The organism is Thalassospira sp. UBA4513 (assembly GCF_002388495.1).
GTDB classification, from domain to species: Bacteria; Pseudomonadota; Alphaproteobacteria; order Rhodospirillales; family Thalassospiraceae; genus Thalassospira; species Thalassospira tepidiphila.
Genome location: NZ_DGMR01000011.1, coordinates 78007 through 129851 on the forward strand (window position 1 = coordinate 78007; position 51845 = coordinate 129851).

The 51845-nt window shown below is 55.9% G+C and carries 43 protein-coding genes and 2 tRNA genes (1 of these 45 running past the window's edge); 18 read left to right on the plus strand and 27 right to left on the minus strand.

From position 1 onward, the window contains the following. The 4 genes from B2T33_RS04620 to B2T33_RS04635 all read right to left on the minus strand — a co-directional run. Window positions 1-1009, minus strand: partial view of a cysteine desulfurase-like protein gene (locus B2T33_RS04620; RefSeq protein WP_286791276.1) — the 5' portion only. 242 nt of this gene lie to the left of the window's left edge; 1009 of the gene's 1251 nt are visible here — the first part of the coding sequence; the start codon lies at window positions 1007-1009; the stop codon falls past the left edge of the window. A gap of 33 nt (window positions 1010-1042) precedes the next feature. Next, window positions 1043-1783, minus strand: a complete 741-nt coding sequence (locus B2T33_RS04625) for an amino acid ABC transporter ATP-binding protein (protein ID WP_286791277.1) — start codon at window positions 1781-1783, stop codon at window positions 1043-1045. Further along, window positions 1783-2454 (minus strand): amino acid ABC transporter permease, encoded by a 672-nt coding sequence (locus B2T33_RS04630; protein WP_008891419.1) that lies wholly within the window; start codon window positions 2452-2454, stop codon window positions 1783-1785. Before B2T33_RS04630 ends, B2T33_RS04625 begins: the two co-directional genes overlap by 1 nt. A gap of 83 nt (window positions 2455-2537) precedes the next feature. Then, window positions 2538-3335 (minus strand): ABC transporter substrate-binding protein, encoded by a 798-nt coding sequence (locus B2T33_RS04635; RefSeq protein WP_286791278.1) that lies wholly within the window; start codon window positions 3333-3335, stop codon window positions 2538-2540. 176 nt (window positions 3336-3511) lie between these two features. On the opposite strand from B2T33_RS04635, the gene B2T33_RS04640 reads away from it, so the two are divergent. Then, a complete protein-coding gene (locus tag B2T33_RS04640; RefSeq protein ID WP_064780666.1) occupies window positions 3512-4201 on the plus strand; it encodes a FadR/GntR family transcriptional regulator in 690 nt (229 codons plus the stop codon). Window positions 4202-4219: 18 nt separating this feature from the next. Here B2T33_RS04640 and B2T33_RS04645 read toward each other — a convergent pair whose 3' ends face one another. Beyond that, entirely contained in the window at window positions 4220-5095 is an 876-nt protein-coding gene (locus B2T33_RS04645) for a LysR family transcriptional regulator (RefSeq protein ID WP_286791279.1), read from the minus strand. 129 nt (window positions 5096-5224) lie between these two features. Here B2T33_RS04645 and B2T33_RS04650 point away from each other — a divergent pair, with 129 nt between their 5' ends. After that, the gene (locus tag B2T33_RS04650; protein ID WP_286791280.1) at window positions 5225-6532 is read left to right on the plus strand and encodes an aspartate aminotransferase family protein; all 1308 of its coding nucleotides are present in this window, start codon (window positions 5225-5227) and stop codon (window positions 6530-6532) included. Window positions 6533-6613: 81 nt separating this feature from the next. Here B2T33_RS04650 and B2T33_RS04655 read toward each other — a convergent pair whose 3' ends face one another. Next, window positions 6614-7738: a metallophosphoesterase gene (locus B2T33_RS04655; RefSeq protein ID WP_286791281.1), complete on the minus strand. Its 1125-nt coding sequence runs from the start codon at window positions 7736-7738 to the stop codon at window positions 6614-6616. Window positions 7739-8017: 279 nt separating this feature from the next. Between B2T33_RS04655 and B2T33_RS04660 the strand changes: the two genes are divergently transcribed. The 3 genes from B2T33_RS04660 to B2T33_RS04670 are packed head-to-tail and all read left to right on the plus strand — an operon-like array spanning window position 8018 to window position 12990. Next, entirely contained in the window at window positions 8018-9028 is a 1011-nt protein-coding gene (locus tag B2T33_RS04660; RefSeq protein ID WP_286791282.1) for an HlyD family secretion protein, read from the plus strand. Window positions 9029-9039: 11 nt separating this feature from the next. After that, window positions 9040-11844 carry a ribosome-associated ATPase/putative transporter RbbA gene (rbbA, locus tag B2T33_RS04665; RefSeq protein WP_286791283.1) on the plus strand — a complete coding sequence of 935 codons (2805 nt, stop codon included), beginning with the start codon at window positions 9040-9042 and terminating at the stop codon, window positions 11842-11844. A 3-nt stretch (window positions 11845-11847) separates the two neighbouring features. Then, a complete protein-coding gene (locus B2T33_RS04670; protein ID WP_286791284.1) occupies window positions 11848-12990 on the plus strand; it encodes an ABC transporter permease in 1143 nt (380 codons plus the stop codon). A 51-nt stretch (window positions 12991-13041) separates the two neighbouring features. Here the strand turns inward: B2T33_RS04670 and B2T33_RS04675 are convergent. Together B2T33_RS04675 and B2T33_RS04680 are read right to left on the minus strand one after the other, a co-directional pair. Continuing rightward, window positions 13042-13118 (minus strand) — tRNA-Val (locus B2T33_RS04675). 16 nt (window positions 13119-13134) lie between these two features. After that, a tRNA-Val gene (locus B2T33_RS04680) sits at window positions 13135-13211 on the minus strand. 235 nt (window positions 13212-13446) lie between these two features. Here B2T33_RS04680 and B2T33_RS04685 point away from each other — a divergent pair. Together B2T33_RS04685 and B2T33_RS04690 are read left to right on the plus strand one after the other, a co-directional pair. After that, window positions 13447-14313, plus strand: coding sequence for an N-formylglutamate amidohydrolase (locus tag B2T33_RS04685; protein ID WP_044828602.1), 867 nt, complete (start codon window positions 13447-13449; stop codon window positions 14311-14313). Then, on the plus strand, window positions 14313-14912 hold the full coding sequence (locus tag B2T33_RS04690; protein ID WP_286791285.1) for a GNAT family N-acetyltransferase: 600 nt from the start codon (window positions 14313-14315) through the stop codon (window positions 14910-14912). Before B2T33_RS04685 ends, B2T33_RS04690 begins: the two co-directional genes overlap by 1 nt. A 706-nt stretch (window positions 14913-15618) precedes the next feature. Here the strand turns inward: B2T33_RS04690 and B2T33_RS04695 are convergent. The 3 genes from B2T33_RS04695 to dgcN all read right to left on the minus strand — a co-directional run bounded on the left by B2T33_RS04695 (window position 15619) and on the right by dgcN (window position 19170). Further along, complete coding sequence (locus B2T33_RS04695) at window positions 15619-16818, minus strand: GGDEF domain-containing protein (RefSeq protein ID WP_286791286.1); 1200 nt, start codon at window positions 16816-16818, stop codon at window positions 15619-15621. 365 nt (window positions 16819-17183) lie between these two features. After that, a complete protein-coding gene (gene dgcA, locus B2T33_RS04700; protein ID WP_286791287.1) occupies window positions 17184-18164 on the minus strand; it encodes an N-acetyl-D-Glu racemase DgcA in 981 nt (326 codons plus the stop codon). A gap of 1 nt (window position 18165) precedes the next feature. Continuing rightward, window positions 18166-19170, minus strand: a complete 1005-nt coding sequence (gene dgcN, locus B2T33_RS04705; protein ID WP_008891406.1) for an N-acetyltransferase DgcN — start codon at window positions 19168-19170, stop codon at window positions 18166-18168. Window positions 19171-19442: 272 nt separating this feature from the next. Here dgcN and B2T33_RS04710 point away from each other — a divergent pair, with 272 nt between their 5' ends. The 5 genes from B2T33_RS04710 (at window position 19443) to B2T33_RS04730 (ending at window position 25475) form a co-directional block, all read left to right on the plus strand. After that, a complete protein-coding gene (locus tag B2T33_RS04710) occupies window positions 19443-20792 on the plus strand; it encodes a glutamine synthetase family protein (protein WP_008891405.1) in 1350 nt (449 codons plus the stop codon). A gap of 223 nt (window positions 20793-21015) precedes the next feature. Beyond that, a complete protein-coding gene (locus tag B2T33_RS04715) occupies window positions 21016-22122 on the plus strand; it encodes a polyamine ABC transporter substrate-binding protein (RefSeq protein WP_286791288.1) in 1107 nt (368 codons plus the stop codon). 412 nt (window positions 22123-22534) lie between these two features. Beyond that, window positions 22535-23701, plus strand: a complete 1167-nt coding sequence (locus tag B2T33_RS04720; protein ID WP_008891403.1) for an ABC transporter ATP-binding protein — start codon at window positions 22535-22537, stop codon at window positions 23699-23701. Next, entirely contained in the window at window positions 23698-24639 is a 942-nt protein-coding gene (locus tag B2T33_RS04725; RefSeq protein ID WP_008891402.1) for an ABC transporter permease subunit, read from the plus strand. Before B2T33_RS04720 ends, B2T33_RS04725 begins: the two co-directional genes overlap by 4 nt. Continuing rightward, window positions 24636-25475: an ABC transporter permease subunit gene (locus B2T33_RS04730; protein WP_008891401.1), complete on the plus strand. Its 840-nt coding sequence runs from the start codon at window positions 24636-24638 to the stop codon at window positions 25473-25475. The genes B2T33_RS04725 and B2T33_RS04730 overlap by 4 nt, the downstream gene beginning before the upstream one ends. Before the next feature lie 103 nt (window positions 25476-25578). Here B2T33_RS04730 and B2T33_RS04735 read toward each other — a convergent pair whose 3' ends face one another. Both B2T33_RS04735 and B2T33_RS04740 read right to left on the minus strand, forming a co-directional pair. Further along, complete coding sequence (locus B2T33_RS04735; RefSeq protein ID WP_063087202.1) at window positions 25579-26289, minus strand: TetR family transcriptional regulator; 711 nt, start codon at window positions 26287-26289, stop codon at window positions 25579-25581. 338 nt (window positions 26290-26627) lie between these two features. Next, window positions 26628-27086 (minus strand): Lrp/AsnC family transcriptional regulator, encoded by a 459-nt coding sequence (locus B2T33_RS04740; protein WP_008891399.1) that lies wholly within the window; start codon window positions 27084-27086, stop codon window positions 26628-26630. A gap of 213 nt (window positions 27087-27299) precedes the next feature. On the opposite strand from B2T33_RS04740, the gene ald reads away from it, so the two are divergent. Further along, on the plus strand, window positions 27300-28415 hold the full coding sequence (gene ald, locus B2T33_RS04745) for an alanine dehydrogenase (RefSeq protein ID WP_197145202.1): 1116 nt from the start codon (window positions 27300-27302) through the stop codon (window positions 28413-28415). Between the two features lie 76 nt (window positions 28416-28491). Here the strand turns inward: ald and ilvD are convergent, their stop codons facing one another. Continuing rightward, window positions 28492-30345 (minus strand): dihydroxy-acid dehydratase, encoded by a 1854-nt coding sequence (ilvD, locus tag B2T33_RS04750; protein ID WP_197145203.1) that lies wholly within the window; start codon window positions 30343-30345, stop codon window positions 28492-28494. Window positions 30346-30934: 589 nt separating this feature from the next. On the opposite strand from ilvD, the gene B2T33_RS04755 reads away from it, so the two are divergent. After that, window positions 30935-33007 (plus strand): tetratricopeptide repeat protein, encoded by a 2073-nt coding sequence (locus B2T33_RS04755; protein WP_286791289.1) that lies wholly within the window; start codon window positions 30935-30937, stop codon window positions 33005-33007. Between the two features lie 23 nt (window positions 33008-33030). On the opposite strand, the gene B2T33_RS04760 is transcribed toward B2T33_RS04755, so the two are convergent. Beyond that, window positions 33031-33666: a D-glycero-alpha-D-manno-heptose-1,7-bisphosphate 7-phosphatase gene (locus B2T33_RS04760; protein WP_197145205.1), complete on the minus strand. Its 636-nt coding sequence runs from the start codon at window positions 33664-33666 to the stop codon at window positions 33031-33033. Window positions 33667-33870: 204 nt separating this feature from the next. Here B2T33_RS04760 and B2T33_RS04765 point away from each other — a divergent pair, with 204 nt between their 5' ends. Next, window positions 33871-34746, plus strand: a complete 876-nt coding sequence (locus tag B2T33_RS04765) for an AEC family transporter (protein ID WP_064790184.1) — start codon at window positions 33871-33873, stop codon at window positions 34744-34746. A gap of 24 nt (window positions 34747-34770) precedes the next feature. Here B2T33_RS04765 and B2T33_RS04770 read toward each other — a convergent pair whose 3' ends face one another. The 4 genes from B2T33_RS04770 to glmM are packed head-to-tail and all read right to left on the minus strand — an operon-like array spanning window position 34771 to window position 37920. Then, complete coding sequence (locus B2T33_RS04770; protein WP_197145206.1) at window positions 34771-35121, minus strand: hypothetical protein; 351 nt, start codon at window positions 35119-35121, stop codon at window positions 34771-34773. A gap of 9 nt (window positions 35122-35130) precedes the next feature. Further along, entirely contained in the window at window positions 35131-35673 is a 543-nt protein-coding gene (locus tag B2T33_RS04775; protein WP_197145207.1) for a DinB family protein, read from the minus strand. 50 nt (window positions 35674-35723) lie between these two features. Beyond that, entirely contained in the window at window positions 35724-36521 is a 798-nt protein-coding gene (thiD, locus tag B2T33_RS04780; RefSeq protein WP_063087196.1) for a bifunctional hydroxymethylpyrimidine kinase/phosphomethylpyrimidine kinase, read from the minus strand. A gap of 49 nt (window positions 36522-36570) precedes the next feature. Next, window positions 36571-37920, minus strand: coding sequence for a phosphoglucosamine mutase (gene glmM / locus B2T33_RS04785; RefSeq protein ID WP_063087195.1), 1350 nt, complete (start codon window positions 37918-37920; stop codon window positions 36571-36573). Between the two features lie 265 nt (window positions 37921-38185). Here glmM and B2T33_RS04790 point away from each other — a divergent pair, with 265 nt between their 5' ends. The 3 genes from B2T33_RS04790 to B2T33_RS04800 are packed head-to-tail and all read left to right on the plus strand — an operon-like array spanning window position 38186 to window position 42201. Beyond that, window positions 38186-40207 carry a sensor histidine kinase gene (locus B2T33_RS04790; RefSeq protein WP_252724138.1) on the plus strand — a complete coding sequence of 674 codons (2022 nt, stop codon included), beginning with the start codon at window positions 38186-38188 and terminating at the stop codon, window positions 40205-40207. Then, the gene (locus B2T33_RS04795) at window positions 40188-40358 is read left to right on the plus strand and encodes a hypothetical protein (RefSeq protein ID WP_197145209.1); all 171 of its coding nucleotides are present in this window, start codon (window positions 40188-40190) and stop codon (window positions 40356-40358) included. Before B2T33_RS04790 ends, B2T33_RS04795 begins: the two co-directional genes overlap by 20 nt. Next, window positions 40345-42201 (plus strand): 7TM-DISM domain-containing protein, encoded by a 1857-nt coding sequence (locus B2T33_RS04800; RefSeq protein WP_286791290.1) that lies wholly within the window; start codon window positions 40345-40347, stop codon window positions 42199-42201. Before B2T33_RS04795 ends, B2T33_RS04800 begins: the two co-directional genes overlap by 14 nt. Before the next feature lie 35 nt (window positions 42202-42236). Here the strand turns inward: B2T33_RS04800 and B2T33_RS04805 are convergent, their stop codons facing one another. The 8 genes from B2T33_RS04805 to B2T33_RS04840 form a co-directional block, all read right to left on the minus strand. Then, on the minus strand, window positions 42237-42962 hold the full coding sequence (locus B2T33_RS04805; RefSeq protein WP_232308320.1) for a response regulator transcription factor: 726 nt from the start codon (window positions 42960-42962) through the stop codon (window positions 42237-42239). 325 nt (window positions 42963-43287) lie between these two features. Continuing rightward, window positions 43288-44403, minus strand: a complete 1116-nt coding sequence (gene folP / locus B2T33_RS04810) for a dihydropteroate synthase (RefSeq protein WP_286791291.1) — start codon at window positions 44401-44403, stop codon at window positions 43288-43290. 13 nt (window positions 44404-44416) lie between these two features. Beyond that, a complete protein-coding gene (gene ftsH / locus B2T33_RS04815; protein ID WP_064790171.1) occupies window positions 44417-46360 on the minus strand; it encodes an ATP-dependent zinc metalloprotease FtsH in 1944 nt (647 codons plus the stop codon). 85 nt (window positions 46361-46445) lie between these two features. Continuing rightward, window positions 46446-47816, minus strand: a complete 1371-nt coding sequence (gene tilS / locus B2T33_RS04820) for a tRNA lysidine(34) synthetase TilS (RefSeq protein WP_286791292.1) — start codon at window positions 47814-47816, stop codon at window positions 46446-46448. Between the two features lie 104 nt (window positions 47817-47920). Beyond that, window positions 47921-48976 carry a tol-pal system protein YbgF gene (ybgF, locus tag B2T33_RS04825; protein WP_286791293.1) on the minus strand — a complete coding sequence of 352 codons (1056 nt, stop codon included), beginning with the start codon at window positions 48974-48976 and terminating at the stop codon, window positions 47921-47923. Window positions 48977-49129: 153 nt separating this feature from the next. Continuing rightward, window positions 49130-49624, minus strand: coding sequence for a peptidoglycan-associated lipoprotein Pal (gene pal, locus B2T33_RS04830; RefSeq protein WP_064780637.1), 495 nt, complete (start codon window positions 49622-49624; stop codon window positions 49130-49132). Window positions 49625-49753: 129 nt separating this feature from the next. Further along, window positions 49754-51124, minus strand: coding sequence for a Tol-Pal system beta propeller repeat protein TolB (gene tolB / locus B2T33_RS04835; protein ID WP_286791294.1), 1371 nt, complete (start codon window positions 51122-51124; stop codon window positions 49754-49756). Between the two features lie 41 nt (window positions 51125-51165). Beyond that, window positions 51166-51845, minus strand: a 680-nt coding sequence (locus tag B2T33_RS04840) for an energy transducer TonB (protein WP_286791295.1), incomplete at its 5' end; no start/stop codon positions are given.

Genomic DNA, 51845 nt, shown 5'->3' on the forward strand with positions numbered 1-51845 from the left:
GCGTGCCGTCGCGGTTGTCATCCTGCCCGACGATGACGCAATCATTGCGCCCCCGCAGATAGCGCAACAAACGTTCGGTCAGGGCATTTTCCTGTGCCGCGATGGCGTCATAGGCGGCGACGATTTTATCGCGCACGGTGCCAGACCCCCCTGCCCGCTCGCCAAGCTCCGTCAGGTAATCGACAATGCCGCAAACCGAATAGGCCATTTCATAGCTGGGGTTGCCGGCCTCAAGCTTTCCGGGGACTTTGTCCTTGCCGTAGAAGTAGTGATAAAGCGTATCAAGCTCGAGCAGCAGGTCATACTTGCCATACATCATGGCCCCATGCGGGCCGTATGTTTTATAGAGGCTAAAGACATAATAGTCGGCGTCAAAGGCCTTAACATCCACCGCGCGGTGCGGGGCATAGGCGACGGCATCGATACAGATTTTCGCACCATTGGCGTGGGCGTAATCGGCGAATTCGCGGATCGGATTGATTTCGCCAATGATGTTGGAAACGTGCGTGACGCAGACCAGTTTGGTGCGGTCGCCCATCGCGGCCTTGAGGCCATCAAGGCTGAGCCGCCCGGTTTTGACATCGGGTTCCCAGAAACGGATGTTCACACCGAATTCTTCAAGTGCCACCCACGGGCCGATATTGCTTTCATGATCGCCGATGGTAACGACAATCTCGTCGCCCGGTTTGAACTGGCTGCGCATGGCGCGTGCGAGGTTTTGCAAAAGAACCGTGGTCGAGGCGCCGAAAATGATTTCTTCGGGGCGGCTCGCATTGACCAGCTGGGCGGCAGACTTGCGCGCATCCAGAAGGGCTTCGGCGGCCTTTTGCGAGACTTCGTATGAGCCGCCGATCTGCACATTGCGCTCGATCAGGAAAGCATTGATGCGGTCCAGTGCCTTGGACAGGATTTGCGATCCGCCGGCATTATCAAAAAAGGTCCAGCCATTAGCGAGGGCGGGAAACTGGCTGTGGACATAGTCCATATCAAGGGTGCGTTGATCTGCCATTGACGGCATCCTCCGGTTGATTTGTCTTTTATTTTAATGATCGAGAACGGCGTGGAGGAAGTTCCTTGTGCGTTCTTCTTTCGGCGCATCGAATATTTCGCTGGGCGTTCCGGCCTCGATAATCGCACCGCCATCCATGAACAGGACGCGGTCCGCGACCTGACGGGCAAAGCCCATTTCATGGGTGACCACGACCATGGTGACGCCGGTCCCGGCGAGCTTTTTCATGACGTCGAGAACCTCGCCGACCATTTCGGGATCAAGGGCGGAGGTTGGCTCGTCAAACAGAAGCACACGCGGTTCCATGGCAAGGGCACGGGCAATCGCCACACGCTGTTGCTGCCCACCTGAAAGCTGGGCCGGGTATTTGTCGGCCTGAACGGAAATGCCGACCCGTTCCAGCAAGTCACGCGCGCGTTTTTCGGCGTCCGCCTCTGACATTTTGCGTACCCGGATCGGGGCCAGCATGACATTGCGCAGCACGGTCATGTGCGGGAACAGGTTGAAGGACTGAAACACCATGCCGACTTCGGCCCGGACCTGATCCAGATCGGGACCGGGACGCACCGGAATGCCATCAACGGTGATTTCGCTGCCGTCCTCGAACGGTTCGAGATGATTGATGCAACGAATAAGCGTTGATTTGCCAGAGCCCGACGGGCCAACAACGCACAGCACCTCGCCTTGGGCGATATCAAGATCAATGCCGTGCAGGGCGACGAACTGGCCATAGGTCTTGCGCAGGTTGGAAATTTTGATCAATGGCGCTTTCATCAGCTTCTCCCGCGGCTAAAACGTTTTTCAAGATGCGCGACATAGCGCACCATCGGCAGAAGCAGGATCAGATAGATCACAGCAGCACCGATCAGCGGCGTCGGGTTGGCGGAAAGGGCCTGTGCCTGGGTCGCCTGTTTGAGCAGATCGGGCATGGCGACAACCGATGCCAGCGCGGTATCCTTAAGCACATTGATGCAGTTATTGGTCAGCGGCGGAATGACGATGCGGATGGCCTGGGGCAAGATGACATCGGTCATGATGTAGCGGTTGGAAAGGCCCAAGGCGGCGGAGGCTTCAAACTGGCCCTTGGGGATGGCTTCGATCCCGGCACGGAAAATTTCGGCGGTGTAGGCCGCGGACACCAGCGTCAGGGCCGTTACGGCCGAGAAGAAGGGCGAAAGCCTGATGCCGACAAAGGGCAGCGCGTAATAAACAATGATCAGCAACACCAGAAGCGGGATCGAGCGGAAGACATCGATATAGGCCCGCACGAGCCCGGTCACCACAGGCCCGGCATAAAGCCGCAGAACGGCCAGAAACAGGCCACCGATCAGACCGGCAATGATGCTGGTTGCGCCAATCCCGATGGTGACAAGCAGGCCGTTCATAAGCTGCGGCAGGCTTTGCATCAGGACGGGAATGTTAAAGAAAGTCGAAAATAAATCCATTTTACCACCAGGTCAGGTTGCCCCGCCGACGACACCGGGAGCGGATTGGTATCGTCGGCAGGGATGATCAGCGATATGCGCGATTATTTAAGGGTCGGCATATCAAGGACCTGAACGGTCGAGGTGGTGTCTTCTGGCGTTGCGCCGAACCAGGTTTCATGCAGACCGGCGATGAAGCCTTCTTTTTTCAGTTCGGTGATAACGTCGTTAACTTCGGTTGCGAGGGCCGCGTCCTTGTTAAACATGATCGAGTATTTTTCACCGGTGGTGATGCGCTCGACCACTTTAAGGGCCGGCTTGTCCTTGACGTAATAGAGCAGTGCCGGGATATCGCTTACATAGCCGTCAATACGACCGGCCTGCAGATCAAGCATCGCTGGCGACAGGCCTTCGTAACGGCGGACATCGGCAATGCCGTATTCGCCGCCATTTGCGGTGACCCACATATCGCCGGTGGATCCTGTATCAACACCAACAACCTTGCCATCCATGGTTTCAAGGCCGGTGACGCCGCCTTCTGCGGTGGCGGTCAGGGACTGGTCACTGTCGTAGTAAGGCTGCGCGAAGGTGACAGACTCAAGACGCTTGTCGGTGATGGTGATCGATGAAACCGCCATGTCGATGCGGCCCGACTGGACCGCCGGGAACAGGCCGTTGAACGGAATGTTGACGAACTCGACCGATTTGCCGAGGCGGTTGGCGATTTCATTGACGAGATCGACTTCGAAACCGACCACGGTGCCGTCAGCTTCTTCGAATTCCCACGGCACGTTGCCGATATTGGCACCAACGGTCAGGTCTGCTGCGTTTGCGGATGCCAGTGAGGACACGGCAAGAACGCCGCCAACGACGCTGGACGTCAGAAAGTTGAGAAACTTCATTATGATTTCCTTGTGTTTTTAGCCTACCCTGAGATACTACTGGTCTAACTGGTCAGACCAGTCAGGCCAGACAAACATATTTGGATGATACGTGCAAGATTGTTTGTGCAAAAATGAGTCAGATTTGCTTTGATACCGACAACTGAGCAAAAAATACGCAAGAAGGACACGAGGGAATGTTCAACCGCACGCCGCTGCCGCAGACAGTCGCACGCCAAATTCAGGACATGATCCAGAATGGGGAACTGACCCCGGGCGACAAAATTCCATCCCAGCGCGAATTCGCGCAGAAATTCGGCATTTCCCGGGCTTCCTTGCGCGAGGCACTTCTGACCCTTGAAACACTTGGCCTGATCAAGACCGAAGCCGGGCGCGGCACCTTTGTCACCGACCCCGCCAGCCGTGCCAAGGCCGACATGGCACCGTGGCGCTATTCGGAAAGCCACAGTGTTTTTGACGTTTTCCAGACGCGCATGATCCTTGAAAGCGAAATTGCTGCGCTTGCCTGTGGCCGCCTGACCGCGACCCAGCTTGAGGCAATGGAAGATGCGACCAACCGCATGGAAAAATGCTGGGCCGAGCAGGATCTGATTGCCAATGTCGAGGCCGATCTGGAATTCCATGCAACGATTGTCGAGGCATGTTCCAACAGCATGATGCGCGAACTTTATCAGGCAGTGCGCGACAAGATCACCGAAACCCAGCGCCAGCCGATCCCGATCACCGATCCGGAACGCATGCGCGCCTCCATCGGTGAACACCGCAAAATCATTGCCGCCCTGCGCGATAATGACGCCGAACGTGCGCGGCGCGAAATGCAGGCCCATGTCCGCAACACCGCGCGCTGTGCCGGGTTGCAAACCTGACCTGCCCCACCGCCTCCATTAAAGAAACGGCAGCATCTTGGTGATGTGATCGGCGAATGCGTCTGTGGCCGGGCTTGGATTAATTTCGGATTTCAGGACGCGCAGGCCCAGTTTCGGTAAGGGTGGCAGCGGCGATTTCAGGATGAAAAGATCGTTCGGAACCGCCTTTTGCATCATCACGCTGATGGCAAGGCCGGAACGGGTCACGGCAATCAGACCCGCCAGACTGTTGCTGGCATAGGCGATTTGATAGGGCAGCTTGGCCGCGTCCATCGCATCGCGGGCAGATCGGTGATCAAGGGCGTTGGCGGCGGCCAGTGCCAGCGGGATCGGGCTTTGCGGATCGGTATTCTGGTTGAAATCATGCAGTTCCAATGTCGGTTTGCTCCCGACCCAGGCGAGTTGTTCGGTGCGGATGAAGTCACCGCCGGGCGTGATGTCCGGGGTGGAGACCAGCGCCATGTCGATCTGGCGCGCATGCAGGAGTTTTTGTAAATCCGGCGTCGGGGCCGACACCACGCGGATTTCGATATCGCGGTGGATCGCGCCAAAGCTTTTGAGCAAGGCCGGGAAAAAGGCGATCAGATAATCTTCGGGGCAGCCAAAGGTGATGGCACCGCGTAATCCCTGATCGGAAAAGCTTGAGACCGCATCATCATGCAGGCGCAGGATGCGTTCGGCGTAACCAAGAAACCGCTCCCCCGCCCCGGTCAGCCGCACCCCACTGCCCGAACGGTGAAACAGGCTTTGGCCAAGGGCATCTTCAAGTCGCTGAATCTGCATGGTGACAGTCGACTGGGTGCGACCGACCTGAATAGCGGCGGCACTCAGCGTACCAGCATGGGCAGCACGGACAAAGGTTGTCAGCAGTTTGAGATCAAGCAGCGCCTGCATGCGGGGCTCCGTCCATTACAGCCATCAATATTTTTGATATCGGAGTGCAAGCATTATCAATTTTACCGCTTTGGCGCCACAAGATAGGCTTTTCCCATCAAATGAATGGACCAGCACAGGGGAAAGATCATGTCACGCAATGATGACGCCGCCTTTTGGCAAAGCGCAAATAACCACCTGATCCGCTATGGCAGCCCGTTTGATCCGGCGATCATTGAACGCGCCAAGGGATCATATGTTTATGACGCCGATGGCCGCGCGATCCTTGATTTTACATCCGGGCAAATGTCAGCGGTTCTCGGCCATGGTCATCCGCGCATTGTCGAGACCGTACAGCGGCAGATCGAAACCGTCGCACATTTGTTTAGCAGCATGCTGACCCGGCCGGTGGTGGAGCTTGCCGAAAGGCTGGCCGTCCTTGCACCGGGATTGGAAAAGGTTTTGTTCCTGTCGACGGGTGCCGAAAGCAACGAAGCGGCCATTCGCATGGCGAAGCTTGTCACCGGCAAGCATGAGATCGTGGCGTTTTCCAAAAGCTGGCACGGCATGACCGGGGTCGCGGCATCGGCGACCTATAGTGCCGGGCGCAAGGGATATGGCCCGGCCGCGGTCGGATCCTTTGCCATCCCGGCCCCCAATGCATTTCGCCCGCGCTTCAAGCATCCTGACGGGTCGCTTGACTGGCAGACGGAACTTGATGATGCATTCGAGCTTCTGGATGCGCAATCGACCGGCAATCTGGCGGCGTTCGTCGCCGAGCCGATCTTATCGAGCGGCGGGATCCTTGAACTGCCGAAAGGGTACCTCGCAGCACTCAAGAAGAAGTGCGAAGAGCGCGGGATGCTGTTGATTTTGGATGAGGCGCAAACCGGCATCGGCCGCACCGGCGACATGTTTGCGTTTCAGCGTGACGGGGTCACCCCCGATATCCTGACATTGTCCAAAACCATCGGGGCGGGATTGCCGCTTTCCGCCGTCATGACCACGCCCGAGATTGAGCAGGCCGCCTATGAAAAGGGGTTCCTGTTTTACACCACCCACGTGTCCGACCCCCTGCCCGCCGCGGTTGGCTTGACGGTGCTTGATGTGGTCCGCGACGAGAATCTGGTCGCACGCGCAAGGCAGATGGGTGCGCAGCTTTTCGAGGGGTTATCCGCGATCAAGGACCAGTATGCGTGCGTCGGGGATGTGCGCGGGCGCGGGTTGCTTTTGGGCATGGAGATCATCAAGGAGTCTGGTAATCGCGAACCCGATCACGACATGGGGGCCGCCATCATGGCCGAGGCGTTCAAGCGCGGGCTGAGCATGAATATCGTCAAGATGCCGGGAATGGGTGGCGTGTTCCGCATTGCACCGCCCCTGACCATCAGCTCAGAGGAACTCGATCAGGGCATTTCGATCATTGGTGATGCCGTGAAGGCGTGCGTTACGCGCTAGGACCTAATAGCTTCTCGCCCCTCCCCTTGTGCCACCGCACGGAAAACGGCGTCCTGATGTCTCGGGACGCCGTTCTTTATTCTAGTCCTTGCGCAGCGTGATCACGGTGAGTTCAGCGGGCACACCGACCCGGATGGCGAAGCCCGGCCATTGGGCGGTGCCGTTATTGACGTAAAGCTGCATGTCCTCGATGTCATAGAGCCCTGAGACAAAGCCGCCATTAAGCATGGCAACGATATTGTCAAAGCCCCATACCATGCCGCCGTGGGTATGGCCGGAAAGTTGCAGGTCAACACCCAGCGGTGCGGCATCGCGGGCCATTTTCGGTTGGTGATCAAGCAGGATCACCGGCGCACTTTCCGGACGGCCTGCAAGCGCCTTCGCAACATCGGGTTCAGGGCGATCCGTATTGCCGGCGCGAAGGTCGGTGACGCCGGCGATGGTCAGCTGACCCCCATCGCGGTCGAGCACGATATGATCGTTTTCAAGGGTCAGCATATTGAGCCCGCCATAATGGCGCATCCAGTTTTCATAGCCGAAATAATATTCGTGATTGCCCGGAATGGTGATGATCCCGTCGCGCGCGCTCAGATCAACAAGCGGTTGCACATCATCATAGCGCAGCGGCAATTCACCATCGATCAGATCACCGGTGATCACGATCAGGTCCGGCTCAAGCGCGTTGGTTTTTTCAACCACCTCCGCCACCCACGGGCGTTCATAGAGCTTGCTGATATGAAGGTCGGTCAGCTGGACGATGCGATAGCCGTCAAAACTGTCTGGCAGGTCGCGGATGGTGACATCCATTTCCTTGACGTCGGGTACGCGCATGCCTTCTGCCACGCCAAAGCAAGCCAATGCGATGGCGGCAAAGGACATGACGGTGCGCAGGATTTTGGGCGGATGCTGTTTACGGCGCAGGATCACCCAGCGCAGCAAAAGACCGATCAGGTCATAGGCGAGCTGGAACCACACCAGGAAGAAAATCACGCCGAATGCCACGTTGATGGCGACAACAATCGGCTGCGGGAATTCCGGCAAGAACATGCTGCCAAAGGCGATGCGGGAATACAGATGATGCTGGGATCCAATCAGCAAAAGCACGCCAAAACTGATCTTCGCCCAGCGCGGCCATGCCAGATAGCGCACGTGACGCACAAGAACATACAAACAGGCAAGAGCGACATTGATGTGAAAAAACAGCACCGGACAGACAATCCTTTGAAAACAAATGAGGCGTCGCGCAATATAGCCGAAACGGGCGGAACAATCGCAACCATTCACTTAAACGTCTGAAACAGGTGATTGGTTTTCAAAAAAGATTGCGCAACATCAAAGCCCGGGGCGAGACAATCACCTAGGATCATTCCAGAGAGTGTTGCGTTGCACAATTGCAAGAGCAATACTCGTTGAAATTGTTGACCAAGTCGCGCTGTACCCTGTCCCTGCACCCTGCCTTGGTCCGCCCCGTTGTCGGAGAATGGAATGAAAAGCTTGCGTGCCGTGTTGATCGTTCTTGTGGGGGTTGCCGCAGCCGCCGGGGGTGGATATGCCTATTGGCAGTCACAGCAATCAGACCTGCCTGACTATATCGCATCGGGCAATGGCCGGATTGAGGCCGAGGAAATCCGGGTGGCGACCAAATATGCCGGCCGGGTTGAGGAAGTTCTGGTCGAAGAAGGTGATCAGGTCACCGCAGGTCAGGTCATGGCGCGGATGGACACCGCCGAACTGGTTGCCAACCGTGCGCGTGCGCGCGCCGAACTTGCCAGTGCCGAGCAAGGCATTGCCGAGGCAGAGGCCCTGATTGTTCAGCGCGAAAGCGAGTTGTCTTTTGCCGAGCAACAGCTTTCGCGTGCCGAGGAACTGGTCAAGAACAACAACATTTCACGCGAACAACTTGATCAGAGACGTGCGGATCGCAATGTCGCAAAAGCAGCCCTTACCGCGGCCCAGGCGCGCCTTGTCAGTGCACGCATGAATGTCTCGGCGGCATCGGCCGCCCTTGAAGGCATTCAGGTGCAGATTGATGATTCGGTCCTTAAGGCCCCGCGCGATGGCCGCGTGCAATATCGCCTTGCCGAACCGGGCGAGGTTTTGGCCGGTGGCGGCCCGGTCATCACCCTGATTGATCTGACTGATGTCTATATGAATGTGTTCCTGCCGACCCGTCAGGCGGGATTGGCGTTTGTTGGCAATGAAGCGCGGATTGTTCTGGATGCCGCCCCCAGCTTTGTCATCCCGGCCAAGGTATCGTTTGTCGCCGATGATGCGCAATTCACCCCGCGTGAGGTCGAAACACGGGCGGAGCGCGACAAATTGATGTTTCGCGTCAAGGTGCGGATCGACCCGGAATTGCTGGCCGAGCACATCAAACGGGTGAAAACCGGCCTGCCCGGTGAGGCCTATATCATGCTGGCCGATCATACCGACTGGCCGGAGGCGTTCACCCCGAATGTGCCTGATGACGCCACCCTGCGTCAGAACACGCAATAGAGTGCGCCCAGATGGTGGACAGCACCGAAAACAGCAATAACACCGGCAGCACCGACACTTCCCGCGAAACGTCACAAGTCGCCGTGCGGCTTGAGGATGTCACGCTGCGATATGGCAAGGTGGCCGCCCTTGACGGCATCAGCCTTGAAATCCCGGTCGGACAGACCGTGGGTTTTATTGGCCCGGATGGTGTGGGGAAATCAAGTGCGCTGGCCCTGATATCAGGTGCGCGGAAGGTTCAGGACGGCACGGTCGAGACGCTTGGCGGATCGATGAAAGATGCCAAGCATCGCAATGCGATCCTGCCGCGTATTGCCTATATGCCCCAGGGGCTTGGCAAGAACCTTTATATGGACCTGACGGTGCGCGAGAACCTTGAATTCTTTGGCCGCCTGTTTGGTCAGGGAAAGCGCGAGCGTGATGAACGCATCGCCCGCCTTGTCGCCGCGACCGGGCTTGATCCGTTTACCGAGCGCCCGGCGGGCAAACTTTCGGGGGGCATGAAACAGAAACTCGGGCTTTGTTGTGCACTGATCCATGATCCCGATATTCTTATTCTGGATGAACCGACCACGGGTGTTGATCCCCTGTCGCGTCAGCAATTCTGGCAATTGATCGATGCCATCCGCCAAACCCAAAGCCAGATGACGGTTCTGGTCGCCACCGCCTATATGGATGAAGCGGCGCGCTTTGACCGGTTGATTGCGATGAATGATGGCAAGGTGCTGGCGACCGGCACGGCAGACGAGATTTTGGAGCGCACCGGGACCGATACGCTTGAGGCCGCGTTTATCGCGCTGTTGCCCGAGGAAGAACGCCAAGGTCATCATGAGCTGAACATTCCAGAACGCACCATTCATGGCGACACGCCAGCGATTGTTGCCGAACATCTGACCAAGAAGTTTGGTGATTTTACCGCCGTGGATGATGTCAGCTTCCGGATTGAGAAAGGCGAGATTTTCGGATTTCTCGGCTCCAACGGGTGTGGCAAGACCACGACCATGAAGATGCTGACCGGGCTTTTGAATGCGTCCGAAGGCATGGCGGAACTGTTTGGCAAACCGGTGGACGGGCAGGACATCGCGCTGCGCAACCGGGTTGGCTATATGAGCCAGGCCTTTTCGCTGTATTCCGAATTGACCGTGATGCAGAACCTTGAGCTGCATGCGCATCTGTTTCACATCCCCAAAGACAAGATCAAACCACGGATCAAGGAGCTTTCCGAGCGGTTCGGCCTTGGCCCCTATCATGATGATCTGAGCGAACGCTTGCCGCTTGGTGTGCGCCAGCGATTGTCGTTGGCCGTCGCCATCATTCACAATCCGGAAATCCTGATTTTGGACGAGCCGACCTCAGGTGTTGATCCGGTGGCACGTGACGGATTCTGGGAGCTGCTGGTCGAGCTTTCGCGTGATCAGGGCGTAACCATTTTCATTTCCACCCACTTCATGAACGAGGCGGAGCGCTGTGACCGCATATCGCTGATGCATGCCGGCAAGGTTTTGATCAGTGATACGCCAGATGCGATCACCAAGGGACGTGGCTGCGAGACGTTGGAAGAAGCGTTTATCAGTCATTTGGAAGAGGCCGACGGCGAGGACGGGCAATCCGCACCCGCCCCTGCCCCGGAAGATGCACTGTCTGCTTCGAATGGTGATCAGGCCAATTGGAAACCGGCGCATGCGTCGCTGTTCAGCTTCCGGCGTTTGTGGGCCTATTCACTGCGTGAAACCATGGAACTGGTGCGCGATCCGATCCGCTTGATGTTTGCCTTGATTGGCACGGCGATCCTGATGCCGGTGTTTGGTTGGGGCATTACCTTTGATGTCGAAAACCTGACCTATGCGGTTCTGGACCGCGATCAGAGTGCGGAAAGCCGGACCTATACCGAAAACCTGTCGGGATCGCGTTATTTCGAGGCACAAGAACCACTGACCAGTATTGATGATCTTGAGGCAAGGCTACTTGCGGGCGAGATCACGCTGGCGATTGAAATTCCGCCGGGCTTTGGCCGCGATGTCGGGCGCGGTAGCAGCCCGGAGATCGGCGCATTTATTGATGGCTCCATGCCATTTCGCGCCGAGACCATCCATGGCTATGTCGAAGGCATTCATCAGCGGTATTTAAGCGAGCATCTTAAACGTGATGTCGGAAGTTCTGATACCGGCCAACCGCTCAGGATTGAAACGCGTTTTCGCTATAATCAGGATTTCAAAAGCATCTATGCCATGGTGCCCTCGGTCATCGCGCTGTTGCTGGTGTTTATCCCCGCCGTCCTGATGGCGGTGGGCGTGGTGCGCGAAAAGGAACTGGGATCGATCACCAACCTTTATGTGACACCGGTGTCCAAGCTTGAATTTTTGTGGGGCAAACAATTGCCCTATGTCGCGCTTGGCCTGATCAACTTTTTCCTGATGAGCGCGATGGCGCTGTTCTGGTTTGAGGTGCCGTTACGTGGCAATGGCCTGACCCTTTTGATCGGGGCGATCCTGTTTGTTACCGCGACCACGGGCTTGGGGCTTTTGATTTCGTCCTTTACCAGTACCCAGATCGCAGCCCTGTTCGGAACGGCGATTGCGACCATGGTGCCATCGGTGATGTTTTCCGGGATGATGCAGCCGGTTTCCTCTCTTGAAGGGGTTTCAGCCCTGATGTCGAAGGCCATTCCGACATCGCATTTCATGTCGATCAGTGTCGGCACCTTCACCAAGGCGCTTGGCTTTGCGGAGCTTTATCCCGAACTGATCAGCCTTTTGATCTTCTTCCCGGCATTGACCCTGCTTTCGATGCTGCTTTTAAAAAAGCAGGAGGCGTAAACCATGCTTGGCAGACGGGTCAGTAATATCTATCGCCTTGGCATCAAGGAGCTTTTCAGCCTCCGGCGCGACATGGTTCTGATTGCGCTTATTGTCTGGGCGTTTTCCTTTGCGATTTATAACTCGGCCACCGGATTTTCGCATGACTTGCGGCGTGGCTCGATCGCGATTGCCGATCAGGATGGCTCGGCGCTTTCGCTTCGGATTTCGGACGCGTTTCTGGAGCCCTATTTTCAACAGCCCGTCCGCATTAACGAGCGCGATATTGATGCGGCGATGAATAGTGGCGCGTTTACCTTTGTGCTGGTGATCCCGCCGCGTTTCGAGGCCGATGTGGTGTCCGGGCGCGATCCGGAGCTACAGCTTAATATCGATGCCACTGCGATGATGCAGGCCGGGATCGGTCAGGGCTATGTCAGCAATATCATCGCCCAGGAAGTCTCGACCTGGCTTGGCGGCAAGTCGGCCTGGGCCGGGCAGAACCGCAGTGATGCCGCGTCGATTGTGACCCGCTATGCCTATAACCAGAATGTCAAAAGCGAATGGTTTACCAGCACGATGGAGATCATCAATGCGATCACCATGCTGTCGATTATTCTATCGGGGGCAGCCCTTATCCGCGAACGCGAACATGGCACGATCGAGCATCTTCTGGTGATGCCAGTAGATCCCTATGAGATCATGCTGGCAAAGGTCTGGGCCAATGGGCTTGTGATTTTGATCGCCTGCATGCTGTCGCTGATTTTCGTGGTCGAGCTGGTGCTGGGCGTGCCGATTGCCGGGTCGAAACTTTTGTTCATGGGCGGTGTGGTGATCTATCTGTTCTTTGCCACGGCCCTTGGCATTTTCCTTGCCACCATGACGCGCTCCATGCCGCAATTTGGCCTGCTGTTTATTCTGGTGGTGTTGCCCCTGCGATTGCTTTCGGGGGGCAGCACGCCGCTTGAAAGCATGCCGGAGACTTTGCAGAACATCATGCAGTTCTCCCCCGCGACCCATTTCGTCAAATACGCGCAGGCCATCCTGTTCAGGGGCGCTGGCATTGAGGTGGTTTGGCCGGAATTCCTGCTGGTGTTTGCGATTGGGGTGGGTTTCTTTGCCTTTAGTGCGCTTCGGTTCAGAAAGAGTATTGCTCAGATGCGATAGGGCCTGGTCCGGACACACAAAACCCCGCACGGGAACCCGGCGGGGTGGGAATGGTGGGCCTAACAAGACTCGAACTTGTGACCTCTCGCATGTCAAGCGAACGCTCTAACCAACTGAGCTATAGGCCCCTATGGGTTTGAAAGATGGTGGGCCTAACAAGACTCGAACTTGTGACCTCTCGCATGTCAAGCGAACGCTCTAACCAACTGAGCTATAGGCCCGCAAATCCATCTTTCAGAAGACCAAGGCTTCGTAACCGAAAACCATGATCTGTGCCGTTTGCGTCGGCGAGGCGGTATTTATCCCAAGGCGGACCTTGGCGCAACCCCAGAAATGGTTTTTTGACAAAAAATGTTCATCAATTCCGTGGCAATTCCCATATGCTAGAAGATAGTATGAGAATGGGTCGCAGGACGACTGACGCCGTGTCATAAGGGATGGACATCACGAAAGACAATGAACCAGTTGCCTTCGGAACTTACCACAACCGGCCCCGCCACCGTTATCCTGCCACCACGGCAAACGCTGCCTGTGGTGTTTGCATCGCCGCATTCAGGCCGCCAGTACCCGCAGGATCTGATTGACCGGGCACGGATTGGTGCGTTTGAACTGCGCGCATCCGAAGACGCCTTTGTCGACCAGCTGTTCACTGCCGCCCCCAAGCTTGGCGCACCGTTGCTGTGCGCGACATTTCCGCGTGCCTATGTTGATGTGAACCGGGCCGCCATGGAACTTGATCCGCGGATGTTTGATGGCGATCTTCCTGATGACAACGAGATCAATTCGATGCGTGCGCTTTCGGGGTTGGGATCGATCCCGCGCGTGGTCAGCGGCGGGGTCGAGATTTACAAGACCCGCCTGCCCGCCGAAGAAGCGCTTTCGCGGATTGATACCTATTACCGGCCCTATCACAAGGCATTGCAAAAACTGATTGATCAGACGCGCGCCACGTTTGGCTATTGCATCCTGATTGATTGCCATTCGATGCCCGGGGATTCGTGCGACAGCATGAAAAACCGCGTTGATCTGGTGCTTGGCGATTGCTATGGAAGTTCCTGCCACCCGTCATTGACGCGGTTTGTGGAAGATTGTTTTCGCGATATGGGCTTTGCGCCCGCGCACAATGATCCATATGCCGGGGGTTATTGCACACGCCATTACGGTCGCCCGCAAGAACATGTGCACAGCCTTCAGATCGAGCTTTCTCGTGCGCTTTATATGGATGAAACGACAATCAGCCCGCATCGCGGCTTTGACGTTCTGCGTGACCAGATGACCGATCTGATATCGCGCTTCCATGATCTCGACGGGAACCCGTTCTAATGACTGACGCCACCACCGCCACCAGTAACGCCACCGATACCAGTGACGTTTTGAGCGATCTGGTCATTCGCGATGCCGAACCCGAAGATTTTGAACGCATCACCGAAATTTACGGCCATCACGTTCTGCATGGCCTGGCATCGTTTGAAGAACGCGCACCCGAAATCGCCGAACTGACATCGCGCTGGCAACATGTGCGCGAACGCGGCCTGCCCTATCTGGTGGCGGATGTGGATGGACGGGTGGAAGGCTTTGCCTATGCCGGGGCGTACCGGACCCGCCCGGCCTATCGTTTCACGGTCGAGGACACGATTTACATAGCACCCGAAGTCGTCGGCAAGGGGGCTGGCAGTGCGTTGCTTGCGGAACTGATCAAGCGCGTCACAGCCCTTGGCTATCGCCAGATGATTGCCGTGATCGGCGATAGCGCCAATGTGGCGTCTATCGGGCTGCATGCGCGGCTGGGGTTCCGGGTGGCGGGCACGCTTCAGTCGGCGGGCTTTAAAATGGGCCGCTGGGTCGATAGCGTAATCATGCAACGCGGTCTGGGTGACGGGGATGGCAATATCCCCGATGGCAATCCAACGCGCGAAAAATAGCCGAAAAAAGGTCCAAAGGGATTTTAAAGGGCGCTTCCTGATATTGCCGGGCAGCGCCCTTGGCGTATCTGCGCGCCGCCATGACCCCAAGTTGATTTGCACCGCACCATTTCAACAATTCCAAAACACATGAGATGTTCAGGCGCTGAGCAGATGCTTTAAATTGAGCTAAAGGGCTGAATTTAGGCAAAAAAGAAGGCCGCCTGTGACAGCGGCCCAAGTCTAGGGAGGAAACGTCCAAGAAACGAGCGACAAGTCGCTCGCCGGAATGCACTGCGTCCTACCGCAGCGCACAAATGAACATTACCCATTCACCGGACAGGACGCAACAGCTTTTTGACTATTTTTTTGTCAGAAATATTACTGCTTCTTTTTTGTGCATTATTTTGAGGCATTGCACCCCAAACGCCCGCAAATTTCACATCTCGCGGCTATTTTTTGATCACCGAAGAAAATGGAATTTTCGAAAAAGCTGAGAGAATCGACGCGAATCCGAACTGACCTGGCGCGAGCTCATGCCGATTCCACGCCTTTCCCTGGACCGATTCTGTCCTGCACAGGACAGACCTCAACAGTGATCGACACTGGCATGCGCCGCCATGATGTCCGTCAGACAGGGTTTTATGGATCAGGAGAGGTCGCGTCGCGAGCGGACGCATGCATTGGGCAGCAGAGCCCAGTCCAAGGCGAGCTCAAAAGCAGGCAGCTAGTTTACGCTGCGATCAACCGAGGGGGCATTGGTCGTCGACGGGGACGCAAGGGCGCTTACCGTATTGCGTCGCCCGGAATAGCCTTGTGCGACGAGGTCATCGCGGTCCTGGCGTTTTTTGGCCTCATACATGCGCTGATCAGCCAAGTCGATCAGGTTTTGCGGCAAGGCAATGGCATCTTCGATGCGTTCGGAAAGACCGACGCTGGCGCGCTGCACCTGCCCGTTTTCAAGTTTTGCAAGCCCCGGGGCCATGACACGTTCAAGCACCTCGACAGCGCGGGCACGGCCCAGTTCGGGCAACAGCACCAGGAATTCTTCCCCGCCCCAGCGCACAACCATGTCAGAACGGCGGAAACGATGGATCAGGTTATTCCCGACCTCGCCCAGAATGCGGTCGCCGTAATCATGGCCATAGCGATCATTGATCTGCTTGAAATCATCAAGGTCGATGAAGGCAACGGTATAGGGCACTTTCTTGCGCAGTGCGCCTTCGAAGCTGACCCGGATCATTTCCATGCCAAAGGCACGGGTATAACAGTTGGTCAGCGGATCAATGGCGATTTCATGGGCGGCGGTGACGGTGCGATAAAGCTGCACAAGGGCCGATACCAGCGCCAGCGGCAACAGGAATGCCAGCAGCATTTCAAACGGCACAAACCCGGTCGCGAGTCCGCTTTGCGCCCCAATAACGAGCAACACGGCAAATGGCACTGAAAGAACGGCGGCCTCGACCAGGGTGACGGGCATGATGGCAATCATCATCACCAGACCGATCAGAAGGAAGCTGTGCGAACTGTGCATGTAATCGGTTGCAAGCGGGTCATTGCCAGCAAAGACACATAGCAAACTTGCCGCGACAATCAGCATCAGCATCGGCAGGTACGGAAAACGTCGGCGCAAGCGTGCACTGACCGCGCGATTGGTGAGAACCACAAGCGCAACCCCCGCCACCAGAAGCCGCAGGATAAAGGTCTGCGATGACCACATTTCAGCGGCAAAGGCCCCGTCCCAGAGCGGAACGGCAAGCGTCAGGACAAGAACGAAAAGGGCTGCGAAACGGGCGGTAAGCTGGATCGATTCCTTGCGGCGCAGATGCAGGAGCTCTGCATGCCGTGGCGTGTAGAGAAAATCCCGATAGCAGCATCGAAACGTCTTTTTTGACGGACTGCTATTTTCCTGAGGGCCTGAATCCACGCGAACCGCTCCAACCAGATTTAAGCGGGCCACACAGGCCCTTTATATAGATGTCTCATCGTTCCTTTATTTGGTCCAAGACACAACTATACATTAGGGTGGCGTCATGCAGCAGATGGGCCGAAATGGAGCTTTAAAACGGTCAAGACCGACCGCAAGATATTGATTCGTAAACAAAAAGTTAACCCATAACCCACCATATCTGGCTGTAAAAAAAATTTCCCTTGGCTTTTCTACCTTGGGTCGAAAATTCGGGTGCCGGTTTTTTACATAGGAAATAAAAACGGCGCACCGGTTTGCCGATGCGCCGTCTTATATCGCCCGGATTACAGGGCGATTATGCCGTTGTATAGCGTTTAGCCAAATCAACCCCAGAGTTCGCGATCGGGCAGCCCCATCACACCGTTTTTAAACGTCAGAGCGTGATCGCGATCCTTGGCCATCCAGATCGGGCCATCCAGATCAACAATACGCGACATCGCACCGGTGATCATGGCGGGCGCCATGGCAAGCGATGTTCCGACCATGCAGCCGGTCATCAGCTGCATGCCGGCCTTGGATGCGGCCTCGGCCAGCTCAAGCGCGCCGGTGAGACCGCCGGTCTTGTCGAGCTTGATGTTGATCATGTCATAGAGATTGGCCAGACGCGGAATATCGGCCATCGTATGAACAGACTCGTCGGCACAAAGAAGCACCGGACAATCGATATCGATCAGACCATCATCCTGCCCGGCAGGCAGTGGCTGTTCGATCATCTCGACCCCCAGACCATCAAGTTCGGCACCGATATCTTCGAGCAGATCAAGCGACCAGGCTTCGTTGGCATCAACAATGATGCGGGCCTTGGGCGAACCTTCACGCACAGCACGGACCGACTCAAGGACGTTTTCGCCATTGAGCTTGACCTTCAGCAACGGGGCATGGGCGATCTTGCGGGCGGCTTCGCGCATGTTGTCCGGGGTATCGATCGACAGCGTTTCGGCTGTGATCAATCCTTCGGGCGCCTTGTGCCCAATCAATTCCCAAACACGACGTCCCATACGCTTGGCTTCCAGGTCCCAATAGGCGCAGTCGACTGCATTACGCGCAGCACCGGCCTTCATGGCGTCCTGGAGTTCCTTGCGGGTCATGCCACGGTCAAGGGCGTCTGCCTGTGCTTCGATGTCGGCAATGACACCTTCGACCGTTTCATTATACCGGGCATAGGGAACGCATTCCCCCTGCCCGGTATGGGTGCCGTCGCTGACCGTCACCTTGACCACATGTGCCTCGGTCCGGGCCCCGCGCGAGATCTTGAAGACCTGTGCGAGGGGGAAGACTTCGGAAATCACAGTGAGTTTTGGCAACTTAGATCTCCTGCAGCTTGTCGACCAGCGACGCAACGCCGGTACGGACCGGGTCAACAGCCGGAAGGCCGAATTCAGCTTCGATGTCAGCCAGAAGTTTCTTGGCTGCTGCGTCGTCAAGCGCCTTGGTGTTGATGGCAAAACCGACAACCTTGCAATCCGGGTTGGTCAGTTTGGCGTGCAACAGGTTGACGTCAAGGCAGGTTTTCAGATCCGGGAGCTTATATCCCGGAAGACCACGCATGTGCGCACGGGTCGGCTCGTGGCAGACGACAAGGGCATCCGGCTGTGAACCGTGGATCAGGCCCATGGAAACACCGGCGAACGATGCGTGGAACAGGCTGCCCTGCCCTTCCATGACGTCCCAGTGATCCGGGTCATTGGCCGGTGCAATGGTTTCAACAGCGCCCGAGATAAAGTCGGAAATCACCGCATCAACCGAAATGCCTTCACCGGCGATGAAGATACCGGTCTGGCCGGTTGCACGGAAATCGGACTTGATGCCGCGTTTTTTGAATTCTGCGTCGATTGCAAGGGCGGTGTACATCTTACCGACCGAACAGTCGGTACCGACAGCCAGAACGCGCTTGCCGGAACGCTTTTCACCGTTGCCGACCGGAACTTTGCCATCGAAGTGGCGAACGTCAAACAGGCTAACACCCTTGGCCTTGGCCGCATCAACCAATTCCGGAATCGACGAAAGACGGGTGTGCAGACCGTTGGCGATGTCCATGCCGGCATCGATTGCCGCCAGCAGGGTTTCCATCCATGCCGGACCAATGATCCCGCCACGGTTGGCAACGCCCAGCACCAGGGTTTTAACGCCGGCTGCCTTTGCTTCGGCGATCGACATTTCCGGCAGACCAAGGTCCGCCTGACAGCCCGGCAGGCTCATCTGACCGACGCACCATTCCGGGCGCCACTGCTTGATGCCGATTGCGGTTTTTGCAGCCAGTTCGTCCGGCGCGTCACCAAGAAACATAAGATACGGATGTGCGATTTTCATAATACCTCCTTGACCAGCATCCAAACGCTGCTCTTAAATATTGTGGCGCGACTATAGCGCAATCTGGTAGGATCGTTCCAGAGATATGAAACGATATCTTCGACGATCCAACCGAAAATTCGTCTATAATTCTAATAAACACGACAATAACGAAATTAAATACAATAGTCTTCGAAGACAAACATCCTTTCTTGTGAATTTGTTCGGGAATGGCCCGAAAAACGCAAGAAAATGCAATTTTGAAGGACTGGCGTGAAAGCGCCCGACTACACATGAGCACCGATCTCAAGACGTGGCTATCCGAGCGAAAAATCGAAGAAGTCGAATGCATTGTTCCGGACATGTCCGGCGTTGCGCGGGGCAAGGTTCTTCCGACACAGAAGTTTCTTAAGGGGCTGGAGGCCAAAAGCCTTGCCATCCCCGAAGCAATTTTCTGCCTGACGGTAACCGGCGGCTATCCGGAGGAAACCGATGCCTTCCTTGACCCGGCCGAAAAGGACGTGGCGATGGTTCCCGACCCGGAAACCGTTCGCGTTGTGCCGTGGTACGAGGAGCCAACGGCCCAGATCATCTGCGACTGTTTCCATTTTTCCGGCGAAGAAGTTTCGACGTCGCCGCGCGGCGTACTTAAACGTGTTCTCAAGGCATTTGAAGAACGCGGCATGCGCCCGATCATCGCGCCAGAACTTGAATTTTATCTGGTGGCAAAGAACACCGATCCGGACAACCCGCTGGAGCCGCCGATTGGTCGTTCCGGTCGCCCGGAACGCGCATCAAATGCGTTTGGGATTGATGCCATCAACGAGTTCGATCCGCTGATTGAAGACCTGTATGACTATTGCGAGGCCATGAATATCGACGCCGATACCATGAGCCACGAGTCGGGTCCGGCCCAGCTTGAAATGAACTTTAACCATGGTGATCCGCTTGAACTGGCCGATCAGGCCTTTTTGTTCAAACGTACGCTGCGTGAAACGGCACTGAAACACGGCGTCTATGGCACGTTCATGGCCAAGCCGATGGGCAACCTGCCGGGAAGCTCGATGCATATTCACCAGAGTCTTCTTGATATCAACACCGGCAAGAACCTGTTTGCCGATGATGACGGGGAAAACTCGAAACTGTTCCTGAACTATATTGGTGGCTTGCAGCGTTACCTGCCTGCAGCCATGCCGCTTCTGGCACCGAACATGAACAGTTATCGCCGTTTGCAGCCCTGGTCGGATGCCCCGATCAACATGCACTGGTCACTTGATAACCGTACGGTCGGCCTGCGCCAGCCGAATGGCCCGCCCGCGGCACGCCGTATTGAAAACCGTCTTCCGGGGGCAGATGCCAACCCGTATCTGGCGGTTGCGGCGTCGCTTGCCTGTGGCCTGCTTGGCATTATCGAGGAAGTCGATGCGACGGCCCCGATCGAAGGTTCGGGCTATGACCGTGCGCATTCCCTGCCCCGTCACATCCACGAAGCGCTTGCGAAATTCCATCGTTGCAAGCCGCTTAAGGAATTGCTGGGTGAAGAGTTCGCTGCCGCCGTTATTGCGGTCAAGGAAGCGGAATGGGATGCCTATCAGACCGTGATCAGCGCCTGGGAGCGTGAGCACCTGTTGCTGAACGTTTAAAAGACGCCTGTCGAATTTTGCGCCGGGACTTGCTGCCCGGCGCAAGATTGTTGCATGTTAAATGCACAATTTTTTACATGATGCGAAATATGCACATTTTTCCATCTTGTATTTGACAATATCCTGAAGCATTCGAAGGATATTACGATAAGCCCCGGGTTCTGGGGGACCAACAACAGAACCGGTAAACTTTCAAACGCTGCCACATGGGAGGCTCAGCGAAATGAAATCTCTTCTTAAAACATCAAGCCTGGTTGTGCTTGCGGCTGCCGTATCTGGCTTTGCCACTGGTGCATCGGCACAGGAAGTTCTCAACGTTTATAACTGGTCGGATTATATCGGCGAGGAAACCGTTGCGAACTTCGAAAAGGAATACGGCGTCAAGGTCAACTATGACGTTTACGACAGCAACCAGTTGGTTGAAGCCAAGCTGCTGGCGGGTAATTCCGGCTATGACATCGTGGTGCCGACCCTTGCCGATGCCGAACGCCTGATCAAAGCCAAGCTGTTCCAGCCGATCGACAAATCCAAACTGTCGAACTATGGCAACCTGGATCCGGTGATCCTTGAGCAGCAGGCAAAATACGACCCGGACAACACCTTTGCCGTGCCGTATTTCTGGGGCACCAACGGCTTTGGCTATAACGTTGCCAAAGTTCAGGAAGTTCTGGGTGACGATGCCCCGCTTGATAGCTGGGCGATGATCTTTGATCCGAAATATGCCGAGAAGCTGTCGTCATGCGGCCTGTCGCTTCTGGATGATCCGGGCGAGATCGTACCGCTGGTGAACTTCTATCTTGGCAATGTGCCGGAAGGCGAACCGACCACGGAATCGATCGAAAGCGCCTTTGAGCAGCTTGAGAAAATCCGTCCGCATGTGACCTATTTCCATAGCTCCCAGTACATCAACGACCTTGCAAACGGTAACGTTTGTATTTCTGTTGGCTGGTCGGGCGATGTCGGCATGGCCGCCCTTCGTGCAGAAGAAGCTGGCAACGGCAACGAGATCAAGTATGTCATCCCCAAAGAAGGCACGCTGATCTGGTTTGATGCGATGATGATCCCGGAAGATGCACCAAACCCGGATCTGGCGCACAAGTTCATCGACTATGTGCTGCGTGCCGATGTCGAAGCTGAAATCGCGAACTATGTTGCCTATGCAACCCCGAACCTTGCCGCGATGGAACTGGTTGACCCGTCCCTTCTGGAAGATCAGGGCATCTATCCGCCGCAGGAAGTCAAAGAACGCCTGCGTTCGAAAGTCGAGCCGGGTTCACGCCTGCTGCGTACCCGTACCCGCCTGTGGACGAAGCTTAAAACCGGTCAGTAAGTGATCGAAAGCGATCCAGACGGATTGCGATCGCTGATCCTTGCGAAGGGCGCGACTTTGGTCGCGCCCTTTTGCTTTTCAGTCGTGCGAAACGATGCGGCCAGAGCGCCTGTGACTCGTGATCACGGCGCTTTATTGGTTGCAGTCAGCCTGTTTCTGACAACCGGACCCTTTCTCAGAAATGCACATTTTCTGAACACCACATGCCGATTCCCTGCCAATTTAGGTATCAAATGGCGATTGTTGTTCAAAATATCGCACACCCCTCTTTACAGATTGCAGAATTGCTTCATCCTGTTATCAGGAAGAACCGACCAATGGGCAGTGCAGCAACATGAAACGATTGCGCACCAGGTCATCAGGGACTGACGTCTGATTGAAGCGGTTCATCTTGACATTGAAACAGGGGAGAATGCTGGTGTCAGAGGCGGTTTTGGAGCGCGTGCACGAGGATGTGCACAAGACGCAACCTTGGAACAATCCGGACGCGGTTCCCTATATCCGCTTTGAGAATGTGACCAAGAAATTCGGCGACTTCTATGCCGTCGATGATGTTTCCCTGGATATCTATCGCCACGAGCTTTTCGCCCTTCTGGGCGGGTCCGGTTGCGGGAAAACAACGCTGTTGCGCATGCTGGCCGGGTTCGAGGAACCCACATCAGGCAAGATTTACATCGATGGTGTCGATATGGCCGGTGTTCCGGCCTATGAGCGCCCGACGAACATGATGTTTCAGTCCTATGCCCTGTTCCCGCATATGAGCGTGGAACAGAATGTCGCGTTCGGGCTGGTGCAGGATGGTGTTTCGCGTAGCGAGATTAAGGAACTGGTCGCCGAGATGCTGGGCCTTGTGCAAATGAGCAAATTTGCCAAACGCAAACCCCATCAACTTTCGGGTGGTCAGCGCCAGCGCGTTGCATTGGCACGGTCACTTATCAAACGGCCAAAGGTGCTGTTGCTCGACGAACCGCTGGGCGCGCTTGACAAGAAACTGCGCGAACAGACCCAGTTCGAGTTGGTCAACATTCAGGAAAAGGTCGGCACCACCTTTGTCATGGTGACCCATGACCAGGAAGAAGCCATGACCATGGCATCGCGCATTGCCGTGATGAATGAAGGGGTCATCAACCAGACAGGCACCCCGTTCGAACTTTATGAATATCCCAACAGCCGCTATACTGCGAACTTCCTCGGCCAGGTCAACCTGATCGAAGGTGTACTGGTCGATGACGATGAAAAATATGCCGTCATCAAATCGGATGAGGCCGGGTGCGAGATTTATATCGATCACGCCGTTCAGGGCCATGAAGGCATGACCTTCTGGGTGGCGTTGCGCCCCGAGCGGCTTCGCATCACCAAGGAAGCGCCCAAAGAAACCAAATACAATTGCGTATCGGGTAAGGTCGAAGAAATCGGCTATCTTGGCGGTATTTCGACCTATCACGTGCGCCTTGAAAGCGGCAAACGCATCAAGGTGACCGAGCCGAATTCCACCCGCCAGATCGAACCGCGCTATACGTGGGAAGATACTGTCTGGGTATCGTGGGAGGCCGGGGCTGCTTCGGTACTGAACAAATGAGCAGTGACAAGCAAGAGGGCAGCTTGACCCTCAAACAACGTTTTGATCGCTGGATGATCAAACATGGCCGGGTGCTGGTGGTTGGTATCCCTTATTTTTGGCTGTTTTTGTTCTTCCTTGTGCCATTCCTGATCGTTCTCAAGATCAGCTTTTCCGTCGCCGAATACGCACAGCCGCCCTATACGCCGCTGTTTGAATGGATCGACGAAGGCATCACGGTCACGCTCAATTTCGGGAACTACCTGTTCCTTCTATCTGACAGCCTGTATGTCACGGCATACCTCAATTCGATCCGGATTGCGGCGATATCAACCGTCATCACGCTTCTGATCGGTTATCCGATGGCCTATGGGATTGCGCGCGCGCAGGGATCGATGCGCAGTGTGTTGCTGATGCTGGTCATACTGCCGTTCTGGACCAGTTTCCTGATCCGTGTATATGCCTGGATCGGGATCCTTGACCGCGAAGGGTTGATCAACGCGTTCCTTATGTGGACGGGCATTATCTCCGAACCGCTGATCATGCGTCAGACGGAATTCGCGGTCTATGTCGGGATTGTCTATACCTACCTGCCCTTCATGATCCTGCCGCTCTATTCCACACTTGAAAAAATGGATGTCAGTCTGGTGGAAGCCGCCCTTGATCTGGGCTGCAAGCCCTGGCAGGCCTTTGCCAAGATTACGCTGCCGCTTTCCATGCCGGGGATTTTGGCAGGCTCACTTCTGGTGTTTATTCCGGCTGTGGGTGAATTCGTTATTCCGGAACTTCTGGGGGGCCCGAACACCTTGATGATCGGCCGAACCCTTTGGAACGAATTCTTTGCCAACCGTGACTGGCCGATTGCGTCAAGCGTTGCGATTGCGATGCTGCTGTTCCTTGTCGTGCCGATCATGTGGTTCCAGCATATCCAGACCAAGCAGGAGGAAGGCCAGCAATGAGCAGCAAACGTTCAACCTTCCTGATTTCGGCATTGGTGTTTGGCTTTGCCTTTCTGTATGTGCCGATCCTGCTTGTCATGATCTATTCCTTTAACGAAGGGAAGCTTGTGACCGTCTGGGCGGGCTTTTCGACCAAGTGGTATGTGTCGCTGTTTTCCAATGACGGCATGATTGATGCCGCCTGGAACAGCCTGCGTATCGGGGTGATGTCAGCGACCCTCGCCCTGGCACTCGGCACCCCGGCAGGACTTGTGATGTCACGCTTTGGCCGGTTCAAGGGACGCACGCTGTTTTCAGGCATGATTGCCGCCCCGCTGGTGATGCCAGAGGTTATTACCGGTCTGTCGCTTTTGCTGTTGTTTGTAACGCTTGAGCAAATGATTGGCTGGCCAGCCGGGCGTGGTCTTTCGACGATCACGATTGCACATACGACCTTCTGTGCGGCCTATGTCGCGGTTGTCGTGCAGTCGCGCCTGTCGGGGATGGATACCTCGGTCGAGGAAGCGGCAATGGATCTGGGTGCTAAGCCAGCCAAGATCTTCTTTGTCATCACGCTTCCGATGATCCTGCCAGCATTGCTGGCCGGGTGGCTGCTGTCCTTTACCCTGTCGCTGGATGATCTGGTGATTGCAAGCTTTGTTGCCGGTCCGGGATCGACCACGCTTCCGATGAAGGTGTTTTCATCGGTCCGTCTGGGGGTCTCGCCGGAAATCAACGCACTGGCAACCCTGATTATTCTGGCGGTGTCGGTGATGATCGTGATTGCCAGTCTGATGATCCTGCGGTCCGAGCGGATGCGCAGCCGCGCCTCTGCCGGGGCGGACGCGCAACACTAAGGCGCTACTTGGGCCGCCTGATACCTTTAGGCAGACAACAAAAAAAACAGCGCCGGAAAATCATCCGGCGCTGTTTTGTATTTGGGCTTGTCGAGCCGTCGGCTCAGCAGTTGCCTTCGGCAGCCTTGCGCATCATTTCACGGCATTTCATGCCGGGTGCCGAAACCTGCCAGTAAGAGACAACGGCCTCTTCGGCGGCTTCTTCGAAATCAATGATCAGGTTGTTGAGCGCGTTCTGTTCCATCAGCTTGATGACGCGGTCAGGCAACTGCGACATTTGCCACAGCCCCAGAACCAGCGCATAGGAAGAACGCATCAGCTTGCTGGCGGCATCAGGTGTGATTTCATAGAGCTCTGCCAGGGCATCGGCGGTACGCTTGACCATCGATGCCAGGAAGCGGCGCTGGTTGACGACCATTTCATCGTCGGAGCCAGATTCCAAAACACCTTGCGACAGTGATGCGAGATGCAGGAACTTGTCGTTCTTGACCAGATATTGCACGAACTGGCGGGCCACACGGGTCGAATCCCGTTCTTCGGGCCGACGCAGCGCTTCCTGATCAATCACATCAAGATTGTTTTCAAACCACTCTTTCTGGAAGTGACGCAACACTTCAAGAAACAATGCTTCCTTGCTTGAAAAATAAAGGTAAAGCGTGCCCTTGGCCAAGTTCGCCTTGCGTGCGACTTCCGCCGCCGACGGCAGGGTTCCATCACCTTCGAGATAGAGCTTGCGGGCAGCTTCGAGAATATCAGCACGGCGTTTTAGTTTCTGCTCATGGCTACGAGCGCGAACAAGATTGTCTTGTTCCATTTGATTAATTTCCCCCAACGTATTTTCCCCGGGCATATTATTGCATTTTAATTCACCTAAAAGTCAAACTGCAGGATTGGAATAACTGGACAAAATTCATGAAGCATTGAAAACGCATACATTTTTCTGACCAAATATAGACCAATTTAGATGAATTCCGGTCACATACAATCAATCACCATAACGCATTCTGAACAAAACCACAAATATCGTACAGTTTTTTGTTCGAGTCGCATTCCGCCCCACCAGCCGGGTTGATGACCAGGCGCCACCGGCCCGGCTTCACTTCATGACATTCCATATCGTGAAATAACCGGGATCCGACGTAAGATCACAGCTCAGACCGGCAGTTCGGTGGTGCGTTTGACTTCGCGGAGCGTGATGACGGTCTGCACACGTTCGACACCGGGAAGCTGGGTCAGGACTTCACTGTGGATGCGTTCATAGTCGGCGGTGTCGCTATAGACGACATGCACAAGATAGTCGCTTTGCCCGGCCAGCAAATAACATTCGACAACTTCGGGCACCTTTTGAATTTCGAGTTCGAAGGTTTCAAGGGCCTCGCGGGTTTGGCGGGTGATCGCGATATTGACAAAGGCATTGCCCGGCTTGCCGATCCGCGCGGGATTAAGAAGCATGGTGTAGTGATCAATGAAGCCTGCCTCTTCAAGAAGCCGCACACGGCGCAGGCAGGCAGAGGCCGACAGGTTCACCTTTTCAGCAAGTTCAGCATTGCTGATGCGACCGTCTTTCTGCAGCAAACGCAGAATCATCCGATCCCGTTCGTCCATCTCCATTCGCATAATCCTCCGACGTCATGGTGTTTCTGTTGAATTATATAGCAATGATATCATCAATAGCCCCTTGAAATGAAGATTAATTGCCCAATTTTTAGGGTATCATTCAAGAATAATAACAAAAGAGGCGGCATCGTATTCCAGCCGCCCGGGAAACTCCGGAAACGCCGGGGAGTTCCCCCGATTACCACGATTTTGTCGGGAGGAAACGACATGCTGATTGGTGTTCCAAAGGAAATCAAAAACCACGAATACCGTGTCGGACTGACGCCAAGTTCGGTCCGTGAACTGGTCGCGCATGGCCACAAGGTACAAGTCGAAACCATGGCCGGTGCTGGCATCGGCTTTACTGATAATGATTATGTCGCTGCCGGTGCGACGATTGCGGCCAGCGCATCCGATATCTTTGCCAGTGCCGAGATGATCATCAAGGTCAAGGAACCGCAGAAGGTCGAGTATGAGCAACTCCGCGAAGGCCAGTTGCTGTTTACCTATCTGCATCTCGCACCGGACCCCGATCAAACCGCCGGTCTGGTCAAATCCGGTGTCACCGCAATTGCCTATGAAACCGTCACCGACCGCGCAGGTGGCTTGCCATTGCTGGCACCGATGTCGGAAGTTGCCGGTCGCATGGCCCCGCAGGTCGGGGCGGCCGCCCTTCAGAAAGCCAATGGCGGACGGGGCATGTTACTTGGCGGTGTGCCGGGTGTGGCGCCGGCCAAGGTCGTTGTGATTGGTGGCGGTGTCGTTGGTACCAATGCCGCGCGCATTGCAGCGGGCATGGGCGCGGATGTGATCATCCTTGATAAGAACGTCAAACGCCTGACCTATCTTGATGATCTGTATGGCCCGCGCATCAAAACCCAATACGCCACCATTGATGATACCGAGGCGCTTGTGCTTGAGGCTGACATGGTCGTGGGTGCAGTGCTTGTCCCGGGTGCGGCGGCACCAAAACTGATCAAGAAAGAACAACTGTCACGCATGAAGCCGGGTTCGGTGATTGTTGATGTGGCGATTGATCAGGGCGGATGTTTTGAAACATCCAAGGCAACCACCCATGCCGATCCGACCTATATCGTCGATGATGTCGTGCATTATTGCGTGGCAAACATGCCCGGTGCGGTCGCCCGGACATCGACCTTTGCGTTGAACAACGCCACCCTGCCCTTTGCCCTGGCCCTGGCCGACAAGGGATGGAAGAGAGCCTGTCAGGACGATCCGCATCTGGCGGCCGGGCTTAACGTCCATGCGGGCAAGATCACCTATAAGGCCGTGGCAGATGCACTTGGCTATGAGTACCTGCCACTGGAAAGCGCATTGGCCTGAACCACCAAATCCGATCATGAAAAAAGGGCGCCAAACGGCGCCCTTTTTGTTTGGTCATCTTGCGACTGTGCGCAGATCAGAATTCGACCTGGGTGACGTCACGGACCGCACCCTGATCGGCACTGGTTGCCATGGCGGCATAGGCACGAAGGGCGGTTGAGACCTTGCGTTTGCGCGGCTTGGCCGGACGCCATGCTTCGGGGCCCTTGGCTTCCATCGCCTGACGGCGGGCGGCCAGAACCGCATCATCGACCGCAATGCGGATAGAACGGTTCGGAATGTCGATTTCGATCATGTCACCCGGTTCGACCAGCGCGATGTCACCACCAGCGGCGGCTTCGGGGGATACGTGACCGATCGACAGGCCCGACGTCCCGCCCGAGAAGCGACCATCGGTAACCAGTGCGCAGGCCTTGCCCAGCCCCATCGATTTCAGATAGCTGGTCGGATACAGCATTTCCTGCATGCCCGGACCACCTTTGGGGCCTTCGTAGCGGATGACGACAACGTCGCCATCCTTGACCTCGCCACCGAGAACCTTGGCAACAGCTTCGTCCTGGCTTTCGCAGATCACAGCCGGGCCGGTGAATTTCAGGATGCTTTCGTCAACACCACCGGTTTTGACCACGCAGCCATTGGCGGCCAGGTTGCCAAACAGGACGGCAAGACCGCCATCCTGACTATAGGCATGGGCGACATCACGAATGCAGCCTTCTTTTTCATCGAGATCAAGGTCGTCCCAATAACGTTCCTGACTGAACGCGGTTTGGGTCGGGATGCCACCCGGCATGGCGCGGAAGAATTTGTGCACGGCCTCGTTGGTGGTGCGTTTGATGTCCCACTTTTCAAGGGCGTCGGCCATGGTCTTGGAATGCACGGTCGAGACATCGGTATGCAGCAGCCCTGCACGATCGAGTTCGCCAAGAATACGCATGATGCCACCGGCACGATGGACGTCTTCCATGTGGAACATCGGATGGTTTGGCGCGACCTTGGACAGATACGGGATCTTGCGCGACAGGCGGTCCATATCGGTCATGGTGAAGTCGACTTCGGCTTCCTTGGCAATCGCCAGCAGGTGCAGAACCGTGTTGGTCGACCCACCCATGGCGATATCAAGCGCCATGGCGTTTTCAAATGCCTTGAAGGTTGCGATACCGCGCGGGGTCGCGCCCTCGTCTTCTTCTTCGTAGTAACGACGCGCCAACTTGACCGAGGTACGCGCCGCCTCAAGGAAAAGCTCCTGACGCGCGGCGTGGGTTGCCAGCACCGAACCGTTGCCCGGAAGTGCCAGACCAAGCGCCTCGGCCAGACAGTTCATCGAGTTGGCGGTAAACATGCCAGAACACGACCCGCAAGTCGGGCATGCCGAACGCTCAACAACTTTGACCTGTTCGTCGGAGATGTTCGGGTCAGCGGCCTGCACCATGGCATCGACCAGATCAAGGTGATGTTCCTTGCCTTCGATGGTGACCTTGCCGGCCTCCATCGGGCCGCCGGAGACGAACACGCACGGGACATTGAGGCGCATCGCAGCCATCAACATGCCCGGGGTAATTTTATCGCAATTGGAAATGCAGACCATCGCATCGGCGCAATGGGCATTGACCATATATTCGACGGAATCAGCAATGATTTCGCGCGACGGCAGGCTATAGAGCATGCCGTCATGGCCCATCGCGATGCCATCATCAACGGCAATGGTGTTGAATTCCTTGGCGACACCGCCGGATGCCTCAATCTCGCGTGCGACCATCTGACCAAGGTCTTTGAGGTGCACGTGACCGGGCACGAACTGGGTGAAGCTGTTGACGACCGCAATGATCGGCTTGTCGAAGTCTTCGTCTTTCATGCCAGTGGCGCGCCAAAGGCCGCGCGCACCAGCCATGTTGCGGCCATGTGTTGTTGTACGGGACCGATATTCCGGCATGGAAGGAACCTCTCTTTAAATCACTGGTGGCGTTTCTTTCGGGTACGGGGTCAGCATCCCCGATGCCCTTTGTATATAGGTGCGTTCTAGCACAGTATTCGCGCGCTTTGACAGTTTTTTGCCCGAAAATTTCGCCAAAATCCGTCATTCGGTACGATTGCTACACGCCCATCACTTTGCCCGCGAACTGCGAACGCGTTTTTGGCAGCGCTTTCTATCCTCAGAGTTTGCCTGAAAACGCCCATTCACCAGTGTCAGCGTACAATTTTGTGAGCCAGTTCACAGGTTTTGCGACGATTGACCATGCGACCTATCCCAAATACCCGGAAAACTATTCCATTGAATAGGCGACCTCTAACCAAACAACACATATCGTATGGGGGATTATCGCCGCCAGGCGATTCTCCCACTCCCATTCTGACCCCGGACCCTCATACAGGTTCGGGGTTCTTTTTTACCTGCATTTCAGGCGGTAATCCGCGATCTGGTAACTGCATGCTTTAAAGGACGGGCTGAACCCTTTAATGTCAGGCAAGACTGCTTGGGCCAAGGCCCTTATCCAGACCATCAGGTGGAGATCCGCAACCCCATGTCCGACCAACTCAAGACACTGTTGCGTCGCGGACTGACTGCGCATGAGGGCAATCGCCCCGAAGAAGCCGAGAAAATCTATCGCGCGGCATTGGCCATGTCACCGGGCAATGCGGAGGCAGAGCATCTTCTTGCCACCCTTCTGACCGGCCTTGGCCGCCATGGCGAGGCGATTGAGCTTTTTGAAAACTGCCTGACGAGCTTTGCTGCCAACCCGGCGGTCCGGTGCAACTACGCGATCGCGCTGGAAAGTTCCGGGCAAATCGACAAGGCGATTGACCAGTTCAAGCAGGCATTGAGTTACCATGGGGATTTCCCCACCGCCCTTTATCATCTGGCACGGCTTGAAATTCCGCGCGGCCATTTGGGTCAGGCGATGGATCTTTTGGGCCGGTTGCTTGGCCTGAAGCCAAATCATTATGAAGGATTGCTGCTGTTCGGGCAGACCTTGCATGATCTGGGGCAGGAAGAAGCCGCCCTTAAATCACTTGAACATGCCGCCGAGGCCGCAGGCATTTCCCCGGAACTGATTTGCCGGGTGGGATCGGCCTTTCTGCGTCTTGGCTATCCGGAACTGGCACAGAACCTGTATCAGCGAGCACTAAGCATCGATGCCAAATACGTTCCGGGTTTGCGCGGGTTGGGCCAGTCACTGGCGCATCAAGGGCAATATGCCAAGGCGATTGCGATTTTAAAGACCGCGCGCCGCCTGACCAAGGACACCGTTGAGATTGATCTGGTTCTGGCCGACATCACGCTGCGCTGTGGCGACCTTGATAGCACAATAAAGACACTTGATACCCTGATAGAGACATCGCCGGATAATGCCACGGCCGATGCGCTTTTGATCCGGGCGCGTGCGAAGCTTGGCACAACCGATGGGGCCACCCATAGCAAGGCAGCCAAGGCATGGGCCAAGCATCATATGCCGATTGCCGCCAAGCCGGCCTTTGCCAACACCCGACAGTCGGACAAGCGGCTGCGCATCGGATGGTTATCCCCGTTCTTTTGCAAGCATGCATCATCCAGCCTTTTGAGTGCACTTGCGCGCCACCTGAACCGGCATGAGATCGAGCTGTTCCTGTATTCCGCAACACCGCGCCCGGACGACGTCACACGGCAATGGCAGGTGATGGCGGATGGCTGGCGCGAGGTTTGCGGCCAGGACCCGATGCAGATTGCCGATCGCATTCGCAAGGACAAGGTCGATATCCTGATCGATGTCTGTGGCGTTCACCCGACCCAACCGATTGAGGTCTTTGCCCTTAAGGCCGCCCCGGTGCAAGCCAGCCTGTCCGCGATCACCACCGGCATGGCCGAAATGGATTACCTGATCGGGCACAAGGACGTGTTTGGTGGTGGGCTTGCCGAAAACAAGATGTTTGCCGAGCGTCCCTATCCGCTAGCACTTGGCCCCTACCTTCCGGCGGAACTTGATGATGCCTTGCCACTGGCACCGCTTCCGGCAGCCATCGGCGAAGAGATCATCCGGTTTGGCTGCATTGATCGGTTGGCCAATATCAGCAACGAGACGCTTAATTGCTTTGCGCGGATATTAAACAAGGTCAGCAACAGCCGCATCGTCATTCAGGATGACGTGCTTGAAGATTCCTATGCCGCCAAAACGTTCCTTGATCGCACCCGACAGGCCGGGATCAAGCGCGACCGGCTTGATCTGGCGGGCAAGGTAAAGCCCCAGGATCGACCGGCCCTTTATGCCCAGATTGATATCGGGCTTGCGCCGTTTCCTGCCATCAGCCTTGAAAACTATTACGAGATGCTGTGGTTTGGCATTCCGTTCGTGTCGCTGGCCGATGATCGTCCGGGATCGCGGCTTGGCCTTGCGGTTTTAAGCGATATCGGGCTTGGCGCGCTGTGTGCCGAAACCGAAAAGGGATATGTCGATAAATGCATCATGCTGGCATCCGACCTTAAGGCGCTGGCCAGCATTCGCGAAAACATGCGCGATCGCATCCGGGGCAGCCGCGCCTTCCATGCACCTGCTGTCGCAGCCGAGTTCGAAGAAGCCTGTCGGGAGATGTGGCAGAACTTTTGTCTTGGTAACGGTTAGACACGGACGGCTTGAAACGCGCCCTATTGCCGCGTGGTCAGGATGTGATCAACCGCCATTGCCAGATCATCGGCAATAAAATCGGCTTCCCGGGCTTCGGGCAGGATGGCTTCCTTTGCGCCGTGGCCGGTTCTGACCATGATGGCCTTTGTGCCCGCCGCATGTCCGGCACGGATATCGTTGATGCGATCACCAATCAGGACGCTTTCCGAGAGGTTGATGGCAAACTCGTCACTTGCGGCCAGAAGCATGCCGGGTTCTGGTTTGCGACACGTGCTTTGGCGGCGGTAATCACCCTGCCCGCTTGGATGATAGGGGGAATAATAGATGCCCTGCACCGATGCCTTGCGATCGGCAAGCATGGAAACCAATGCCTTGTGGATTTCAAAAAGCTGGTCTTCGGTGAGATAGCCCCGCGCGACACCGGACTGGTTGGTGACGACAATCACCAGGATGCCCGCATCATTGAGGCGTTTGATCGCCTTTGCCGTGCCGTTAATCAATTTAAGATCGGCAACGTCTGACAGGTAGTGGACTTCCTCGTTAATCACTCCGTCCCGATCCAGAAAGACAGCCGGAACCGGGTTGCGTTGATCGCGAAAGCGCGGCGCCGGATCAATCAGGTGACGTTTGACAGTGTCGTGGATGGAGCCGTTCATCACAGGCCTTCTACATGGTCAAATTTGGCCAACAATGGCGCAAAGGCCTTTGCAAAAGCAAGTCTTCACAAGCCACAACCGACTTTTGCACAGTGCGGAAAAGAAATTGGTATTACCATTATTCACTTGCAGAGCAACCGGGGGACGTGCAATTTCGGTTCAAGTTCACGCCCCATAGAAGAACCTATCAAGGAAAAGCGTCTGATGTTTGCCGATATTTTTGCGATTTTGGCCCCGGTTTTCATCACCACCGGACTGGGATATTTCTGGGCCCGTGCTGGCAAACATTTTGACACCAACCTTGTCACATCCATTGTCACATATTTCGCGACACCCTGTCTGACCTTTGCCGCCCTTGCGACGGTCGAGCTTGGCGGTGATACGCTGGTTCTGATGGGAACAGCCGCCCTTGCGGCCAATGTGATCTTTGCCTTGATCGGCTGGCCGGTGCTTAAGGTCTTTAACCTGTCTCCGCGCACTTATCTGCAATCGCTGACCTGGCCAAATGTCGGCAATGTTGGCTTGCCGCTTTGTATGCTGGCTTATGGGCAGGAAGGCTTGGCGCTTTCGGTGGCGTTCTTTGCCGCCTATGTCGTGATCCAGCTGACCATCGGGGTTGCGTTCGTATCGGGCAGCTTTTCAATCAAGTCGCTGGCCAAGATGCCGATCATTCCGGCAACCCTGATTGCCACGGGGTTCCTTGCCACCGAAACACCGGTGCCCGAATGGCTTTACAACACTACCAACCTGATCGGGCAACTGACCATTCCGTTAATGCTGTTTACGCTTGGTGTGTCGCTTGCCAAGCTGCGCCCGGTCAGCCTTGCACGCAGCACGGCATTGAGTGTGCTGCGCCTTGGCATGGGGTTCGGGGTTGGCTTGGGCCTGTCGGAAGTCATGGGACTGACCGGCATGGAACGCGGGGTTGTGATCCTGCAATGTTCGATGCCGGTTGCGGTGTTCTGTTACCTGTTTGCGCAGCTTTATAACCGCGAACCGGAAGAAGTGGCTGGTGTGGTCATCAGTTCAAGTTTCCTTGCCGCCATCGCCCTGCCCGCATTGCTTTGGTACGTGCTGTAGCCTTCGAGCGCACAGGATAATTGATTACTTGACGATCAGGCGGTATTCGCCGCCGGTGCCATCATCCTTGTCGGCATAAAATCCGATGGCGCATTCAAAGCGACCCTTTTCAAGATTTGGATCGCCCTGCGCGGCCGCCTGTTCCATTACGTGATCGCGGCAGGCCGCAAGATCGTCATAGGTCGCCTCGGATATCTTGACCCGGGTCGGCTGACTGATATCGGGGACATAAACCGCAGTGACATGTTCCCAGGGTGCGGCATCAGCGGGCCAGAAAAGATCGGCAACATGACGGTGCGGGTTGCCGAAACTGACGACGGCCAGAACGGCGATCCCGCCAGCCAGAATCGCACGGCGCAGCATTCTTGTATTCATCGGTATCCTTTATGCGCCTTTGCGGCCAAGCGCCGAAAAATCGAAGCTTGGCATCGGCGCATCATATTCAAGATGGTAGTCATCAAGGATTGGTGGTGCCTGACCGGTGACGGCCAGAAGCGCATGCACCTGCCCGCGTTGATGGGTTTGATAGACAAACAGATGTGACAAAATATCGGCCACGGTTTCAAGCGTCTTGCTGCCGTCTTCGCGGACCAGTTCGACCGCCCGGATGGCATCCTTGTCATTGAGCTGTTCACAATACGCCATTAAGCGCATATCCGCATCACGCTGGGCTGCGGCCAGTTTATCGATGGCACCAAACGGCATTTCATTATCAAGACACGCACGACCCCGCCTGCCATCGACCAGCGCATCAAGATAATACCAGTCATTGGTCAGGATATGGTTCAGCGTTTCAAGAATAGAGGTGGAAAAAGGCGTTCGTTTGGAGGCGAGTTCGCCATCTGTCAATTTCTGACAGACCCCATACAAACGGTGATTTGACCAGGCGTTGTTACGCGCCTGATGGAAAAACGATGTGCCCGGCATAGCTTAAGTGTCCCAACTTTCAGCGCCCTGTCACATTCGTGTTGAATTATTCAACCGGTCACAGGATGCGCATGGTTTAGCGGACCGTTTCCTTTGCCAAAGTCCGGTGCGGTTCGGATGGCTTCACGGACATATGCCCGCGCACGGGCAACGGAATCACTTAATCCCATGCCCTGAGCCAGCCCGGTTGCAATGGCACTTGCAAGCGAGCAGCCCGTACCATGATTATTCTCAGACGGAATGCGCGTATCTTCGAAACCTTCGATATCGCGATCCCGGCGCCACAAGATATCGACGATTTTGTCCCCGTCGGCGTGACCACCTTTTATCAGGACGGCCTCGCAACCGAGATCACCAATTTTGTGCGCTGCAGCAATCATATCAGCTTCGCTGGTGATTTTCATACCTGATAATACTTCGGCCTCTGGAATATTTGGTGTCAGCACGGTCGCAAGCGGGACCATATGGGTCATAAGTGCTTCTACCGCGTCTTCCTGAAGCAGGCGTGAACCGCTTTGCGATACCATCACCGGGTCTACAACGACCGGAATACCTGCGGCCTTTGATTTGATGAATTCCGCCACAGCGGTAATCACCGGCACCGAATGCAGCATCCCGGTTTTAAGCGCATCTGCGCCAATATCATCAATCGTCACCGTCGCCTGATGGACGATCATGTCCGGATCGATGCCAAGAACGTCGAAGACTCCGGTGGTGTTTTGCACCGTGAGCGCCGTTATCGCAGTTGCAGCATAGCCGCCAAGGGCCGTCACCGATTTGATATCGGCCTGAATTCCGGCCCCACCGGAACAATCCGACCCGGCGATAATCAAGACACGACCCTTCATACGACCCTTCCTTATCCTGCAGATATCAGGTTTTCGTCACAATGACCGGTTAACCGGCAACGGCGGTGATTTCGGCAACGATGCCATCAACGATCTGTTCGACCTTAATCGCGTCATCGCCTTCGGCCATGACACGGATCAGCGGTTCGGTGCCAGATTTACGGATCAGGATACGACCATCACCGTTAAAGGCCCGTTCTGCCAAGGAAATGGCTTCGATGACGCTGCTTTGCGCCAACGGATCAGAACCGGCACTGTAGCGCACGTTTTTAAGGATCTGCGGCAACGGTTCGAACACACGGCTGAGCTCAGAAACCGGGCCTTCGCGGCTGGCAAGAACCGCCAGCACCTGAAGGGCTGCCAACAGGCCATCACCGGTCGATGCGAAGTCCGACAGCACGATATGGCCCGACTGTTCACCGCCGACATTGCAATCAAGGGCGCGCATCTGTTCGACAACATAGCGGTCCCCGACCTTGGTGCGGATCAGACGGACATCGTTGCTTTCAAGATAACGTTCAAGACCAAGGTTCGACATCACGGTCGCAACCAGCGCGTTGCCGCGCAGCTGACCGGTGCGTTTCCAGTGGGTTACAACAAGGCCCATCAACTGGTCGCCGTCGATCAGATGTCCCTTTTCATCACACATCTGGACGCGGTCGGCATCGCCATCAAGGGCAATCCCGACATCGGCCTTTTCGGCCAGAACCCGGTCACACATGGTTTTGGTGTAGGTCGAACCACACTGATCATTGATGTTCAGACCATTCGGGCTGGTGCCGATTTCAATTACGTCAGCACCCAGTTCACGCAGAACCTTGGGCGCGACGGAGTAACCGGCCCCATGGGCGCAATCAAGCACGATGCGCAGACCTTCAAGCGTGACGGTGCCCGGCAGGGATGATTTGACGGCCTCGATATAGCGGCCCGGCGCATCATCGATGCGTTTGGCACGACCCAGCGCGTTGGCAGGTACCAGTTTGCCCGAAAGATCGCTTTCCATCAGGGCTTCGATTTCAAGTTCGACCTCGTCTGACAGCTTGAAGCCATCCGGGCCAAACAGCTTGATGCCGTTATCCTGGAACGGGTTGTGGGAGGCCGAGATCATCACACCGATATCAGCGCGCATCGATTTGGTCAGCATGGCCACCGCCGGGGTCGGCATCGGGCCGACCAGCATGACATCCATCCCCATCGAGGTGAAACCGGCAACAAGGGCCGGTTCAAGCATATAGCCCGACAGTCGGGTATCCTTGCCAATCACGACCTTGTGGCGGTGATCACCACGGGTGAAATAATGGCCGGCAGCCATCCCGACTTTCAGGGCGACTTCTGCGGTCATCGGCGCTGTATTGGCAGTTCCGCGAATGCCATCGGTGCCAAAATACTTGCGGCTCATATTCTGTGTCTCTGCTTGCTTTGCGGGCATTATGCCCTGTCAATTCATTCTGACTGCCGGTTATATCAAAGTGGCGGCGCAATGCCACCGGCAATCGGCATATTTCAGCGCCTATTCTAGTGCCAAACTGGCAATCAATCCGTTAACAGGCAAACAGGGCGATATTCGGATAAAAGCGATGACCTTCGGTCAAAAACCCGCTATCACAAGATGAAGGGGCTAAGGGGCTGAAACCGGGGGAATTTTGCGCAGCATCCGCTTGAATATGTTTCTTTTTGCGATGTTGATTGTGACCGCGTCCGGCATTTTTGCCGTTTACGGACCCAAAATCGCTGCGCATGAGGTTGCCAAAACACTCGTCCTGCCGCCCAGCGGACCTGCGGAAGTTATCAATCTGAACCGCTATCTGACGCGGTTGGTGACAGACCGCAAAGTGGAAAGCGCATTTAAAATCCCGTCGATTGCCGAATCTGAATTCGCCTCTGTCCTTGAGGCACGCGGTCCGGGCTATACGGATCGCACCATCTGGTATCGCGCGCCGGTCAAAATCGTTGATCAACCCGGACGAACGGGAAGAAGCGCCTTTATCGATATCGGACATGTGTATCTGAATGATATCGAGATCAGCATCCTGTCAAATGACGCGCGCCAGATCATCTGGCAGGAACATCTCGGCGACCGAATTCCAAGAGCCAAGGGTGGCTTGCAAAATCTTTCGCACGTTGCCGAATGGCCGAAACTGTCACTTGGCGAATATTGGCTGGTTATCGCGGTCCATACCAACAGCGCGCACGTCCTTGAGGCCGAACTCCTGCCTGATACGGCGCTGATTACCAAATCGGGCAGCAACAGTTTCATCAAGGGCGCAACCCTTGGTGTTCTGCTTCTTGCATTCGGGATTTATTTCGCGTTTGGCGTGATGTCGGGGGATCGGTCTGTTCTCTGGTATTCGGGCTATATCTTTTCGCTGTTCCTGATTTCGTTCGGGGTGACGGGCTATGCCCAACTGATTTTCAAACCGTTCTGGTCGCTGGCCTCGGACTTCGTGACGGGAACCGGAACCGCGTTTGCGCTTGGTACAAGCATCATGATGTGGAGCTATATGACCCGTCTTGATCGCGAGAACCGGCCGCTGTTTCGGATCATGGCAGGGTATTCGGTTCTGGCGATGGCAGGTTTTCTGACCGCCACATCGGACTGGTATATCCTGTATGCCAAAGTGTTTTTCGGCCCTCAGATATTCCTGCTTGCGGTTTTGCTGATCAATCTGATGTATCGCGGATATCGCCAGAAGCACACATTCCAGATGAGTTATTTGATGGTCGCGCTTGGGATTCCGACCATCGGGGCGATGGCGCATTTGCTGTTGCTGATCGGGTGGTTGCCGGTCAACGGATTTACCACGAGCATCTTTGCGCTCAGTTCGTTTATTCAGCTTGTGCTGGTGGCCATCGCCATGGCCTATCGCACCTATGGCGTGATCAACCGGCGTGTTGATGCCCTTGCCTCCGGCCAGCGGGCCGACCAGCTTGCCAGTGAGCAGCGCACCTTTATCACCATGCTGTCACATGAATTCCGAACCCCGCTTGCGATCATTCAGCGGTCTGCTGAAATCCTCGGACTACATTTGCAAAAAGAGCCTGAAAGCGTTCTGAACCGGCTGTCGACGATCCAGTCCAATGCCCGGCAGCTTTCGGGCCTTGTCGATGCGTTCCTGACCAAGGAAACCCTTGATAGCGCGACATTCACCACCACGCGCGAAGCGGTTGCCATCGATGCGTTTCTGCGCGATTTGATTGCGCAGCGCCAACGCGAGGTCCCCGGCCAGAATATCAGCCTGATCCAAAGCGATGTTGTGATCGTCGAGATTGACCGGATCCTGATGGAACGTGCGCTGATCAACCTGATCGAGAATGCGCGCAAATATGCGCCGGGGGCCGCCGTCTGGATTTCAGCCGAACGGGCTGCCAACGGTTATGTCTATATCCGGGTTGTCGACGAGGGCCCGGGCATCGCCGCCGACGATCTGCAGAATGTTTTGAACGCCTTTTACCGCGGACGGGATTCGGTCAAAATCCAGGGTGTCGGGCTTGGGTTGCATCTGACCAAACGCATCATCGAGGCCCATGACGGATCCCTGTCGGTCAGTGTCGGCGAAGAAGGCGGAACAACAATCCTGATCAAATTGCCTTATGACCGCGACATGACGGTGCTCAGGAACAATGAAAACAGGGCTGGCTTCCCGCTTGGTTATACCGAGACGTCACATGACGGGGAGCGGCCATGAGGATCAGATCGCCGCTGTTCACTGCACCAAAGACACATCCTCAGTCCGCCATGGCTTTGGCGGCGGAATTGTTGTTGCTCATAATCACAACCATGGTTTTGATGCCATGGCACGGTGCAAACGCGCAATCAGCCTTGATGCCGAGCAATGATCAGGATCATCTGGTCCTGCCGGGCAATGTCACAGAACCGATTGAGATCACCCGGTTTGTTGCGTCCTTTGCCGACACCACACGCAAGCTTGGCTTTGAAGAGATCCAGGCCCTGCCAGATACGGCCTTTCAGCAGTCACATGCCATACCGTCCTTTGGGTATACCCGTGATGTGATCTGGCATCAGCTTGATCTCACCATCAGCAATGACATGACGAAACGCGCCCTGCTTGAAATCGGGCCGAACTATCTGAATTTCATTGATGTGTTTCTGGTGCCCGATGGACTGGGGGATCCCGTCTGGCATACCCGTCTTGGCGATCATGTCCCGGCCAGCGCCCGCCAATATGGCGGACGAGCACATATCGCCGCCCTGCCCCTGATGGAGCCAGGCGATTATCGCCTTTATGTACGGTCGCAAAGCAATAGCGCCAATCTGATCTGGATGACACTTTGGCCGGCAACCGACCTGGTGTCCTCGCTGTCTTTCCGTGATTTGGCGTCGAATGTTTTCTTTGGCTTCATTCTGGCTTTGGGGCTGGCCTATCTGGCGCTTGGTCTGATTGCGCGGGATCGGATTGTCGTTCTGTACAGCATCTGGGTCCTGGCAATCGGTGTCACGGCGGCCGTCGTCAATGGTGTGGTTTTAAGCGAGCTACGACCGGAGATACCGTGGCTGAATGACTTTTTGTTGGGAACAGCCAACATCATTACCTATGGCGTAACGGTGTTCCTGTGGCTCTACATTATCGATGCCAAAAAGAAGCATCCTTTGGCCTACAAGATATGTTGCGCTTATGGGTTTTTCATTCTGGCCTTTGCAGCCGGAGCCACAACCGATCTGTACACCGTCTTTGGCACCTATATCGTGCCAAGCCATTCGGTCTTTATGGCCACGATGTGCGCAATCCTGATCAAACGGGCGTTTGAAGACATCCACAACCCGCGTTACTGGGCGTTCCTTGTGGTTCTGGCCGTCCCGACCGGGGCGGCGATCATGATCCAGCTTGCCCTTTCGGGGGTGATCGATGCGACCAGATTGCGTCTGGAACTGCACAGCTACACCTTGATGTTCCACCTTGTCGGGATGGGCATCATCATGACGATGCGGTTGTCGCGCATGGACAAGGAACGGGTCACTGTCGTGCGCAAGGCAGAAGAAACCACCTCGCTGGTCGAGGAACAGCGCAAACTGATTTCGATGCTGTCGCATGAATTCCGGACGCCGCTTGCGGTGATCCAGCGATCATCAGAAATGCTGATGCTGCGTCTTACCAACCATAAGGATGACGTTCTTGAACGTTTGCGACGCATCCAGCTTCAGGCGCAGAAACTGGCGCGTCTTGTCGATATTTTCCTGACCAAGGACGGTATCGACACACAGGAACTGTCACTTGCGCGCAAGACAGTTCCGATCAACCGTTTCCTTCAGGAATTTGTCGCCCAGACCACACGCGAAGGTGCGGAAGTTCAGGCGGCATTGAGCCGAACCACGGGTATCGAGGTTTTTATCGACGAAACCCTGATGGGGCTTGCGATCACGAACCTGGCTGAGACGTCACGTCGCTTTGCGCACGGGGCACCGATCCACATCAGTACTCACCGGCATTCGGAGATGCGGGTCGAAATCAGCATCCCCTGCCGTGGTGACGAACTGGATGAAGACGAGATCGCCATGATTTCCGATGCGCTGTTCCGGCGCGATATGGAAAGCCAGTCATTGCAGCGCGCACTCGGACTGCATATTTCGCAACGTATTGTCGTTGCCCACGGCGGATCGATCACCCTGCGCCAGAAGGGCGCACGCAGCATCGAGCTTTGCCTGCTTTTACCGTGCGAGTAGCTGGCCGCACGTTATTCGGGCGGGGAACAAACGGATCAGGAAGCCTCGGCCTCGCCGGCAATGGCGGCGGGTGACGTAAAGGCATAGCCACGACCATAAGCCGTTCGCACAGGCAGTTCTTCGCCGATTTCCTTGATGATTTTCTGACGCACGCGCCGGATTGCCGTATCCAGATTGCGGCAGTTTTCCGCCGTGTCGGCCTTGCCGAGCGCCTCGACGATTTCAGGACGCGTCAGCCACGCCCCATTGGCATCAATCAGGATCTTGACGATGGTGCGTTCCGTCGCCGTCAGTTTGGCTTCATTGCCTTGGGGATTGCGCAGGGTCCAGTTAAGCATATCAAGAACCCAGCTATCCTCGGGAATTGCCGTTTCCGCCGTCGCTTCGTTATCTGAACGCGACGCGCGGCGCAGAAGCGGTTTAAGCGCGGCCTCGATCACAGATAACGGGCTGTCTTTCGTCAGATAAACGTCGGCACCAGATTTGTAGCCGGTCAGGTGATTGTCCATTCCCGAAAGCGAGGTCAGCATCATGATGCCGCAATCAACGGTTTTGCGGACATGCTGGGCCAGTTCATAGCCATCCGCGTCGGGCAGCATAATATCAAGAATGACCGCATCAGGTTTGCGCGCAGCAAGTGCCCGGTAAAATGCAGCCCCGGTTTCACACCCGACCACATCGAAACCGCACATCTCAAGATACTCACACAGATCCTTGTTCAGATCGGTGTTGTCTTCCACGACATATACACAGTGCGTCATAGCATTCCAGCCAGACCTGACATCAGCAGGGAACGGCTGCGTCAGACCGCCAATCTCGTTCATCTAAAGACCTTCGCGTTCGCTTGTTGTCCAACCATCAACTGTGACTTTGGTGTCACTTTTGTTTGATACTTATTGGTATGTGGTCAAAGGACCGATTCTGCAAGTATCAACCGTAAATGGTCAGAAAATGCCAGAATCGAACTTGCCACAAAAAAGCTCGCAATCGATTAGAAGCCAAGCCTCCTTGCGATTGCGAGCCATGTTTTAAACGATGCCGATAAAATGACAAGTTATACGTGCAGACGATGCAACAAATACATCTTCAAACAATAGATGTGGAACTGGCGACAGAAATCGCCTGCACCGTTTCGGGCACATCATGCACGCGGATCATCTGAACACCGTGACGCCATCCATTGACCGCAGACGCGATTGAACCGCCTAGGCGCTGCTTGGGATCGGCCTTGGGATCAATCTTGCCAATGAATGACTTTCGCGAGGTGCCCAGCAGGATCGGGCAGCCCAATCCATGGAAAATGGCCAAACGCGACAACAGTTCAAGATTGTGCGACAGCGTCTTGCCAAAGCCGATGCCCGGATCAATGCAGATGCGATCACGTGAAATACCGGCCCGCTCGCAGCTTTCGATGCGATCGAGCAGATAGTCATAAATATCAAGCACCGCGCAATCATATTTCGGGTCGGCCTGCATGGTGCCTGGTTCGCCCTGCATATGCATCAGCATCACCGGTTTACCAGATGCGGCTGCAACCTCCATCGAGCGTTCATCGCCCTCAAGCCCCGTGACGTCATTGATGATCGCTGCCCCGGCCTCAATCGCGGCCTCCATCACGCCAGCATGGCGGGTATCGATCGAAACGACATGTCCCTTGGACGCCAATTCGCGGATAACCGGGACCACACGACTGATTTCCTCGTCCTCGGACACCGTATCGGCCCCCGGACGGGTTGATTCGCCGCCAACATCAATGATCGATGCGCCCTGCTCTATCATCGCCATGGCACGCGCCACAGACTGTTCGGTGGTGTTGTAATCGCCGCCATCGGAAAAGCTGTCAGGCGTAACATTGATGATGCCCATCACATGACAGGACGCCATATCAAGCCCGGCATAATCCGGGCGTTTAGCCATCAGGCGGTCCAGAACGGCATTGATTTCATCAACCCGGCCACTGTTTTGAACCCAGCCTTCAAGGGCGAGGAGCGGCAGGATCATGCTTTCAGCGCCACCACCTTCGCGGCGACGGATGATTTCAAGTGCCGAAAATCCCCGGCGTGATCCGGCGAGTGGCAAGGTATTGGGATCATCGGCATGGTCGATGAAACCGGTCGGTGCGTAGTAAAGCGGTCCTTCAAAATCGGCAAAGCCCCGCACATCGGCGGGGCTTCGCAGGACCGATCGTTTGATCTCGTCCATCAGTCTCTTTCTGTTAGCTTCCCGGTTGCGGTTCCGGGGAAAGGTCCCCGCCGCCGTCACCAGGGTTATCCTTGCGGGCACCGCCGGTGCTTGGCACCGTGGAGCGACGTCCGCCACCTGCATCCTTGCCGCCACCCGAAGTATGGCCCGGACGGTTGATTTCCTCGCCACGCAGCAGCGCGTCGATTTCCTTGCCCGACAGGGTTTCATATTCCAGAAGACCTTTTGCAAGCTTGTGCAGGTCATCAAGATGTTCCGTCAGAACGCGCTTGGCGAATTCATAAGCCTCGTCAGAGTAACGACGGACTTCTTCGTCAATGAGTTGCGCTGTTTTTTCCGAAACGTTTTTGTGCTGGGCAACGCTGTGACCAAGAAACACTTCTTCCTGGTTATCAACGTATTTGACATTCCCAAGCTTGTCGGAGAAGCCCCACTCGGTCACCATCTTGCGCGCATATTGCGTCACCATGTTGATGTCCGAAGATGCCCCCGTGGTGACCTTGTCCTTGCCAAAGATAATTTCCTCGGCAACGCGGCCACCCATGGCAACCGCAAGGTCGGAAATCAGCTGTTCATAGGACTTGGACACCTGATCACGTTCCGGCAGACGCATCACCATACCCAGTGCGCGACCGCGCGGGATGATGGTGGCCTTGTGGATCGGATCAGACGCAGGCGTATGGAGGGCGACCAGTGCGTGGCCGCCTTCGTGATAGGCGGTCAGCTTTTTCTCGTCATCGGTCATGATCATGGAGCGACGTTCGGCCCCCATCATGACCTTGTCCTTGGCGTTTTCGAAATCAGCCATGGTGACAACGCGCTTGCCAAGACGGGCGGCCAGAAGAGCTGCCTCGTTGACAAGGTTTGCCAGATCCGCACCCGAGAAGCCCGGGGTACCACGTGCAACCGTGCGCAGATCGACATCCGGACCCAGCGGAACTTTACGCGCATGAACACCCAGAATGCGTTCACGGCCTTCCAGATCCGGGTTCGGCACGACGACCTGACGGTCGAAACGACCCGGACGCAGCAATGCAGGATCCAGAACGTCCGGACGGTTGGTTGCAGCCACCAGGATCACACCTTCGTTGGCTTCGAAACCATCCATCTCGACAAGGAGCTGGTTGAGCGTCTGTTCGCGTTCATCGTTACCGCCGCCAAGACCGGCACCACGATGGCGGCCCACAGCGTCGATTTCATCGATGAAGATGATGCAAGGTGCGTTTTTCTTGCCCTGTTCGAACATGTCACGCACACGCGATGCACCGACACCAACGAACATTTCAACGAAGTCAGAACCCGAAATGGTGAAGAACGGAACGTTTGCTTCGCCGGCAATCGCACGCGCCAGAAGCGTTTTACCGGTACCCGGAGGACCGACAAGCAGCATGCCTTTGGGGATTTTACCACCAAGGCGCTGGAACTTCTGCGGATCGCGCAGGAAGTCGACGACTTCTTCAAGCTCGCCTTTGGCTTCTTCAATACCGGCGACATCTTCAAAGGTCACGCGGCCGGATTTCTCGGTCAGCATCTTGGCCTTGGACTTGCCAAAGCCCATGGCCTTACCGCCGCCGCCCTGCATCTGGCGCATGAAGAAGATCCAGACACCGATGATCAGAAGCATCGGGAACCAGCTGATCAAAGCGCTCATCAAAGGAGACAGGCTTTCTTCAGGCTGTGCGATGATGCGCACGCCCTTGTCGTTCAGCTTTTCAACGAGGTTCGGATAATCCGGGGTGTAAACATTAACAGAGCGACCGTCGCGCGTTTCTGCAGTCAGGTTGTTGCCCTGGATGGTGACTTCGGAAATCTGACCTGAATCCACTTCGGCCAGGAAGTCCGAAAATGCCAGCGACGACTGACCGGACCGTCCGGAGGGCGACTGAAACAGGTTAAACAGCGCCACCAAAAGGATGGCGATAATAACCCACAGTGCGAGATTTTTTCCCATATTCATTCCAAGCTACTGGTCGCAATTTGTGTGTGCCGTGACGCAAAACTTCCTGCGCAGGGTCTGACAATCAAATAGTCATAAGCCCCGCTTACGCAAGTAGGTTGTCGGGTTTCGCTGACGATTTGAAACCACTTTCCCACAAAGGTACTTGCGGCGCAAACTGCCAACTGCCACCAGACGCGATCAGGCCCCTGCCCAGAGGCCGTCCGCAACCGGCGGCGGATAGTACGTCGGAAAGCTCCGAAACCTCAAGCCCGCCAACAGATAACAAGCCTTCTTTATCGTAGAGTGCAGGCACGGATGCAAGGGCCGCGCGCGGTAAATTACCAATAAATGGTGCAATTTCGCCCAGTGCGGCGCGAAAAGACTTCGTGTGAAACACATCACAAAGGCCAAGCGGGGCGATCCAACGTCCAATTTGCCCCGACAGATCAACGTCGTCTACCTGCCATTCAAAGCGATTATCAAACCGCACAACCAAAGATCGTGTGGGTGATTCGGCATCCAACGCAATCGGATCCTGCGCCATTCGACCAAATTCTCGATAAACGCAAATTCCACCTTTCCGACCGTGCAAGACGCAGCCGCCCAGACTGATGCAGGCCGTTTTATCCGCACCAAGGCGATCAAGCGCACCGCGCAGTTTATCAAGTGCAGGCATATATCCTGCGCCCCCCACCGTACGCACCACCTGCCCCAGAGCATGGATCGCAGCGTTGCGATCTGTTTTCGGATCCAGCAGCACATCCGGGTTAAGGATCGCAACCCCGTTCGTGTGCAGGGTCACCGCCCCGGCCAGCAATCGGCCAATGCCCGTTTCAAGGTCGCGACGCGCCGACGCGTCGGCGGTTATATCGGGCGGGCGTGATGCCCCCGCCGCAAACGCCTTGCGCACGCGCACACGCTCGAACTTATCGTCGATGTTGGAAGGATCTTCGATCCACGCCTGTCCGCGTGCGTTCAGGGTCGCCACCAAGTCGGCCTTGGCAACGGCCAAAAGCGGACGCAGCACCCGGCCATGTCGCAGATAGCGCCGCGCAGACATCCCCGCCTGCCCAATCGGTGTCGTGCCGCGATCGCGGCGCATGGCAATGGTTTCGCGTTGGTCGCCTGCATGATGGGCAACCAATAAATGGAAAATGCCGGTATCACGCATCAGGTCATCAAAAATCCGATAGCGGGCCTGGCGCGCCTTTTCCTGCACGGCACCGGTTGGCTTTTCGCCCTGCCAGTGTTTGGTGATGTGTTCGATGTTATGGCGGGCAAGTTCGGCTGCGACCCAGCGGGCCTCGTCAGCGGCGGCCTTGCGCAGACCATGGTCAACCGTAACGGCGACCACGCGCCCGCCTTGTGCCTGACACCAGTCATGGGCCAGCAGTACAAGCGCCATGCTGTCGGCCCCGCCCGAGACACCAACAAGGATTTCAGGGGCGGTTTCAAACGGGGCGAACGCCATCATCAGTCTATCAAAGGCAACGGCGTCCAGTGGAGATCCACCGGACGCCGTGTTTTGATTTTCTGATGTCGTAAGTTTGCCGATCATCGGTCTGTTATACGCAGGGCTTACTGCGGACATCCACGGTTCTGCCGTTCCTGACGGGCGCGATCCAGAACGACGTTCGAGGCGTTCGGGAAATTGTCGATCAGGTGACCAAAGGCCGTGCAGGCATCTTCGTTCTTGCCAAGATTGGCCAGCGACATGCCGAGCTTCAGCAGGTTGTCTGGTGCCTTGGTGCTGTCCGGGTAGGTCTGGAAACCTTCGGTAAAGGCGATGGCAGCATTTTCATACTGGCCGCGCACATAATAGGTTTCACCCAGCCAATATTGCGCATTGCCCGCCAGCGGATCGTTGGGATGGTTGCTGACGAAATTACCCAGCGCCTGTTCGGCGGCCTGGAAATCCTGTTTGCGCAGAAGGCCAAAGGCTTCGCGATACTGTTCTTCAGGCGTGCCGGTGGTTGCCGCCGCACTCTGGGTTGGTGCGGATGCGTTGGATGCGGCAGCTCCGCTTGGAATTTGCGGCGGCTGGCCTTCGCTTTCAATCACTCCAAACAGCTGGGTGCCACGGTCATTAAGGGGCTCACCCGAACCGGCAGCCCCCCCCGGTGCGCTGTTGGCGGCAGAGTTATTGGCACCTTGTACAGCCGTGCCCCCAGCAAGCGGTGCATTTGCCCCACCGGCGTTTGCGCCACTGGTCGCAACGCCACCGCTTTCAAGCTGGTTAAGGCGGAAATCAATATCGGCCACCAGACGTTCCAGACGGTCTTCCATCTTGCGAATGCGGTAGTCGAATTCTTCAAGCTGACCGGTCAGCTGGGTGGTCGTGCGTTCCAGTGCGCTGATCTGGACCTGTTGGCGTGCGGCAGCCGGGGTTGCGGCCCCGCCGCCATCACCAGACGAGACAGCGGCCTGTGCGGCGTCACCGGTGCCTTCGCGATAGACATAACGCTGCAAAAGATCGAGGTCCTTGCGCAATTGTTCTACCTGACGCGACATGTTGGCGTCTTGCGCGTGAACCGGCTGGGACCCGAGTGATGTCATGCCAAACACAGCTCCGACGGCAAGGGCCATCAGGATGTTGCGGTTCTTTGGCGAAATGGCGGATCGAACGCGGATCATTTTCGGGTCCTTTTTCGTCAATTCAGTCTTTGAAGGTTCACTATGGAAATACCTGTCGTGACTTTCAAACATTTTCAGGCGGCAAAAATAAGGCGCCTGCCCCAAACGGGACAGGCGCCTTGATCTTCAAGTCAGGCTTTCACCTGCACGCGCTTAACGGATAACCGATACAGAGCGGCGGTTTTTACCCCAGCTTTCTTCGTCATGGCCAAGAGCAACCGGGCGCTCTTTACCATAAGAAATGGTCTCGATGCGCGACGGGTCGATGCCCAGAGCGATCAGGTAATCTTTGACCGAGTTCGCGCGGCGTTCGCCGAGTGCAAGGTTGTATTCACGGGTGCCGCGCTCGTCGGCATGACCTTCAACAACAACTTTGTACTGCGGATATTTCTTCAGCCAAGCAGCCTGCAGTTCGAGGGTGCGACGTGCTTCACCGGCAAGATCGTATTTGTCGAAACCAAAGAAGACGCGGTCACCAACGTTGACAGCGAACCACTCAGGGCTGCTTTCAGCCAAAGAGGTCGAAGACGACGCGCTAGAAGAAGTGCTTGCACCGTCGCCACCAGTGGTTGCCGTGCTATCAGGTGCAGTTTCACAAGCAGCCAGAAGAGCGGCAGCAGCAAAAACGCTCAGAATACGAAGTTTCATTTAAGTTTTCCCCTTAACACCGGACGCATTCGCCCGAGGTTGGTGTTTTCCATGTCTCGCGACACCGAAAATGCCCGCGATTAAAGCGAATCGCATTCAGTGCTTCGCGATGACTATACTCTTGAGATATCAGGGAATCAAGGGCGACCATGCAGGATCCGACCCATCCGCCGGTGTAACGATCTCTCGCTCGTTATAACCGGTAAGATCAATCGAATACAAACGATAGCGATCCTTGGTCCCGTCCCTGGACGGGTGCTGGCGGTAGTACATCAAAACTCGACCGTTCGGTGCCCATGTTGGTCCCTCAACGAGGTAACCCTCGGCCAGCAGCCTTTCTCCACTGCCGTCTGGCCGCATGACGCCGATATAATAACGACCTCCTTCGGATTTGGTGAATGCGATCAGGTCTCCGCGCGGCGACCAGACCGGTGTGGCATAACGTCCACCACCGAAGCTGATGCGCTGTACGCCCCCACCATCGGCATTCATCACATAAAGTTGTTGTGCCCCACTGCGGTCGGAGTTGAACGCAATGCGAGACCCGTCCGGAGAATAGGAAGGCGAGGTATCCACGGCCGGATGGCGCGTCAGTTGACGCTTTTCACGCGTGCGCAGGTCCAGTCCATAAATTTCACTGTTCCCGTCAAGCGCTTGTGACATCACAACCGAGTTCCCGTCTGGCGCGAATCGGGGAGCAAAGGTCATCCCCGGAAAATCACCCAGCAATTCCAACTCGCCGGTATCAATATCCAAAACATAAACGCGCGGCTTGTCGTTAAAGTACGACATATAAACCACTTCCTGTGCCGTCGGCGAGAAGCGCGGGTTCAGCACGAGGAACCGTCCATCAGACAGGAACCGGTGGTTTGCACCGTCCTGATCCATGATGGCCAGTCGTTTGGTCCGGTTATCGGCCGGACCGGATTCCGAGACGTAGACAACGCGCGTATCGAAATAGCCGGTTTCACCGGTGATACGCTTGTAAATCTCGTCCGCAATCTTGTGGGCAATCCGACGCCAGTTGTTTGGCTGCGTACGATACGCAACGCCAGACATCTGGGTTTCTGCCAAAACATCCCACAGACGGAATTCGACACGCAGAAGACCATTTGGTTCGGTCACGACACGACCGTTCACCAGGGCCTGCGCATTGATGGCCCGCCATTCGGCAAAGTTCGGGTTCACCGCCAATGATGCAGCACTCTGAATGAATGCCTTTTCATCAATCGGTGAAAACAGGCCCGAACGTTCGAGATCTGCGGCAATCACCTGGGTCATGTTCTGACCGATCTCGGTTTCGGCAACGCCTTCGCCCGGGAAGCGGGTGACGGCAATTGGCATCGGTTTCAGTTCGCCCCGGGTAATATCAATCCGGAGTTCCGCCTTTGCCGGCGACATGAACCCGACATTCAGGCCAGCGACAACGGCAAGGGCGCTCAGTGCCGCGACACTGCCTTTAGCCCAAAATCGTTTTATTGCGTTGGTCTTGATCGTCATCCTGCCTCGCTATTTTCCACGCGTGTTCAAGAACTTGGTCGTTAAAGGCCCAGCATTTCACGCATGTCAAAATTGAACGTGAATGTGCGCCACATTTCGTATTTATCCAGCGGCAGTTTTAGAGGACTGCATTGCGGATTTAGCACTGCTCGAAGCGCGCTTTCTGCAATCGTACGGCGGGAAGTGTCGCCCTGGATTTCGTTCAGATTGCTAATCCGCGCCAAACGGACAGTTCCGTCCGGGTTTGCGCTGACATGAATTTCAACCGCAAAGTTGCCCGCTTCCTTGGCCCCGGCCGGGGGGCTCCAGCATTTTTCGATCTGACGTTTTACGGCATCAAGCTCGCTCATGGTCAGATTGGCATCAAGCCTGGTCGCGACAACCTCGCTGGCATTTTCTTCCGGCGTTTCGTCTGGCTGCTGCTCTGGCGTGGCTTCTGCCGTTTCCTTGAGCTTGCTGACATCCTTAAGAACGCTCATGAGATCGCGTTTCTTCGGCTCTTCCTTTTTCGGCTCCGGCTTTTTGACCGGTTCCGGTTTCGGAGGCGTCGGCTTGGATTCCGGCTTTACAGCGGCAAGCTCAGTCGGCTCCGGTTTTGGCTCCGGCTCTTTTTTAACGTCTGGCGTCGGAACCGGTTCCGGCTTTGGTGTCGGTTTTGGCTCTGGCTTCGGCTCTGGCTTCGGCTCCGGTTTTGGTTCGGGCTTCGGCTCAGGCTTGGGTT

What these genes read in the sequence shown, in the direction of transcription:
- B2T33_RS04625 (WP_286791277.1), bottom strand. Translation starts at nt 1,783, where the DNA reads ATGAAAGCGCCATTGATCAAAATTTCCAACCTGCGCAAGACCTATGGC.
- B2T33_RS04630 (WP_008891419.1), bottom strand. Translation starts at nt 2,454, where the DNA reads ATGGATTTATTTTCGACTTTCTTTAACATTCCCGTCCTGATGCAAAGC.
- B2T33_RS04635 (WP_286791278.1), bottom strand. Translation starts at nt 3,335, where the DNA reads ATGAAGTTTCTCAACTTTCTGACGTCCAGCGTCGTTGGCGGCGTTCTT.
- B2T33_RS04640 (WP_064780666.1), top strand. Translation starts at nt 3,512, where the DNA reads ATGTTCAACCGCACGCCGCTGCCGCAGACAGTCGCACGCCAAATTCAG.
- B2T33_RS04645 (WP_286791279.1), bottom strand. Translation starts at nt 5,095, where the DNA reads ATGCAGGCGCTGCTTGATCTCAAACTGCTGACAACCTTTGTCCGTGCT.
- B2T33_RS04650 (WP_286791280.1), top strand. Translation starts at nt 5,225, where the DNA reads ATGTCACGCAATGATGACGCCGCCTTTTGGCAAAGCGCAAATAACCAC.
- B2T33_RS04660 (WP_286791282.1), top strand. Translation starts at nt 8,018, where the DNA reads ATGAAAAGCTTGCGTGCCGTGTTGATCGTTCTTGTGGGGGTTGCCGCA.
- rbbA (WP_286791283.1), top strand. Translation starts at nt 9,040, where the DNA reads ATGGTGGACAGCACCGAAAACAGCAATAACACCGGCAGCACCGACACT.
- B2T33_RS04670 (WP_286791284.1), top strand. Translation starts at nt 11,848, where the DNA reads ATGCTTGGCAGACGGGTCAGTAATATCTATCGCCTTGGCATCAAGGAG.
- B2T33_RS04685 (WP_044828602.1), top strand. Translation starts at nt 13,447, where the DNA reads ATGAACCAGTTGCCTTCGGAACTTACCACAACCGGCCCCGCCACCGTT.
- B2T33_RS04690 (WP_286791285.1), top strand. Translation starts at nt 14,313, where the DNA reads ATGACTGACGCCACCACCGCCACCAGTAACGCCACCGATACCAGTGAC.
- dgcN (WP_008891406.1), bottom strand. Translation starts at nt 19,170, where the DNA reads ATGAAAATCGCACATCCGTATCTTATGTTTCTTGGTGACGCGCCGGAC.
- B2T33_RS04710 (WP_008891405.1), top strand. Translation starts at nt 19,443, where the DNA reads ATGAGCACCGATCTCAAGACGTGGCTATCCGAGCGAAAAATCGAAGAA.
- B2T33_RS04715 (WP_286791288.1), top strand. Translation starts at nt 21,016, where the DNA reads ATGAAATCTCTTCTTAAAACATCAAGCCTGGTTGTGCTTGCGGCTGCC.
- B2T33_RS04720 (WP_008891403.1), top strand. Translation starts at nt 22,535, where the DNA reads ATGCTGGTGTCAGAGGCGGTTTTGGAGCGCGTGCACGAGGATGTGCAC.
- B2T33_RS04725 (WP_008891402.1), top strand. Translation starts at nt 23,698, where the DNA reads ATGAGCAGTGACAAGCAAGAGGGCAGCTTGACCCTCAAACAACGTTTT.
- B2T33_RS04730 (WP_008891401.1), top strand. Translation starts at nt 24,636, where the DNA reads ATGAGCAGCAAACGTTCAACCTTCCTGATTTCGGCATTGGTGTTTGGC.
- B2T33_RS04735 (WP_063087202.1), bottom strand. Translation starts at nt 26,289, where the DNA reads ATGGAACAAGACAATCTTGTTCGCGCTCGTAGCCATGAGCAGAAACTA.
- B2T33_RS04740 (WP_008891399.1), bottom strand. Translation starts at nt 27,086, where the DNA reads ATGGAGATGGACGAACGGGATCGGATGATTCTGCGTTTGCTGCAGAAA.
- ald (WP_197145202.1), top strand. Translation starts at nt 27,300, where the DNA reads ATGCTGATTGGTGTTCCAAAGGAAATCAAAAACCACGAATACCGTGTC.
- ilvD (WP_197145203.1), bottom strand. Translation starts at nt 30,345, where the DNA reads ATGCCGGAATATCGGTCCCGTACAACAACACATGGCCGCAACATGGCT.
- B2T33_RS04755 (WP_286791289.1), top strand. Translation starts at nt 30,935, where the DNA reads ATGTCCGACCAACTCAAGACACTGTTGCGTCGCGGACTGACTGCGCAT.
- B2T33_RS04760 (WP_197145205.1), bottom strand. Translation starts at nt 33,666, where the DNA reads ATGAACGGCTCCATCCACGACACTGTCAAACGTCACCTGATTGATCCG.
- B2T33_RS04765 (WP_064790184.1), top strand. Translation starts at nt 33,871, where the DNA reads ATGTTTGCCGATATTTTTGCGATTTTGGCCCCGGTTTTCATCACCACC.
- B2T33_RS04770 (WP_197145206.1), bottom strand. Translation starts at nt 35,121, where the DNA reads ATGAATACAAGAATGCTGCGCCGTGCGATTCTGGCTGGCGGGATCGCC.
- B2T33_RS04775 (WP_197145207.1), bottom strand. Translation starts at nt 35,673, where the DNA reads ATGCCGGGCACATCGTTTTTCCATCAGGCGCGTAACAACGCCTGGTCA.
- thiD (WP_063087196.1), bottom strand. Translation starts at nt 36,521, where the DNA reads ATGAAGGGTCGTGTCTTGATTATCGCCGGGTCGGATTGTTCCGGTGGG.
- glmM (WP_063087195.1), bottom strand. Translation starts at nt 37,920, where the DNA reads ATGAGCCGCAAGTATTTTGGCACCGATGGCATTCGCGGAACTGCCAAT.
- B2T33_RS04790 (WP_252724138.1), top strand. Translation starts at nt 38,186, where the DNA reads ATGTTTCTTTTTGCGATGTTGATTGTGACCGCGTCCGGCATTTTTGCC.
- B2T33_RS04795 (WP_197145209.1), top strand. Translation starts at nt 40,188, where the DNA reads ATGACGGGGAGCGGCCATGAGGATCAGATCGCCGCTGTTCACTGCACC.
- B2T33_RS04800 (WP_286791290.1), top strand. Translation starts at nt 40,345, where the DNA reads ATGCCGAGCAATGATCAGGATCATCTGGTCCTGCCGGGCAATGTCACA.
- B2T33_RS04805 (WP_232308320.1), bottom strand. Translation starts at nt 42,962, where the DNA reads ATGACGCACTGTGTATATGTCGTGGAAGACAACACCGATCTGAACAAG.
- folP (WP_286791291.1), bottom strand. Translation starts at nt 44,403, where the DNA reads ATGGACGAGATCAAACGATCGGTCCTGCGAAGCCCCGCCGATGTGCGG.
- ftsH (WP_064790171.1), bottom strand. Translation starts at nt 46,360, where the DNA reads ATGAATATGGGAAAAAATCTCGCACTGTGGGTTATTATCGCCATCCTT.
- tilS (WP_286791292.1), bottom strand. Translation starts at nt 47,816, where the DNA reads ATGATGGCGTTCGCCCCGTTTGAAACCGCCCCTGAAATCCTTGTTGGT.
- ybgF (WP_286791293.1), bottom strand. Translation starts at nt 48,976, where the DNA reads ATGATCCGCGTTCGATCCGCCATTTCGCCAAAGAACCGCAACATCCTG.
- pal (WP_064780637.1), bottom strand. Translation starts at nt 49,624, where the DNA reads ATGAAACTTCGTATTCTGAGCGTTTTTGCTGCTGCCGCTCTTCTGGCT.
- tolB (WP_286791294.1), bottom strand. Translation starts at nt 51,124, where the DNA reads ATGACGATCAAGACCAACGCAATAAAACGATTTTGGGCTAAAGGCAGT.